The sequence below is a fragment of the Saccharopolyspora sp. NPDC047091 genome (assembly GCF_040643635.1).
In the GTDB taxonomy this organism is placed as follows: Bacteria; Actinomycetota; Actinomycetes; order Mycobacteriales; family Pseudonocardiaceae; genus Saccharopolyspora_C.
The window spans coordinates 110,684-166,702 of record NZ_JBEYUS010000001.1 but is presented as its reverse complement, the minus strand read 5'-3'; the positions used below and the strand labels follow the sequence as shown (position 1 = coordinate 166,702).

Sequence of the window (56,019 nt, the reverse complement as noted above, 5' to 3'; positions counted from 1 at the left end):
GAGGTTCATCGAGCCGAACAGCGCGCCGTCCTGGAACAGCACCCCGAACAGCTTCCGGATCTCGTAGAGATCCTTCTCCGCGCAGTCGCAGACGTCGACGCCGTCGATGAGCACCTTGCCCTGCTCCGGTTTGAGCAGGCCCACCAAGGACTTCAGGAAGACCGACTTGCCGGTGCCCGACGGCCCCAGCAGGACGCTGATCTCACCGGTCGGGAGGGTCAGCGTCACATCCCGCCAGATGGTCTGCGCGCCGAAGGACTTGGACAAGCCCTCGACCCTGACCTCGACACCCATCCGGCACCTCCGCGTTCCTTCGTTGGCCGCGTTACTCGCTGGCATCACTCCGCCAGGTGCAGTAGCGCACCCGAACGGGGAGCCTCGCATATGTGACTCGACTAACCGACGTCAGGAGCGTCACACCTATGCAACGAGCGAGACGCGCACAGGTTACTCACGAGTTCAGTTGGATTCCCAGAGCGCGACGCGAACTGTTCCGAACTGTCCGGATTCATCGTTTCGCAGACCGAAAAGATCAATGAAATGTGCACGGAACGCAAAAAGGCGGGCACCCGGGGTGGGTGCCCGCCTTCTCGTACCACTCGCGGAATGATCTTTTCCCGGTCGGCCGGGCGGATCTGGAGATCCAGTGCACGGATCTCCCGCGACGATCGTTATCCGATCGATTCGCGGACCGCCTCGGAGTCCTTCGTGGACCACTCCGCTTCGCGGCGGAAGTGCGTGCCGCCCGTGACACCGCGTGAGCGGTGCCCGGGCGGCGCGAGATCACTTCAGGGAGATCTTGGCGCCGGACTCCTCCAGCTTGGCCTTGGCCTCGTTGGCCTTCTCCTTGTCGACCTTCTCCAGGAGGGCCTTCGGGGCGCCCTCGACGAGCTCCTTGGCCTCCTTCAGGCCCAGACCGGAGACGACCTCGCGGACGACCTTGATGACCTGGATCTTCTTGTCGCCGGCGTCCTCGAGGACGACGTCGAACTCGTCCTGCTCCTCGGCCTCGGCGGCAGCGCCACCGGCGGCGGGGGCGGCCACGGCCGCGACCGGGGCGGCGGCGGTGACGTCGAAGGTCTCCTCGAACTGCTTGACGAACTCGGAGAGCTCCAGCAGCGTCATTTCCTTGAAGACGTCCAGCAGCTCGTCGTTGCTCAGCTTGGCCATGACGGCGTTCCTTTCAGATCTGCGTCCGCCTCGGCGAACGGGTGCGATGTGCGGGCGGAATCCCGGCGCGCGCGCAGCGTTCCGGGCCGGGACGGATCAGGAGTCCGACTCGGCGCCCTTCTTCTCCTGCAGCGCGGCGGCCAGGCGCGCGACCTGGGACGCCGGAGCGGCGAACAGGCCTGCGGTCTGGGTCAGCTTGCCCTTCAGCGCGCCGGCCAGCTTGGACAGCGTGACCTCGCGCGAGTCCAGGTCGGCGATCCGCTCGACCTCGGAAACCGAGATCGCGCGGCCGTCCATGTAGCCGCCCTTGATGACCAGGGCCTGGTTGTCCTTCGCGAAATCGCGGAGCGCCTTCGCCGCGTCCACCGGCTCGCCCTCGATGAAGGCGATCGCGGTGGGGCCCACGAACAGGTCGTCGAGGCCTTCGACCCCGGACTGCTCGGCGGCCCGCTTGACGAGCGTGTTCTTCGCGACCCGGTAGGTCGTGCCCTCGCCCAGGGCGGTGCGCAGCTGCCCCAGCTGCGCCATGGACAGCCCGCGGTACTCGGTCACCACGGTGGTGGTCGCGGTGTTGAACCGCGAAGCGATCTCTTCGACCGCGTCGACCTTCTCCGGCTTTGCCATGTCGCCTCCTCTCTTCGATCGACTCGGAATCCTGCGAAAGCGGATTCGTAGCCGGTTGACGATCCCGAGGAGACGAAAAACGCCCCGGCGCAGCAGGCACGGGGCGGAAACTCAGCACCGGCGCGCATGCGCGCTCGGGTGCGGCCACGTCCTCCTGCGCGGGCCGCCCGCATCGCAACGGGACCTTCGTTTCCGCACATCGCGAACGACGCGCGGAAAGACCAGCGGTCTTGGGTGGAACTGCCATCAGAGTACTGCACCCCCGAGCCCGCCCGACCGGCACCCCCGCAGGTCGCGGGCGGGCGCGCCGAGCGCGGCGCGGGACGATCAGCACCCTTGCCCGGCACGGCAAGATGTCAGGCGTGGCCGACCCGAACGAGTCGCACCGCGACGACCGATCCCCCCGCCCCGACGCGACCCCCGACGTGGTGGACGCCGAACTCGTGCCGGAGCCGCCGCGCACCCCGCCGGTGAACGCGCCCGCCCCGGACGACGAGCAGACCCGGCAGTACGAGGAGTACCAGCGCTTCCGGGAGTTCCAGAAGTTCCAGGAATGGCAGCGGCAGCAGGACGGCACCGGCGCCCAGGGCGCGCCGCCACCGCAGCCCGCCGCGACCCAGCCCACCTCTCCGCAGCCGCCGCAGGGCAGGCCGTGGTGGAAGAAGGCGCTGGGACTGCTGTGGTCGCTGCTCCGGCCGTTGCTCGGGCGGCTGCTGTTCCTGCTCATCACGGTGGTGCTCGTGGTGGCACTGCTGTTCTGGCTGCTGTCCAAGCTGCTCGGCGGCGTCACCGGTGGTGGCGGAGGCGGCGGTGGCACCGGCGGCACTCCCCCGGGCGCCGCGCCCGTCACCCCGCCGTCGCCGCAACGGGTCGTCCGCGCCTTCTACGGCTACATCGCGCACCAGCCCGAGCAGGCCTGCGCGCTGTTCACCCCGGAGGGCGGCAGCGCCTTCGCCTACTACTCCCAGACCCCCGACTGCGCGGCCGCGGCGGCCAAGGCGCACGAGCAGGTCACCGAGCCGAGCTCGTTCAGCAGCCCGCGCTTCACCAACGACGTCATCGAGGAGAGCGATACCGGCGCCGTCGTCGACTCGTGCGCGCTGAGCGTCTCCGGCGGCCCGCCGCTGGGGAAGTTCAGCATGTCCCGCCAGCCCAACGGCGGCTGGCAGATCGACAACTACCAGCCCGCGGCCTGCTCCTGAGAACGCGAAAGCGGGCCGCCCCCGGAAGGGGACGGCCCGCTCGCAGCGGAAGTCCGCGTCAGGCGGGAGCCTCGGTGAGGTTCCGGGTCACGCTCGGGTCCACCGGGATGCCGGGGCCCATCGTCGTCGTGAAGGTGATCTTCTTGACGTAGCGGCCCTTCGAGGTGGACGGCTTCGCACGCAGGATCTCGTCCAGCGCGGCCGCGTAGTTCTCCACCAGCTGCGTGGTGTCGAACGAGGCCTTGCCGATCACCAGGTGCAGGTTGGCCTGCTTGTCCACCCGGAAGCTGATCTTGCCGCCCTTGATCTCCGAGACGGCCTTCGTCACGTTCGGGGTGACGGTGCCGGTCTTCGGGTTCGGCATGAGGCCGCGCGGCCCGAGGACTCGCGCGATCTTGCCGACCTTCGCCATCTGGTCCGGGGTGGCGATCGCCGCGTCGAAGTCGAGCCAGCCGCCCTGGATGCGCTCGATGAGGTCTTCGGAGCCGACCGCGTCCGCGCCGGCGGCTTCGGCCTCAGCGGCCTTGTCCCCGGTGGCGAACACGATGACCCGGACGGTCTTGCCAGTGCCGTGCGGCAGGTTCACGGTCCCGCGGACCATCTGGTCGGCCTTGCGCGGGTCGACGCCCAGACGCAGGGCCACCTCGACGGTGGGGTCCATCTTGACCTTGGCGGTCTTCTTGGCCAGCTCGACGGCCTCCAGCGGCGCGTACAGCCGCGCGCGGTCGACCAGCTCGGCGGCCTGCTGATATGCCTTGCTGCGCTTAGTCATTCTCTGTCCTTAAAAGGTGGATCAGTCGTGGTCGCGTAGGGCTGCGCGAGCCCTCCCACACGTGCCGGTTCGTCAGCCTTCGACGGTCAGACCCATCGACCGGGCGGTGCCGGCGATGATCTTCGAGGCCTGGTCGAGGTCCTTGGCGTTGAGGTCGACCATCTTGGTCTGCGCGATCTCGCGGACCTGGTCCGCGGTGACCTTGCCGACCTTGGACTTGTGCGGCTCGCCGCTGCCCTTCTGCACACCCGCGGCCTTCAGCAGCAGCTTCGCCGCCGGCGGGGTCTTCAGGTTGAAGGTGAAGGAGCGGTCTTCGAACACGGAGATCTCGACCGGCACCACGTCGCCGCGCTGGCTCTCCGTGGCGGCGTTGTAGGCCTTGCAGAACTCCATGATGTTCACGCCGTGCTGGCCCAGCGCGGGGCCGACGGGCGGAGCCGGGTTCGCCTGGCCTGCCGAGATTTGCAGCTTGATGATCGCTGCGAGCTTCTTCTTCTTGGGCGGCATCTCTAGCTTCCTAGTGTCTTCGGTGTCCGTTCGCCCGACCCGAGGACGGGCCGGGCACGGGCGGGGACCACGACGGTGGCGTCGCCCGTTCCCGCGGCAGGTCCTGCCAGAGCCTGCCGCGGCCGCCGGAATCCCCTCGTCGGCCCGTCGCCGGGCTTCCGGGGAACCGGTCAGATCTTGGAAACCTGGTTGAACGACAGCTCGACCGGAGTCTCCCGGCCGAAGATCGACACCAGCACCTTGAGCTTCTGGTTGTCGGCGTTGACCTCGCTGATCGTCGCGGGCAGCGTGGCGAACGGACCGTCCATGACGGTGATCGACTCGCCGACCTCGAAGTCGACCTCGACCGAGGGCTTCGCGGACGCGGCGGGCTGGGCGGACTTCTTGCCCTGCTCCGGCTTCGCTTCCTTCTCCGCCTGCGGCGCGAGGAACTTCAGCACGTCGTTGATGCTCAGCGGCGAGGGCTGCGAGGTCGCACCGATGAACCCGGTGACGCCCGGGGTGTTGCGGACCGCGCTCCACGAGGCGTCGTTGAGCTCCATGCGAACCAGGATGTAGCCGGGCAGCACCTTGCGCTGCACCAGCTTGCGCTGGCCGTTCTTGATCTCGGTGACCTCTTCGGTGGGCACCTCGACCTGGAAGATGAAGTCCTCGACGTCCAGCGTCTGGGCGCGGGTCTCCAGGTTGGTCTTGACCTTGTTCTCGTAGCCGGCGTACGAGTGCACGACGTACCACTCGCCCGGAGCGCGGCGCAGCGCGGCGCGCAGCTCCTCGACCGGGTCGACCTCGGCCTCTTCTTCGGCTTCTTCAGCGTCGTCGGCTGCGGCGTCGGCTTCGTCGGCTGCGGCTTCGGCGTCGTCCTCGGTGGACGCCGCGGACTCGGCCGCTTCGTCGGTCACCGCGTCGTCCGCCGAGTTCTCCTCGTCGGCGCCGGTGGTCGAACCGGTGTCCTCGCCGGAGTCGGCGCCGCGAGCGGAGTCGACGTCGTCGGCCACCGCCGACACCTCGGCCTCGGCCGGCGCACCGGTCCGGCCGGTCAACTCCTGGTCCTCGTGGGAGGTCCCGTCTCCTGAGGTCACAGTGGCTCTCGCTTCCTCTCGTGCGTTATGCGCCGGGTCGATGGCGCGACAGCGGCCCGCTGTTCGCCGCGGGCCGTGGCGCTCAGCCGAACAACCAGAGCACGCCCTTGGCGAACAGCACGTCCAGGCCGGCGACGAACGCCACCAGAATGCTGACGAACACGAGCACCACCAGCGTGTAGGTGATCAGCGCCCGGCGTGTCGGCCAGATGACCTTGCGCAGCTCGGCGACCACCTCGCGCACGAAGCGCCACGCCTTGCGGAACGGCGAGACCCGGCCCTTCTTGCCGTCTCGCGACGGAGTCGGCCGGCCCTTCGACTCAGTTGTGCGGGTAGCACCGGATTCCGGCCCATCCGCACCGCCCTGCCGGGCGGAAGCGCGGGAGGCGCGACGCTCGCGTCGTGCGGCGGCGCTGGAGGGCTGAGCGGCATCATGCTGCTCGTCCGGCCCCTGCTCGCGGTCGTCGCTCACGCCTGCTTCCTCCGCTCACCGTGTGCATCGACGCAGGGGTGACAGGACTCGAACCTGCAACCTGCGGTTTTGGAGACCGCTGCTCTGCCAATTGAGCTACACCCCTTCGCGACCGTCGGCCGCGTCGGAACACACCATACGCCAGCCCCGAATCCGGCCGACGCCGAGTTCGGGTGCGGGTGTACCGGCATCCCAAGACGGGAAGTGTACGGGATCGCCCCGCAGCTCCCGCACAGGCGGTCCCATAACGGCGAACGCCGAGGCGGGGAGCGTGCCGGTCCGGTTCGCGCTCTGCGAAGATGTTCCCATGTCAGCACCAGTGGACCAGTCCGAGACAGGCACTTCGAAGCGGCGCGTGTCCGCCCGCGTCGGCGGCATCAGCGAGTCCGCGACGCTCGCGGTCGACTCGAAGGCGAAAGCGCTCAAGGCGGCCGGCCGGCCCGTCATCGGCTTCGGCGCAGGCGAGCCCGACTTCCCCACCCCGCAGCCCATCGTGGACGCCGCCGTCGCGGCCTGCGCCGACCCGCGCAACCACCGGTACAGCCCCGCCGCGGGCCTGCCGGAGCTGCGGGAGGCGATCGCGGCGAAGACCCTGCGCGACTCCGGGCTGACCGTCGACCCGAGCCAGGTCCTGGTCACCAACGGCGGCAAGCAAGCCGTCTACCAGGCGTTCGCCACGCTGCTCGACCCGGGCGACGAGGTGCTGCTGCCCGCGCCGTACTGGACGACCTACCCGGAGGCGATCGAGCTCGCCGGGGGCGTGCCGGTCGTGGTGCCCACCGACGACACCACCGGGTTCCTGGCGAGCGTCGAGCAGCTGGAGGCCGCGCGCACCTCGCGCACCAAGGTCCTGCTGTTCAACTCCCCGTCCAACCCGACCGGCGCGGTGTACCCGCCGGAGCAGGTCCGCGCCATCGGCGAGTGGGCCGTGCGCAACGGGGTCTGGGTCATCACCGACGAGATCTACGAGCACCTGGTCTACGGCGACGCCGAGCACGTCTCGATCGCCGCGCAGGTCCCGGAGCTCGCCGACACCTGCGTGATCCTCAACGGCGTCGCCAAGACCTACGCGATGACCGGCTGGCGGGTCGGCTGGATGATCGGGCCGAAGGATGTGATCAAGGCCGCCGCGAACCTGCAGTCGCACCTGTCGTCGAACGTGGCGAACGTGTCGCAGCGGGCCGCGCTGGCGGCGGTGACCGGGTCGCTGGACGCGGTCGCCGACATGCGCGCCGCGTTCGACCGGCGCCGCCGCACCATCGTCGAGATGCTCTCGGCGATCCCGGGCGTGACCTGCCCGGAGCCGGAGGGCGCGTTCTACGCGTACCCGTCGGTGCAGGAACTGCTGGGCAAGGAGATCCGCGGCGTGCGGCCGAAGACCAGCGCGGAGCTCGCCGAGCTCGTGCTGGAGCAGGCCGAGGTCGCCGTGGTGCCCGGTGAGGCCTTCGGCACCCCCGGCTACTTCCGGCTCTCCTACGCGCTCGGCGACGAGGACCTCGTGGCCGGTGTGCAGCGCGTCGCCGATCTGCTCGGCGAGGCGAAGTGAACTAGGCCGTTCCCGGGGCGGTCACCCGACCGCCCCGGTGGGCCGAGCTCCGCGCGGGGCCCGCCACGAGGGCTGAGCCGCCCCCAGGGCCCCGCGTGGGCCAAGATCCTCCCAAGACCACCGGGCCGCGCTCGCAGCACCGCCCGGAGCCGATCAGCCGCTATTCCGGCAACCGCACGACGGCGTTGGCGCCGCCGAGGACCGACTGGTCGTCGCTGCGGGCCGTGATGAGCACCTTCGCGGTGCCGTCCTCGTTCACCGCGGACACCTTGCCGCTCAGCTCCACCCGCGCCCCGACCCCGTCGTCCGGGACCACCACGGGCCGGGTGAACCGCACCGAGCAGTCCACGATGGCCGCCGGATCGCCGGTCCACTCGGACACCAGCCGACCGGCCAGCGCCATCGTGAACATGCCGTGCGCGATCACGTCGGGCAGCCCGACCTCGGTGGCGAACCGCTCGTTCCAGTGGATCCGGTTGAAGTCCCCGGACGCCCCCGCGTACCGCACCAGGTCCTCGCGGGTCACCGCGACGCTCAGCGCGGGCAGCTCGTCGCCCTTGGACAGCTCGGACAGCCGCACCGTCATGCCTGCTCCCCCTGTTCTGCCGTGCCGCGCGCCACTAGCGTGGAGATCGCGGTGCACACCGGCTCGCCGTCCGCGGTGGCGATCTCGGCGCGCACCGTGAGGAAGTCGTTGCCCGCGCGGGCCTTGATGTCGTCCACGACCACCGAGGTGCGCAGCACGTCCCCGGCCCGGATCGGGCGGTGGTGGGTGAAGCGCTGGTTGCCGTGCACGACCTTGCTGTAGTCCAGCCCGAGCGCCGAGTCGGCCACCACCGCGTCGTGCGCGCGCATCGAGAGGATCACCGCGAACGTCGGCGGGGCGATCACGTCCGGATGCCCGGCGGCCTGCGCGGCCGCCGCGTCGCGGTGCAGCGGGGAGGAGTCCTTGATCGCGTCGGCGAACTCGCGGATCTTCTCCCGGCCGACCTCGTAGGGCTCCGTGGGCGGGTATTCACGTCCGATGAATGACTGGTCTAGCGGCACCAGCGCAGGCTACCGACCGCGCCGGCGGACATCGGCACCAGACGCGAAGAACCCGCCGCGGCCAGCAGGCCGGGCGGGTTCTCCGAGTCCGTCGGGAGCGCTGTGGTCAGCGAGTCTCCTTGTGGGTGCGGTGCGTACCGCAGTGGGAGCAGAACTTCTTCATCGCCAAGCGGTCCGGGTCGTTGCGCCGGTTCTTGTTGGTGATGTAGTTGCGGTTCTTGCACTCCTCGCAGGCCAAGGTGATCTTGGGGCGAACGTCGGTGGCTGCCACGGAGGTGCCCTTCCTCTCTCGTACTGCGTCCTAGGAGGCTCGCTCGACAGGCGTGGGCGAACCGAAGTGGTAGCGGTGGCCGGACTTGAACCGACGACACAGCGATTATGAGCCGCTTGCTCTACCGACTGAGCTACACCGCCGAGGACAACCTGACAGGTTCTTCACCGAGGTTACCTCATGCAAAACAGCCGCAGCACCCAGATACCCGAGCACCGCGACTGTTTTCCGAGCCCCAATACGGAATCGAACCGTAGACCTTCTCCTTACCATGGAGACGCTCTGCCGACTGAGCTATTGGGGCATGTCCTTGCGGAGCGATTAGAACTTTACACACCCGCCGAACCGGCCTTGCGACGGGGGTCCCCTTTCGAGGTATTCCCAGCTCAGCGACCACTTCTTCGCCGCAGGAGCCGGAATCCGCGCGCTGCGGACGATCAGTGCACGAGTGTGAGCACCGTCTCGGACTTGGCGCCGCGGGCCTTCACGGTCCGCGCCTGCAGCCAGGCCTCCAGCCGGTCCTCCGGCAGCGGCCGCGAGATCAGGTAGCCCTGCGCGATGTCGCAGCGCATCCCGACGAGCTGGTCCCGGGCCGCGTCGTCCTCCACGCCCTCGGCGACCACGACCAGGTCCAGCGAGTGCCCGAGCTCCACGATGGTGCGCACCACGGCCATGTCGCTGAGGTCGGTGCCCATGCCGAGCACGAAGCTCTTGTCGATCTTCACCTCGTCGACGGGCAGCGTCCGCAGGTACGCCAGCGAGGAGTACCCGGTACCGAAGTCGTCCACGGCCAGCACCACGCCGAGCGCGTGCAGCCGCCGCAGCACCGGCATGGAGCGCTCCGGTTCCTCCATCACCGAGGACTCGGTGAGCTCGAAGGTGAGCAGCTCCGGCGGCACGTCGTGGCGGCGCAGCGCCTCCGCCACCCGGTCCGGGAAGGACTCGTCGTTGAGGTTGCGCACCGACAGGTTCACCGCGACCGACATCCGCAGATCCCGGTCCATCCACTCCCGCACCTTGATCAGCGCGCGCTCCATCACGAAGGACGTCAGCGCGTCGACCAGGCCGGTGGCTTCGACGACGGGCACGAACTCGTCCGGGTCGAGCCGGCCGTACTCGGGGTGCCACCAGCGCACCAGCGCTTCGGCGCCGACGACCTGCCTGCCGGGCAGCGCGACCTTCGGCTGGTAGTGCACTTCGACCTGGCCGGTGTCCAGCGCCTGCCGGAACTGGGTGACCAGCTGGAAGCGGCGCAGGAACACCTGGCCCATCGCCGGGGCGTAGCCCCGGACCACGTCCTTGGCGTTGCGCGCGGCGCGCACCGCCACGTCGGCGTGCTGCAGCAGCGTGTCGATGTCGTTCTCGGCGTCCGCGTCGGCCGGGGCGGACGAGGAGTACCCGGCGACACCGCCCGCCTCCACGACGAGCCGGTCCAGCGGGTAGGACTCGCCGATCACCTCGCAGAGCCGGGTGCCGACCTCGTGGGCCTGCTCCTCGGTGTGGTCGATGAGCAGTACCGAGAACGAGTTGGCCTCCAGCCGGGCCAGCGGTACTTCCGGGCCGAGCTCGCCGAGCATCCGCTGCCCGGCGGCGACGACGATCCGGTCGCCCCACGTGTAGCCGAGGGCTTCGCTGACCGTGGTCAGCAGGTCCAGGTCCACCCGCACCACCACCGCGGTCCGCCCGGCGCGCAGCTCCTCCGCCGCCATCTCGCGGAAGCCCGCGCGGTTCAGCAGGCCGGTGAGCAGGTCGTGGTAGGCGTCGTGCCGCAGCCGCGCCAGCAGCCGCCGGTTGTCCATGGCGGTGGCCAGGTGGCTGGCGAGGGTGTGCAGCAGCCGCACGTCGGCGCGACCGAAGCCACGCCACCGGCTGACCCGGTCGTGCGCCTCCACCGCGCCGAGCAGCTGGTTCGCCCCGCGCAGCGGCACTACCAGCGATTCGTAGGCGCCGCGCATCCGCAGCGCGCGGCGCACCTCGTCGGGTGCTTCGAGGGTGCGGAAGGACCGGACGTGACTGCCCGGGAGCTGCAGCAGCGGGTCGTCGCGCAACGCCTGCGGCCCGGCGATCCGGGCGGCTTCGGGGAGCGGTTCACCTGCGACGAGGGTGCTCACCTCGCCGCGCGGGTCCAGCCGCAGGCGCAGCACCACGCGGGTGGCGTTGAGCTGTTCCCGGATGCGTTCGGCGACCGGTTCCCACTCGGTGACCGAGGTGGTGTTGTCCTCCGGCTCGGAGGGGTTGCGCACCGCGGCCTGGCCGGACCGGGCGACGCTGAGGCTCACGTCGCTGAGCGCCTCCAGGTCGCGCTGCTCCCGCAGCAGGCCGGAGTACGCGCGGTAGAGACCGATGACGGCGACCGCGACGAGCGCCACCAGCAGCCAGCCCCAGCGGGTGCTCTTCGCCACCTCGTAGCCGATCAGCCCGACGGAGGTGTTGAGCAGCCCGACGGCGAGGGTGCGCACGGACAACCTCCCGGCGGCGCTGACCCGCATCGCACCGCCGAGCACGTGCAGCGCGGCGAGCGCGAAGGCGCAGCTGATCAGCGGGGAGGTCAGGGTGCCGACGACCGGGCCGAACCAGTCCGGGGCGGTCTGCGGCAGGGCGCGCTGCACGGCGGTGGCGATCGCGAACGGCACCGCGATCTCCAAGCAGAGCACGCCCGCGTTGTAGACGACGTGCGTGGCGGCGCGCCGCCCGACCTGGGCGCCGAGCCCGGCGAGCAGGTTGGCCGCGAGCACCACTTCGAACGGCGCGGTCAGCAGACCGAGGATCAGCGGGATCTCGGTGAAGGAGATGGTCCAGCCGACGCGCTTCACGTCCACGTCGATGGTGAGCTGTTCCGCGACGAGGAAGCCGATGGCCAGCAGCGGCCCGATGTAGAGCAGGCTGGCGTCGTAGCGGAACTCCAGCGCGGAGGACGTCAGACCGGACACGAGCAGCCCGACCAGGAGCGTGACCGCGGAGAACGCGGTGAACACCCGCCGACGCGCCGGATCGACCTCGGCCCGCACCGGCGGACGCGGGGTGTCCAGCGTCGCCTCCGGATCGAGGGTGTGGTGACTCTCGATCATCCACCCTCCTCCTGCCCGGCGACACGAATGTCGCACCGGATTGCCGAGCCGATCGTGACTCACGACGGGCACGGTTGGCCAGGGGCCAGCGGCCCGCCGAACGCCGTCAAGATCCATTTTCGAGCCGCCCGGCGCGCGGTGCGCGCACGGACCACCTGCGCAGACATCGAACTGACCAGCGACTTCGGCCGGTACCATCCTGGCGGTTCCAGCGCCCCCATGTCCCGGTGACCCGGCCAGGAGCAATGTGAAAAAGGCCGCAGCAACCGATCAGTGACCATGCGGAGAGTATCCGCGAAACACGGATAGTGACCGTAGTTCCGTCAATCGGAGCAACGGTCAGGCCAAGCCCAGTTCGTCTACGTAATCACGGACCGCTCGATCGAGATCAGCCAGCCCCGATTCTTCGGTCGGCAGGTGCCCGGCGCCGTTGAGTTCGGCGAACCTCCCCCGCGAGCCGAGGCGGTCGTAGAACTCCCGGGACAGCCGCGGCGGGGTCCAGCGGTCCTCGGCGGGGTGCGCCAGCAGCAGCGGCGGCCCCGCGTAGTCCTCCGGCTCCACCGCGGGCGCGGCGGCGAGGTAGCTGCGCAGGAAGCCCAGCGACATCCAGTTCCCGCCGGCGAGCGGGTCGGCCCAGATCGCGTGCGCGAACTGGGCGTGGTTGGACATCGCGGCGATGTTCACCAGCCACCGCACCGGAGCCCAAGCCGGGGGCAGCGGCATCGGCACCGAGCCGGGCAGCAGCCCGAGCAACCCGGACCACCGGCCCACTTCGGGCGTGGTCGCCAGCATGCGGCGCACCTCGTCCCGCCGCGGGTCCGCGAGCCCGGTCACCAGGACTCCGGCGACCGAGCCATCGGCTCCCGCACGTGCGGCCACGTCGTAGGCCAGCCGCCCAGCGGAGCCGACCCCCATCAGGACGATGGGCCGCTGGTCCGTTCGCCGCTCCGCCGCGATCAGGTCGGTGACGCACCGCAGCCAGCCGGCGTAGGTGGCGTTGCGCAACCCGCTGGAGGTCAGGCCGAAGCCCGGCAGGTCGGGCGCGAGGAATTCCAGGTCGGCGAGCGCGGGCAGCCTGCCGTAGGGCGTGAGCATCCGCCCGTAGCCGCCGATCCCGTGCAGCGCGATGACCTTCGCCGGTGCGTGCGGCCGCGGAATCCGGTCCAGGTGCACGCGTCTGCCGCGCCAGGCCCACCACTCCTCGACCGGCATGCCCGGGGCCGGCGCCTCGGGCCGCACCGCCGCGTTCGGCAGCGCCTCGGTCGGCAGGCCCCGGCCGGTCAGGAGTCGGCCCGCCGAGCCGCGCGGTCCCCCGTCGGGCTGGTCCAGGCTGAGCCCGCTGGGGAAGTACTCCTGGTAGCGGAGCCAGTGCCGGTGCTCCGCGTAGCTGGGACCGACGACGGTGTCGGATCCTGGTTCGGAAACTGCTCGCACACCACGAAAATACGGAGTGGGCATCGCGATGCGCATCGGCCACGAGCAGGCTCGCTACTGGTTCCAGGAGGCCCGGGTGGCTCGGCTGGCGACCGCCGACCCGGCGGGCCGACCGCACCTGGTCCCGATCACGTTCGCGGTCGACGGCGACTCGCTGGTGACCGCCGTCGACCACAAGCCGAAGTCGACGACCGCCCTGCGACGCCTGCGCAACATCGAGCGGAATCCGCAGGTCACCCTGCTCGTGGACCACTACGCCGAGGACTGGGAGCAGTTGTGGTGGGCGCGTGCCGACGGGCTCGCCGAGCTCGCCGCGGCCGAGCAGCACCCGCGGCTGGTGGCGGCGCTCACGGCGAAGTACGAGCAGTACCGGCAGCGGCCACCGCAGCTGACGTTGATCGTCGTGCGGGTGTCGCGGTGGAGCGGCTGGCGCGCCGCTGGTGATCACTCTCACGGCTGAACCCTCCTTCCGTCGGCTCCTCGTACCGCCGGATCGGGCGGCGGGATCCCGGTGGACTTCGCGTGCGGGGGTCGGCGACCGGTTACCGGCTCGTGCGCCGGGCGCGGGCGGTGGACCACCGAGCGGTCCGGCGCAGGGCCGGTCGAGAACCGGGTGGTCTGGAACTGGGTGGTCCGGGACCAGGCTGGGCAGGGATTGGTGGTCAGCAACCGGGGTGGGCTGGGCCGGGTGATCAGGGGCTGGACGGCCAGGCGCCGGGTGATCAGGTACCGGCCGATCGCCGTTTCGGGCCTGGCCGGTCAGGCCCGGACGCCCGGCGCCGGGTGGTCGCCGCCGGGCGCTCGACCACCGCGGATCACCCGGCGGCCCCCAGCAGGTAGAACGTCCGCCCCTGGTTGTCGGTGCAGGTCGCGAGCCGCCCGTAGGGCATGTCCGCCGGCTCGCCCGCGTTCCCGCCCTGCTCCCGGACCTTGGCGAGCGTGGCGTCCAAGTCGTCCGCCCGGAAGCAGAGGGTCACTTCGCCGGTGTCGCTGCCGTGCATCCCCGCCATCGGCCGCACGTCCTCGATCTGCCAGCCGTCCTCGACGTTGCCGGGGCCGAACCGCCAGCCGAGGACGGCGCCGTAGAACTCCTTCGCGAGCGCGGTGTCCGGCGTGGCGATGGTGATGTAGTCGATGTCCCCGTGCCGCGGTGGCCGCGACGCCGCGGGGTCGGCGCTCGCCCCGGCCCGCCCGGGCGGGGTCATGATCATCCACCGGTGGCCGAACGGGTCGTCGAACCGGCCGGAGCGGCCGTAGGGGTGCTCCTCGACGTCGCCCACCGCGGTCGCGCCGTGCTCCCGCGCGCGCTGCACGACGGCGTCCACGTCCGGGACCTCGACGTGCAGGGTCGTGCTGGCGCCGCCGCGGTGCACCGGCGCGAGCATGTCGATCTCGGGGAACTCATCGGCCAGGAACAGCGCGCTGCCGCCGACGTCGAGCTCCACGTGCCCGAGCCTGCCGTCGGTCATCGCGTACGGCTCGGCGCGCAGCCGGGCACCGAGCACCGCGCCGTACCAGTCGATCGCCCGCTGCGCGTCCGACACGGCGAGGTACGGCGTCAGCGTCATGGCCACCCGGTCGGACAGGTCCGCCCGCTGCTCGCGCGCGGCACCGGGACGGGTGGATTCGGTGTCGGTCATGGTCACTCCTCGGTCGTCGAGCAGCGCGCGCTCCAGCCGCTCCCGCAGTCGCCTGGCGAACTGCGGGGACGGCTCGGCGGGCACGATCGGCTCGCGAAGAACGTCGAACGGATCGGTCATCGCCGTCGCCCTCCTCCGGTGCCCGGTGCGTCGCTGGTTGCTTCGTACTCGCGGCGGAACGCCGCTCTGGCCCGGACCAGCAGGGCCTCGGTGGCGTGCACGGTCCGGTCCAGGTGCTCGGCGACCTCGGGCACGGGCAGCCCGTCGAGGTAGCGCAGCGTCAACGCCGCGCGGTGGTGCTCGCCCAACCTCGCCAGCACCTCCCGTGCCCACAACGCGTCCAACCGGATGTCCCACAGGTCCGCTTCGTCCCGTGGTTCCTGCTGTTCCAGCCGTTCCAGCCCGCGCCGTTCCCGGCCGATCGCGCGCCAGTGGTCGGCGAGCTTGTGCCGGGCGATGCCGACCAGCCACGCCACCGTCGGCGGGTTGCCCGACCGTTCCCGGGCGGCCTGCACCGCCGCGAGGAACGTGTCCGCGGTCAAATCCTCGCTCAACGCGTGATCCCCGGAACGACCGAGCAGATAGCCGTACACCTGCGGCAGCGCCTCGTCGTACATCTCGAGCAACGCCGCCGCCGGGTCCGGTTGCACCTGCGGTCGCTTCACATCCCCATAGTCGTTCGGGAGCGCGGAGCTCCGACGCCCTCGACCGCCCTCCGTTCGGGTGATGCGAGGTCGGCACCGCGCACGAGGGGCTCGACGGCGGCCTCTAACCTGCGGTGCGTGTCCGAAGAGCTGGTCCCCTCCCCCGAGCTGTCCCGCCTCGCGGCGGCGCTGGACGTCCTCGACGAGCACGCCGAGCTCAACCACCGCTACCGGCGGCTGATCACCGATTCCCGGAGCGCGCTGAGCGCCCCGCTGCTCCGCACCACCCAGGCGCGGGGCATCGGCAAGAAGCTGCTGGTGCTGGTGAAGGCGGCCGGACCCGACTTCCCCGACACCCTCGCCGCGGCGGACCGCGCCGCCCTGCAGGACGGCTTGGCGCAGGCGGACGAACTCGTCTTCCGCACGTGACCGCGCCCCGGCCGCTCGTGCGAGTTCGACGTCCTCGATGCCGGCGAGCGGCCTGAGCAGCGCATCGACCATCGCCCCCTCCCGAGCGGCGTGAGCCCGGTCCAGGTCGGCGAGCGCCGCCCTGCTCGGGGTCACCGCGTCCAGAGCACCGAAGTCATGCGGAAAGCCTCGACCGCGGGTGCGATCAGGACAGCTTCGGTGAACTGGGCCGCGCGCTGCCCGGCATCACGCCGCGGATGCTCACCGGGCAGCTGCGCGAGCGGGAGGCCGACGGCCTGGTGGTGCGCACCGTCCACCACCAGGTGCCACCCGAGGTGGAGTACTCCGCCAGCGAGGTCGGCGAAAGCCTGCGCACCCTCACCGACCAGCTCGAACGGTGGGGCCGCGACTACCGGGAGTGGGACCGCGAGCGGCGCGGGGGCCCGCGCATGACCAGTCCGGCTCAGACCCCCGGCGCGCCGGACCGGTGCCGCAGGACGAACTCGACCACCACGCGTGATCGCGTCCCGAGCTGGGCACCCTCCGGCGGAGACCGACGGGAGGAGCCCCATGAACGCACCGGAACCGACCACCGAGCAGCTCACCGCGTGGCGCAACCTGCTGGACGCGTTCGCCCAGGTCAGCGCGTCGTGGGACGCCGCGGTCGCGATCGACCGGGAGGCTGGCCCCGGCGAGGGCCCGGCGAGTTCCGTGCCGGAGCCGCTGCACGCGTCGTTCGCCCGCGCGGCGGCGGAGACCTCCGACGTGCTCGCCGGGATCGCCGACGCGCTGGGCGACGGGGAGCGTGCCGGGACGTTCGCCGAGGTGGACCGGGCGCAGCGCGCCGCCCGCGACGCCTGGTCCTCGGCCCACTCGTCGAGCACCGGCTGACCGGATCAGCGCCCGGCGAAGCGGTCCGTGACCTCGACCAGCACATCCGCCACGGCACCGCGCCCGCCGTGCCCCGCGTCGTCGACCAGCCGCAGTTCCGCGTCCGCCCACACCTGCGCCAGGTGCCACGCGGTGTCCGGCGGGGTGCTCACGTCGTTCCGGCCGTGCACGAGCGCACCCGGAATCCCGTTGAGCCGCACCGCGTTCCGCAGCAGCTCGCCATCGGCGAACCACGCGCCGTGCCGCCAGTAGTGCGTGACCAGCCGCGCGAACGTCAGCCGGAACGCGGGGTCCGCGTAGCGCGGATCGGGGCGGGCGTGCCCCACCGCCACGTGCGCTTCCTCCCAGCGGCACCAGTCCAGCGCCGCCCGCGCCCGCACCGCGGGGTCCGGGTCGTGCAGCAACCGGTTGTAGGCGTCGACGAGCCTGCCGTCCCGGTCGGCCGCGGGGACGCCGGCGCGGAACCGCTCCCACTGCTCGGGGAACACGCGCCGCATGTCCCGCGTGATCCAGTCGACCTCGCGGTGCGTGGTGGTGCCGACACTGAACAGCACGAGTTCGGTGACCCGCTCCGGGTGCAGTTCCGCGTACGCCAGCCCCAGCGTGGAACCCCACGACCCGCCGAACACCATCCACCGCTCGACGCCGAGGTGGCGGCGCAGCAGTTCGACGTCCGCCACCAGGTGGTGCGTGGTGTTCGTGGCCAGGTCGGCGTCCGGTTCGCCTGCGTTCGGCATGCTGCGCCCGCAGCCGCGCTGGTCGAACAGCACGATCCGGTACGCGTCCGGGTCGAAGTAGCGCCGCCAGCCCGGCCCGCAGCCGCCGCCGGGCCCGCCGTGCAACACCACCACCGGTTTCCCGTCCGGGGAGCCGCACACTTCCCAGTGCATCCGGTGGCCGTCGCCGACATCGAGCCGCCCGCTGTCGTGGGGTTCGATCTCCGGGTACATCTCCGCAGGCTATCGAGGCTCGCGGTCCGCTCAGAAGATTCGCTCTGTCGTTCCCCCCGGCCGACCACGCATACTTCCGGGTGTCCAGCGCCTGAGCAGAGGAGGTTCCGGTGCCCCCGGAACGGCAGTCCGCGCCCGACCTGTCCGGCATCACCGGTAGCCCGGACACGAGCGGTCCGAACGCGGCCCGGATGTACGACTACTACCTGGGCGGCTCGGCGAACTTCGCGGTGGACCGCGCGACGGCCGACGAGCAGATCGCGGTGCTGCCGAGCGTCGCTTCCACCGCGCGCGCGAACCGCGCCTTCCTCGGCCGCGCCGTGCGGATGATCCTGGACTCCGGGGTGAACCAGTTCCTCGACCTGGGATCCGGCGTGCCCACCGTCGGCAACGTGCACGAGATCGCCCACCAGATCGACCCGGAAGCCCGCATCGCCTACGTGGACCGGGAACCGATCGCGGTGGCGCACAGCCGCAGGCTGCTGCGCGGCGACGAGCGGGTGTCGGTCACCCAAGCCGACCTGACCGAGCCGGAGAAGGTGCTCGCCGCTCCCGGCGTGGCGAAGCTCCTGGACTTCAGCAGGCCGGTCGCGGTCCTCGCGATCAGCGTGCTGCACTTCGTCCGCGACGACCAGGACCCGGCGGGCGTCCTCGCCACCTACCGCGACGCCTGCGTCCCCGGCAGCTTCCTCGCCCTGTCGCACACCACCGCCGAGAACCTCGCACCCTCCACAGTGGACGAAGGCTTGGCGATCTACCAGCGCACCTCGACCCCGGTGTTCCCCCGCCCCATCTCCGAAGCAGACGGGCTGCTGGCCGGCTACGAGATCCTCGAACCCGGCGCCACCCTCGTCACCACCTGGCGCCCGGACTCCGAACCCGACCCCGACAGCCCCGTCGCGAACACCTGGGCGGTGGTGGGGGTGCTGCGGTAGCGGGGCAGCTCGCGGAGACCGCTCACGCGTTGTCGAGGTTGCTCCCACGTGTTCAGCGCACCCGCGGGCTCCGGTCATCGTCGTCCGGCGAACCGCGCATGCATCCGAATGAGCCCCAAGCCGAGCAGGGCGCCATCTACTCGACGAGCTGCGCCGGCTCCGAACTGCGGGTGTGGCCGTGCTGCATCACGTCCGTCCACGTCGCTTCCGCCTGCCGAGCTCGGTCAAGCTTGCGCCGAGCAGGAGCACGACGAGGACTACGAGACCCCACAAGACCGGCCCCGGAAGCAAGGACGACGAAGCGGTCGTCGACAGCAAGGCGACCAGCGTCAGCGCCAGGATGACCGTCGCGGCTACCAGCGATCGTGACGATATGCGTTCCATCAGCACCTCGAACCACGGGATTTCCGTGCTCGTCGTAGCACGAACCTGTCACGCCGGCCCCGGACAGGCCGTACGTGGCCACGAAAACGGCCCGGTGACCCTGCCTCAGCAGGTCACCGGGCCGTTTCGGCTGGTGTGCCAGGTGGAGGATTCGAACCTCCGAAGCTTGCGCGGCTGATGCAGACCACGCGACGCGGGGCGCTGACCACGAACAACGCTCTCTTCCTGACAGATCCGGGCACAGATTCGGCGCGGTGCGCCCGCCGGGAGGCTGAAGAGCCCCGCCACCTCTCCGGCACGCTTGGCGGGTACCGGCACGCGGCCGAGCGGGTCGAGCGCATCGACGAAGGCGGGCAGGCCGAGGCGGCTCGGTCGATGCTCGGATCTCTTGCCGAGGCTCCCGGAATTACCCGAAACACCTGAGCGACGAGCGCTGCACTCGCTTTTTACAGAGGAACAGCCTCAAACCAGGTTCGAAGTTCTCGGGTGATGTCGTCGTCTACGGCTAGGCGACCTTGGGGGTGGTCTTCGTAACGAACGCGGAGGGTTTTCATCGCTGCGAGCAGTTCGCGTTCTTCGGTCGGCTCGAAGTAGCCGACGCTGGTGATCAGCAGGCTCGCGCGGTACGGGGTGATGACGTCGTCCAGCAAAGAGCCGGCCGCGTTCAGGCAGGCCATGGGGAAGTGGGCGTCGGGAGTGTCACGGCCGACGAGAACGCTCGGCGGAATTCGCGCGAACACCGGCCCTGCCGCGTCGTCGTCACGGACTGCGTCTCGCTGCGGTCCTGCGGCCACTTCGGCTAGCGGCTCGCAGACCCGCAGCTGCTCGATGCAGTCGAAACTCATCCGCTCGAAACGACTCCCGGTGCGGTGTTGTGTCGGTTCGTTCCAGAGCGCGAGGACCTTACGGTAGGGCTCGATAAGCCCGCTACCGCTAACGTCGCCGTAGGACAGCAGCGCGCATCCGTGGATGAAGTCGGTCAGCTCTCGCCGCAGGGCGAGCTGCGGACGAGCCCGGACTTGTTCCTGTTCCTGGTCACGAAGTTCCTGGATCCGTTGCCGCACTCCCGTTGGCCGCATGCTGGGTAGGATATGTGGACTGCCACTCACTGCGTGGTTGCGCGTCGTGGGTCGACGCGGGAGCCCAGTAGGCGCATTCGGTCCAGTCGTTTTCGAGACGGGGCCCGTGTAGATGGTGACGATGTCGCTGGTGCGTGGATCAACGACTGCGTACGGACGACGTTGAAGGAAGCACTCGACTTCGCACGGGAAAGGAAGCTGCTCCGGTGAACCCGATGGAGTCGGTCGCCCGGTCCCCTGCTCGCCGGGCCTCACGAACTACCTGAACCGCCATCTGCGGCTGTACGGCACCGCGCCTGACGGTCGGCTGTTCCCCGGCCAGCGAAGCGGCGGGCGGCTCGGAAGCAGCGTCTACGGCCGCGTGTGGGCGCGTGCCCGCGCTGCGGTGTCTACCGAGGAGGTCCAGGCGTCGCCGTTGGCGAAGCGTCCCTACGACCTCCGCCACGCCGCGGTCTCCACCTGGCTCAACGCCGGCGTGGAACCCACGCGCGTAGCCGAGTGGGCGGGACACAGCGTGCACGTCCTGCTCCGGGTCTACGCGAAGTGCCTCGACGGAGGCGAGACGGCGGCCCGGCAGCGAGTCCAAGATCTTCTCGGCGACGCCTAACTGTGGCACGTATATGGCACAGACGGCCGTGAAGACCCGTAGCTAGCCGGACACGACCGGACAACACAAAACGGCCCGGTGACCCTGTTCTTGCAGTTCACCGGGCCGTTTCGGCTGGTGTGCCAGGTGGAGGATTCGAACCTCCGAAGCTTGCGCGGCTGATTTACAGTCAGCTCCCTTTGGCCGCTCGGGCAACCTGGCTTCGCTAGCCGACTCTCGTTGGCTTGCGGGAACAAGGATACAGACTCGCGGCGACCGCTTCCCGAGGGGGTGGGGCCGGTAGCGTGTCCGGGCGACAAGGCCCGTTCCCAACAGGAGGTGCGCGAGGTGGCAGACCCGTCGTTCGACGTGGTGAGCAAGGTGGACCGGCAGGAAGTGGACAACGCGCTGAACCAGGCGGCGAAGGAGCTCGCCAACCGGTTCGACTTCCGCGGCACCGGAACGAAGATCCAGTGGTCCGGGCAGGAGGGGATCGCACTGGAGTCGGAGACCGAGGAGCGGTGCCGTGCCGCGATCGAGGTCTTCAAGGAGAAGTTGATCAAGCGGGGCATCTCGCTGAAGGCCTTCGACGTCGGTGAGCCCGCCAGCTCGGGGCAGATCTACCGGGTCAGCGGCAAGGTGGTGCAGGGCATCGAGCAGGACGTCGCGAAGAAGATCTCGAAGAAGATCCGCGACGAGGGCCCGAAGGGCGTGCAGGCGCAGATCCAGGGCGACCAGCTGCGGATCTCCGGCAAGAAGAAGGACGACCTGCAGAACGTCATCCAGCTGCTGAAGGCCACCGACTTCGACGTGGCGCTGCAGTTCGAGAACTTCCGCTGATCGTCGGACGCCCCGACGTGGACCGGCGCGGCCGGGCCGGGTGCCATCACGGGGAGGCAGCACCCGGTCCGGGATGTCGGCACGCACCCGCAACACCGCCTACGATCGCCGCTGTCGCCCGATCGGGCGGCCGTGCGACTGCCGGAGCGTCCGGGCGCCGAGAAGACGATCTAGGCGGACTCAGCGCCCGGCGACCCGCAACGACGTCCGCGACGACCGGGGCGCCGCGCTCCGATGTCCCGCACCCGGCATCGCGACCCGGCCGAGCAGTACCCGCGAAGCACCCCCGTTCGGGGACCCAGTGCGCCGGGCTTCGCGACCCGGCCGAGCAACGCCCCGTGCGGTTGCCCAAGGCCCTCGCGCCGAGCCCCGGCCGAGCAACCCCAGGGGGCCCACCGCGCCCGGCGAGCCCCGGCCGGGCAGCCCGGCGGAGCATCCCCGTGCGGTGGCCCACTGCGCCTGGGAAACCCGGCGGAACCCCGAATCCGGTCGACTACCGTGGGGGCCGACCCACGGGCTCTGGAGGGATGCCGGGTGAGAGGAATCGTGCTCGCGGGGGGCAGCGGCACCCGGCTGCACCCGCTGACGCAGGCCGTGTCCAAGCAGCTGCTCCCGGTCTACGACAAGCCGATGGTGTACTACCCGCTGTCGGTGCTGATGCTCGCCGGCATGCGGGACGTGCTGCTCATCTCGACCCCGGTGGACCTGCCGCTGTTCCGGCGCCTGCTCGGCGACGGCTCCCAGTTCGGCATCAACATCGAGTACGCGGAGCAGCCGCAGCCGAACGGGCTCGCCGAGGCGTTCGTGATCGGCGCCGACTTCATCGGCGGTGACCCGGTGGCGCTGGTGCTCGGCGACAACATCTTCTACGGGCAGGGCTTCTCCCGGGTGCTGCAGCAGTCCACCCGGGACCTGGACGGCTGCACGCTGTTCGGCTATCCGGTCCGGGACCCGCACCGCTACGGCGTGGGCGAGGTCGACGGGAACGGCAAGCTCGTCTCCATCGTGGAGAAACCGGAGCACCCGCGGTCCAACAAGGCCATCACCGGCCTGTACTTCTACGACAACGACGTGGTGGAGATCGCGCGCGGCCTGGCCCCCTCGCCGCGCGGCGAGCTGGAGATCACCGACGTCAACACGACCTACCTGGAGCAGGGGCGCGCCCACCTCACCGAGCTGGGGCGCGGCTACGCGTGGCTGGACACCGGCACGCACGACTCGCTGCTGGAGGCCGGGCAGTTCGTGCAGGTGCTGGAGCACCGGCAGGGCGTGCGCATCGCCTGCCTGGAGGAGATCGCGCTGCGGATGGGGTTCATCTCCGCCGACCAGTGCCACGCGCTCGGTGCCAAGCTCGCGAAGTCCGCCTACGGCGAGTACGTCATGGACGTCGCGCGCTCGGCGGGCGCGGGCACCTGACGCGGGCCCGGCCGCTTCAGGACATCAGCCTGCGTCAGGGCATCAGCCTGCGGCCGGCCATCCCTTCGAGCCGCTGCACCCGCTCGCTGATCGGCGGGTGGGTGGAGAACAGGCGCGCCATCCGCTCCCCCGGCCGGAACGGGTTCGCGATCATCAGGTGCGACTGCGACACCAGCTGCGGTTCGGGGGCGAGCGGCGCCTGCTGGGTGCCGCGCTCCAGCTTGCGCAGCGCGGAGGCGAGCGCCAGCGGATCGCCGGTGAGCTCCGCGCCGGACGCGTCGGCCTGGTACTCGCGGGACCGGCTCACCGCCATCTGCACCACCGCGGCGGCCACCGGGCCCAGCAGGGCGATCAGCAGCATCGCGACCGGGCTGGGCCGGTCCTCGTCGTTGCCGCCGAACATGCCGAACAGCATCCCGAAGTTCGCCAGGAAGGTGACCACGCTGGCCAGCGCCCCGGCCACGCTGGAGATCAGGATGTCCCGGTTGTACACGTGGGACAGCTCGTGCCCGAGCACGGCGCGCAGCTCGCGCTCGTCGAGCAGTTCGAGGATGCCGCTGGTGCAGCACACCGCCGCGTTGCGCGGGTTGCGGCCGGTGGCGAACGCGTTCGGCGCCCGGGTGGGGCTGATGTAGAGCGCGGGCATCGGCTGCCGCGCGGAGGTCGCCAGCTCCCGCACGATGCGGTACATCGCGGGCTGCTCCGCCTCCGACACGGGCCGGGCGTGCATGGAACGCAACGCCAGCTTTGCCGAATTGAAATAGGCGTAGCCGTTCATGCCGAGCGCCACGACCAGCGCCACGACCAGGCCCACTCGGCCGAACAAGGAGCCCACCAGAAGGACCAGGGCGCTCATCCCGCCCAGCAGCAGTGCGGTCTTGAGTCCGTTGACGTGCCCACCCACCGCGCTGTGCCCTCCGTACCTGTCGCCGCTCACCGCTCGTTCGCCTCCGGAACTTCCTGGGATCGCCTCGGACCTGCGGAATCGTTGCGCCGTTCCGATCGGGACCCACTGGGAGAACGCGTGGCGCGCGGGTGGAGTTCCGCCGCGGCGGAGTGCCCCGCACCACCCGAGAGGTCCAGACCGGTTCGACCGTTATGCAACGATGACCTGCATAGTTTGGATCATCCTGCACGGGATCGGGACGCCGAGATCGTTTCGGCCTAGCATGACCGCGCCACCGAATGAACGACTCTTCCGCACAGGGGGTGGGCGGGAGAGCGGAAAGGATCCAAGATGTTCGCCAAACTGCGCAGGCGCCGCGGGAACACGGGCGCCGCCCCACGTCCCGGCGCCGGGAACGCCGGCTACCTGCCGGAAACCCCCCTCGACGGCGGCGTGATCAGCTGCCAGGTGCACGACGAGATGGGCAAGCTGCTGCCGGGCGCCACGGTCACCATCACCGACCGGCTCAACCAGCAGATCGCCCAGGCCGACACGGACAGCTACGGCTCGTTCCTTGCAACGGTGCAGCCCGGTATGCACAAGATCTCGATCAACGCCGGCGGCTTCAAGCGAAAGAGCGCCCGCATCGAGGTCCGGGTCAACCAGCACACCTCGCTCGGCGGCGTGCGGCTCGAATCGGACAACTCGCTGGCGCTGCCGCAGCCCGGCACGTGGACCTTCGACCCCACGCACACCGAGATCCACTTCGTCGCGCAGCACGTCGGCATGTCGAAGATCCGCGGCCGGTTCAACTCCTTCGAGGGGCAGATCCAGGTCGGGCGCCGCTTCGAGGACTCCCGGATCGACGTCGTCATCGACGCCGACAGCATCGACACCGGGGTGAACATGCGGGACACCCACCTGCGGTCCGCGGACTTCCTCGACGTGGAGAACTACCCGAAGCTGTACTTCAGCAGCACCAAGTTCCACCAGGTCCGCGGCGACCGCTGGCTCATCGACGGCGCCTTCACGCTCCGCGGCACCAGCAGCAACGTGCAGCTCGACACCGCGTACCTCGGGCAGCGGACCTGGCAGGGGCCCGGGTTCGAGAGCGACCGGCGGGCCGCCTGCCGCGCCAGCACCACGCTGCGCCGCGAGGACTACGCGGTGAACTGGCAGGCCACCCTCGCCAAGGGCATCGCCGTCGTCGGTCCGACCATCGAGATCGAACTCGGCGTGCAGGCAGTGCTGGAACAGTGATCGATCCGCGCCGGCGGTTGCGGGGAACCGTCGGCGCCCCCGAACGCGCGGCCGGTCAGCCGTGCAGCTCCATCGTGCAGCACTTCGGCCCGCCACCCGATTTGCGCAGTTCCGAGATGTCCACGTGGATCGGCTCGTAACCGCGGGCCCGCAGCTTCGCGGCCAGCCCGGTCGCCTCCAGCGGCAGCACCACGTGCCGCCCGTCGGAGACCCCGTTCAACCCCAGGCACTCGGCGTCCGCGGCATCCGCGACGACCGCGTCCGGGAACAACCGCTCCAGCACCCGCCGCGAACCCGCCGAGAACGCCTCCGGGTAGTAGGCGATCTGCGGGTGCTCGCCCTGTTCCAGCACGAACAGCGCCGTGTCCAGGTGGTAGAAGCGGGCGTCGACCAGCCGCAACGACACCACCGGCACGCCCAGCGCCTCCTGCGCCTCCGCGTGCGCGTCCGGGTCAGTGCGGAAGCCGGTGCCCGCCAGCAGCAGGCCACCGGTCCACGCGAAGTCGCCCTCCGCCTCGTTGATCCGCGACGGCATCACGATCTCGCGGTAGCCGTTCGCGGCGAACCAGCGGCGGAAGTGCTCCGCCTCCGCGGCCCGCTGCTCCGCGCGGAACCGGGAACCCAGCACCCGGCCGCCGATGACGGTGCCGGAGTTCGCGGCGAACACCATGTCCGGCAGCCCCGGCTGCGCGGGCACCACCGACACCGCGTGCCCCAGCCGCTCGTAGGTCCGCTTCAGCTCCTCCCACTGGCGCAGCGCGAGCTCGACGTCCACCGGCCGGTCCGGATCCATCCACGGGTTGATCACGTACTCCACCGCGAAGTGCTCCGGCGGGCACATCACGTAGTCGCGCGGCGTCGGCGTGCGGGATCCGGTCCGGGTCTCGGCGCGCGGATCCACCAGGGCGGTCGTCATGATACGAAATCTAATCCCGCCCCCGACCACCTTCAACAACGCTCCATTGCGCGAAATACGGCAGTATGTTGCGCATGGATGCCTTGGATCAGCGAATCGTTTCGCAACTGGTGACGGACGCGCGCGCCAGCTACGCCGAGATCGGCGCCGTGGTGGGGCTGTCCGCGCCCGCGGTGAAGCGACGGGTCGACAAGCTGCTGGACCAGGGCGTGCTGCGCGGCTTCACCGCCGTCGTCGATCCCGAGGCGCTGGGCTGGGGAACCGAGGCGTTCGTCGAAGTGCACTGCCACGGGAACGTGCCCACGCACCGCATCCGCAGCGGACTCGAACCGCTGCCCGAAGTCGTCGCCGCCTACACGGTGTCCGGGCCCGCGGACGCGATCGTGCACCTGCGGGCCGCCGACATCCACCACCTGGAGACCGCGCTGGAACGGTTGCGCGGCGTCGAGTTCATCAGCCGGACCGTGTCCACCGTGGTGCTGTCCCGGTTGCTGGAGCGCCCGCCGCAACCGTGAAGCCGCCCCCGCGCGGTGGCGGGGGCGGCTGCGCGGCAGGTCAGCTGCCGGAGTTCCAGTGCTGGAAGCCCGCTTCCTCCGCGTCCGCCTCCGTCCGGAACCACACCTCGGCGACGACGCGGTCGTAGTGCGGCGAGTCCGGGGCGTGGTAGCGGCGGGAACCGAAGTCGCCCTTGATCATGTGGCCGTCCTGCTGCGACGGCTCCTGCGGCGCGGCCAGCGACTCGCGCCTGCGGTTCGCCTGCGCCTGCGGGTCGGCGTGCCAGGCGGCCTGCGGCTTGGCGGACCGCTGCATGCCGGGCCGCGGGCCCGCGCCCGGGGTGCGGCGTGGCAGCGGGGTCTGCTCGGACTCGGCGAGCACCGGGATGTCCAAGGCCGGCTCGGGCGCGGCCTGGTCGGTGAACTCGTGCGCCCGGCTCTCCACCAGCGCGCGCAGGTTCCCGGCGAAGCCGTGGTCGTCGCCGTGCTCCGGTCGGCCGGTCTCGGACCGGTCGCTCGCGGGCTGGTCGTGCGCGGAGCGGTCGTGCCCGGGCTGGTCGTGCCCCGGCTGGTCGTGCGAGGAGCGGTCGCGCCCGGAACGGTCGTGCGCGGGCTGGGACTGCTCGGAGCGGGCGGGCTCGGCCCACGCGGGTTCCGGCGCCGGTTCGGGCTCGCGCGGCACGTCCGCCGCGGGCCGCGGCGACTCCGCCAGGTCCGACAGGCCCAGCGCCGCGGACAGCTCGGCGGCGCCGGACAGCCCGGGCGGACCGGAGCGGTGCGGCGTCTCGGGCCGGGTGAAGATCTCGTTGCCGCCGGTCGACCGCGCCGGGCGGGCGATCTCCGACTCGTCGGGTGCGGCGTTCTTCTGGAACCAGGTGCTGGCCGATTCGACGGGCCGGTCCGCCACCGGGTCGGTGTTCGCGCCGCGCCCGAGGGCCTGGCCGATGTCCGCGGAGGTGGGCCGCTCGGCGTCCTCGACGTCGTCCTGGCCGGTCGGGATGGTCCACGGCGCGGACCGGCGGCTCGACTGGGCGTCGTCGGGGCGCTGGGTTCCGTCGTGCTGGGTTCCGTCGGCGTGCTGGGTTCCGTCGGCGTGCCGGCTCGCGTCGAGGCGCTGGGTCGCGTCCGGGCGCCCCGGCTCGGAGTGCTGGGCGGCCTCCTCGTCCTCGCGGACGCGGCTGGGCCACCAACCCCCGCTGGACCGGCCCGCGTACGGGCTGTCGTCCTTCCAGGCGCCGGGGTTCCGGACCGGGAGGGACGGGTCGCCGACGGCGCGGGCGGGCTCCTCGACGGGTTCGTGCGCGGTGGTCGCGGCGTCGTCCACCACCAGGTCGGCGACCTGGGAACCGCCGCGCACCGAGACCTCGGCCCGCGAGTCGGCGGGCTGTTCGGTGGCCGGTTCGGCCTCGGGCTGGGACGGCGCGGAAGGGGACGGCGCTGCGTGGGCCGACCCGGAGTGCGCGCCCGCGGAGCGGGTGACCGGCGTCGTGGGCCGCTCCGGCTCCGGCAGCCGCGCGGTGCGCGGCTCGTCGTCCTCGTCCGGCTCGGCGAGCTGCCCGGCGTCCTGCTCCCAACGCGGCTGCACCGCGGTGCGCTCCACGCTCAGCGGCGGCGAGGGCTGGTGGCTGCGCCAGATCTGCCGGTCGTGCCGCGCGTCCTGGTGCTCCACGTACTCGGTGAACTCGGAGGTCACCTTCCGCAGCCTGCGCCGCAACGGCAGCACGAACAGCAACCAGGTGATCACAGATCCGAGCAGGAACGCGGCGACACTCCACAACCACACCTGCGTAAACAGCCACACCACCGGCGACGCCCTCCCTCAAAGGCCACGTGGGGCACCGTGAGCGTGGACAGGCTACTCCGCGCACGCTCGGCCCCGTACCTCGGCGCAGGACTCCACCCGACCGAGACCAGAATCGGCCCCGACGGAGTGACTCACCTGCACCGAGCGTTCACTGTCCGACACCGCCGGGTGGTCCGAGCGGCCCGCGCGGACCGGCCCCGGCGACCGCGTCCAGCGATGTCAGCGGGTCCGGGCCACCACGTAGTGGACCAGCGCTTCCAGGGCGGTTCGCGCGGAGCAGTCCGGGAGCTCCGCCAGCACCGCGCGCGCCTCCTCCGCGTACTCGTCGAGCGTGGCGCGCGCCCGCCGCAGCCCGCTGGACTCGCGCAGCAGCTTCAACGCCTCCGCCACGTCCTCGTCCTCGTGCAGCGGTTCGCCCAGCAGTTCCAGCAGCCGCGGGTCGGTGTCCGCCGCATCCCGCGCGTAGATCATCGGCAGCGTCAGCACGCCCTCGCGCAGGTCGGTCCCGGGCGTCTTCCCGGAATCCGCCGCGGGCGAGGCGATGTCGATCACGTCGTCGGAGATCTGGAAGGCGATCCCGATGCTCTTGCCGAACGATTCCAGAGCCGCGACCTGCTCCGGAGTCGCTCCCGCCGCGGTGGCGCCGAACCGGCCGGAGGTCGCGATCAGCGAACCGGTCTTCTCGTAGATCACCTGGAGGTAGTGCTCCTCCAGGTCCTGCCCCTCGCCCGCGCCGATCGTCTCGCGCAGCTGCCCGGTGACCAGCGCCTCGAAGGTGGTGGCCATCCGCCGCACCGCGTCCGCGCCGAGGTCCGCGACCATCCGGGAGGCGTGCGCCATCAGGAAGTCGCCGGTGAGGATCGCGACCGAGTTGTCCCAGCGCACGTTCGCGCTGGCCGCGCCGCGGCGCATCGTGGCCTCGTCCATCACGTCGTCGTGGTACAGCGTCGCGAGGTGCACCATCTCCACCACCGCCGCCGAGGTGATCACCTCGTCCGGCGACGGGTCGGCGAAGTGCGCCGCCAGCAGCGCGAACAGCGGGCGGAACCGCTTACCGCCCGCGTCCACCAGGTGCAGCGAAGTACGGGTCGCGAAGTCGAACTCGCTGCGCACCGACTCGTGCAGCAGCGCTTCGACCCGGGCCATGCCCGCGGAGATCGACTCGGCCAGGGCCGGATCGTCGATGTCGAACCCGCTCGCAGCAGTACTGCCAGCCACGTTCCTGACCGGTTCACCAGATGGGCTGCTCACGTCACCGTCGCCTTCGCTCCCCCACCGAGTCGCCCTACGGGCGGGCACTCTACGACACGAAACCACCCACACCGGCCCAGTCCAGGGCCACCGTGGGCAGCACGCCCAGCAACAGCGTCACGACCACGCCCAACGTGATCGCCGCGGTTGTGAACGCACCCGGCACGCTGACGGTGGGCCCGTCGGCGGCCGGCTCGCTGAAGTACATCAGCACGATGACACGAAGGTAGAAGAACGCCGCAACCGCACTGGCCACCAGGGCCACCACCACCAGCGGGGCCATCCCGTCCGACAGCGCGGCCTCGAAGACCACGAACTTTCCGATGAAACCGCTCGTCAGCGGGATACCGGCGAGGGCGAACAGCAGGAACGTGAACACCGCCGCGAGCACCGGTGAACGCTTCGCCAACCCGGCCCAGTCGGAAAGGTGAGTAGCCTCACCCTCCGCGGTGCGCACGAGGCTGATCACACCGAACACGGCGATCGTGGTGAACCCGTAGGCCAGCAGGTAGAACATCGTGCCCGACAGGCCACGTTCGGTGAGCGAGATCGACCCGATGAGCAGGAACCCGGCGTGCGCGATGGACGAGTAGGCGATCATCCGCTTGATGTCGTTCTGGGTGAGCCCGAGGACCACGCCGATCACCATGGACACGATCGCGACGGCCCACATGACGCCGCGCCACTCCCAGCTGGAGGCCTGCAGCGCGACCTGCAGCACCCGGAGGATCGCGCCGAACGCGGCGACCTTGGTGCAGGCGGCCATGAATCCGGTGACCGCGGTCGGGGCGCCCTGGTAGACGTCCGGCGTCCAGGTGTGGAACGGGCCGACGGAGGCCTTGAACAGCAGGCCGATGACGAGCAGCCCGATCCCGGCGAACAGCAGCGTCTCGGAGCGGTCGCTGGTCGAGGTGGCCGCGGCGATGTCGGCGAGCCGCACCGAACCGGCGTAGCCGTAGAGCAGCGCCAGCCCGTACAGGAAGAACGCGGAGGCGAACGCACCGAGCAGGAAGTACTTCACCGCCGCTTCCTGCGAGAGCAGCCTGCGGCGCTTCGCGAGCCCGCACATCAGGTACAGCGGCAGGCTCAGCACTTCCAGCGCGATGAACATCGTGAGCAGGTCGTTGGCCGCGCAGAACACCATCATCCCGCCGAGCGAGAACAGGGCGAGCGGGAAGACCTCGGTGCGCATCCCGGCGCCCCCGCCGCGGTTCCCGTGGTCCTGCTCGGCTTCGGCGGCGGACTCGGCGACGAACGCGCCGCCGGGTTCCACCGAGCGGTCCGCGATGAGCAGGATCGCCGCGATGCCGAGGCCGAGCAGCGTTCCCCACAGGAACAGCGTGGGCGCGTCCACGGCCAGCGCGTCGGACAGGGTGGTGACGCCGGTGCCGCCGGAGCGGGCGTGCAGCCCGAGGGCGATCCCGGCGACGACGAGCGCCAGCAGGCTCAGCGCGACCTGGGCGGTCCAGCGGGACCGGCGGGGCACGAAGGCCTCGACGAGCACGCTGATGCAGGCGGCGCCGAGCACGACGAGCACCGGCGTGATGGCGGCGTAGTCGATCGGTGGGATCGGAATCTGCTGCGCGTGGACCGCGACCTGAGTGGCACCCACTGTTCAGTTCCCTCCTTGCGAGGTCACGGGGTCGGTGACGCCGACCTCGCTCATGGTCGCCCCGACCGACGGGGTGATCACGTCCAGCACCGGTTTCGGGTACACGCCGAGCGCGAGCACCAGCACGATCAGCGGGGTCAGCACGGCGATCTCCCGCGGCCGCAGGTCGAGCACCCGGGCTCGGTGCGCGCCGGGCCGGTTCGGGTCCGCGACGGCGCCGGGGCCGCCCGCGGTGCCGACGAGCGCGTCGCCGCGCACCGGGCCCTGCATGATCCGCTGGTAGAGCCGCAGCACGTAGACGGCGGCGAGCACCATCCCGATGGTGGCGAGCACCGTGTAGACGGGCTGCGTCGGGAAGGCGCCCAGCAGCACCAGGAACTCGCTGATGAACGAGTTGGTGCCGGGCAGCGACAGGGTGCTGAGCCCGGCGATGAGCAGGGTGCCCGCCAGCAGCGGCGTGATCTTGGCCATCCCGCCGTAGTCGGCGATCCGGGTGGACCCGCCGCGCGCGATGATCATGCCGATGACCAGGATGAGCAGCCCGGTCGCCAGGCTGTGGTTGAGCATGTAGGACACGGCCCCGACCTGCGCCTGCGAGGTGTAGGCGAAGATCCCGAGCGCGATGAACCCGAAGTGCGCGATGGACACGTAGGCGATGAACCGCTTCAGGTCGGTCTGCCCGAACGCCTGCAGCGAGCCGTAGAGCACGCCGAGCACCGCCAGCACGAGCACCAGCGGCGCCAGCAGCTGGGAGGCGTCCGGGGTGAGCGGCAGGCTGTAGCGCAGGAAGCCGAAGGTGCCGACCTTGTCCAGCACGCCGACGACGATCACGGCGACGCCGATCGGCGCCTGCTCGGCGGCGTCCGGCAGCCAGGTGTGCAGCGGCACCAGCGGCGCCTTGATCGCGAAGGCGGTGAAGAAGCCCAGGAAGATCCACACCTGCACGGCGATCGGCGCGTCGGCGAGGATCGGCACCAGCCGCGCCCAGTCGAAGGTGCCTTCGCCGGTGGTCCGCAGCGCGTAGGCGTAGGCCCCGATCGCGGCGGCCAGCATGATCAGGCCGCCGAGGAACGAGTACAGGAAGAACTTCACCGCCGCGTACTTGCCGCGCTCACCGCCGTAGCCGCCGATGAGGAAGTACATCGGGATCAGCATGATCTCGAACAGCACGTAGAACAGGAACACGTCGGTCGCCGCGAACACGGCCACCGTCAGCGCCTGCTCCACCAGCAGCAGCGAGAAGAACCCGCCGTGGCTGCGCCCTTCGGGCAGCCGTTCGCCCCAGCTGAAGCCGAGCACCAGCGGCATCAGCAGCGCGATCACGGCGATCATGACGAGCGCGATGCCGTCGACGGCGAAGGACACCCGGATGTCGAACGCCGGGATCCACTCGACGGAGCTGGCCAGTTGCAGCCGCGGCCCGGCCGGGTCGTAGGCGGCCCAGGCGGCGATCGCGACGGCGAACTCGGCGAGCGACACGGCGAGCGCGGTCCACTTCGCCACCGGCGCGTTGCGGCGCAGCAGCCCGACGGCGACGGCGCCCGCCAGCGGCAGCAGGACGAGCACGAGGAGCAGGGTCATCGGATCTCCTCTTCCCCCGGGAGGTTCGGCTGGATTCGGGTGCGGTCGGTCATGGCGTGCCCACCACCAGCAGCGCCCCGATCAGCAGCACGCCGCCGCAGAGCATGGACAGCGCGTAGGAGCGCACGAACCCGTTCTGCCTGCGCCGCGCCCAGCCGGAGCCGAGCTGGAGCGCGCCGGCGAGCCCGGTGACGGCGCCGTCGACGGCGGCGCGGTCGAAGGCGACCAGGCCGCGGGTGAGCCCGGCGGTCGGCCGGACGGCGACGGCGTCGTTGAGCGCGTTGCCGCCGAGGTCGGCGCGGGCGGCCCGCACCACCGGCGAGACCCGCTCGGGCCGGGTGACCGGCACGGGTTTGCGGCCGACGAGCAGCCAGGCGGTGAGGGCGCCGAGCGCGGAGAGCACCACGGTCAGCACCGGGATCACCGAGTGCGGCAGCGCCCCGCCGTGCGATTCCTCCAGCGCCCCGAGCGAGGGAGCGAGGAAGGTGACCAGCCGGTCGCCGGAGGCGAGGAACATACCCGCCCCGACCGAGCCGACGGCCAGCACGATCATCGGCCCGGTCATGATCGCCGGGGATTCGTGCGGGTGGTAGTCCTGCCCGTCCGCGGTCTTCAGGTCCTGCCAGCGCTTCTCGCCGAAGAAGGTCATCAGCACCAGCCGGGTCATGTAGAACGCGGTGAGCGCGGCGCCGAGCAGCGCGGCCCCGCCGAACACCCAGCCGCGCCAGCCGTCCTGGCCGAACGCGGCCTCGATGATCGCGTCCTTCGAGTAGTAGCCAGACAGGAACGGGAACCCGATCAGCGCCAGGTAGCCGAGCGCGAAGGTGGCGAAGGTGATCGGCAGGTGCTTGGCGAGCCCGCCGAACCGGCGCATGTTCACCTCGTCGCGCATCGCGTGCATCACCGACCCGGCGCCGAGGAACAGCCCGGCCTTGAAGAACCCGTGGGTGAGCAGGTGCATGATGCCGAGCGCGTACCCGGCGGGCCCGAGCCCGACGGCGAGGATCATGTAGCCGATCTGGCTCACCGTCGAGTAGGCCAGCACCTTCTTGATGTCGTCGTAGGCGCAGCCGATGACGCAGCCGACCAGCAGCGTCACCGCACCGATGATGGTGACGACGAGCCTGCCGTCCGGGGACAGCGTGTACAGCGGGTTGGAGCGGGCGATCAGGTAGACGCCCGCGGTGACCATGGTCGCCGCGTGGATCAGCGCGGACACCGGGGTGGGGCCTTCCATCGCGTCCGGCAGCCACGCCTGCAGCGGGACCTGGCCGGACTTGCCGCAGGCGCCGAGGAGCAGCAGCAGCGTGATCGCCAGCAGCACGCCGGGGCTCAGCTCGCCCGCGCGGGCGAAGACCTCGGTGTACTGGGTGGTGCCGAGCTTCGCGAACAGCAGGAAGATCGCGAGGGCGAGCCCGACGTCGCCGACCCGGTTCATCACGAACGCCTTGGTCGCGGCCGCGGCCGCCGAGGGCCGCTGCTGCCAGAACCCGATCAGCAGGTAGGACGCCAGGCCGACGCCCTCCCAGCCGAGGTACAGCGTCACGAAGCTGTTGCCCAGCACCAGCACCAGCATCGCGGCGACGAACAGGTTCAGGTAGGCGAAGAAGCGCCGCCGCTCGGTGTTGTCCCGCCCGGTGCGGCCTTCCTGGTCGTGCGCCATGTAGCCGATCGAGTAGAGGTGGATCAGCGCGCCCACCCCGGTGATCAGCAGCACGAACACCATCGACAGCGGGTCCAGCCGGAGCCCGAAGTCGACCTGCAGCGCCTCGACCGGGATCCAGGAGAACACGTGCAGCTCGCGCACCGGTTGCGCGTCGCCCGCGATGCTCGTGAACAGCGCCACCCCGTAGGCGAACGCCGCGATCACGGTGGCGCTGCCCAGCAGGTGTCCCCACCCGTCGGCGCGGCGGCCCGCGATCAGCAGCACGGCGGCGCCGAGCAGCGGCAGCGCGATGAGGAGCCAGGCGCCGCCCTGCACGGGGCCTTGCGCGGCCTGCACGGCGAGGAGATCGGGACCGCTGGCCGGGAACGTCGTCGTCACGCCAGGCTCTCCCTACTGTGAGTGCGAACGGGGGTTCGGGTGCGCGGCGCACCGGCCGCGGGGGCGGGCATGGCGCTAGTACTTGAGGAGGTTGGCGTCGTCGACCGAGGCCGAGCGGCGGGTCCGGAAGATCGACATGATGATCGCGAGGCCGACCACGACCTCGGCGGCGGCGACGACCATCACGAAGAACGCCATCACCTGCCCGTGCACCGAGCCTTCGATGCGGGCGAAGGTGACCAGCGTCAGGTTCACCGCGTTGAGCATCAGCTCGACGCACATGAACACGACGATGGCGTTGCGCCGCACCAGCACGCCGACGGCGCCGATGCTGAACAGCAGCGCGGACAGCAGCAGGTAGTAGGTCGGGGTCATCTCCGCACCTCCTCGGGGGACGCGTGCCCGGTGCCGGAGCGGCCGTTCTCGCCGTGGTCGTCCCGGGCTTCCGGCACCGGGGCGTCGAGGTCGGGTGCCGGGTCCTCGGGGTCGCGGGGGTGGTCGGTGAGCGCGTGCGGATCGGGGTCGGCGCCCTTGCCCGCGATGGCGTCGCGGTCGGCGGTGAGCCGTTCCACCGGCAGGTTGTCGAGGATCTCGGACAGCGATTCGGGCGCCACCGTGCCGTCCGGCAGCAGCGCGGGGGTCGCCACCGAGTTCGCGGTGGCGAACACGCCGGGCCCGGGCAGCGGGGAGGAGCGGTCGCCGCGCAGCCGTGCTTCGACGCGTTCCCGCTGGCTGATCCGCGCGGCCCGGCCCTTGCCGCCGTAGGCGAGGACCATCGCGCCCAGCGCGGCGGTGATCAGCAGCGCCGAGGTCAGCTCGAACGGGAACAGGTAGTCGGTGAAGATCAGCGCGCCGAGCCCGCCCGCACCGCCGCCGCGCGCGGACCACGGGTCCAGCGGAGCGGCGACCGGCACGTCGGTGAGCGCCCTGGCCAGCCCGGTCACCAGCAGCAGCGCGAACGCGACCCCGGCGACGGCGGCCCACAGCCGCTGCCCGCGCAGCACCTCCACCACCGAGTCGGAGGAGTCGCGGCCTACCATCATCAGCACGAACAGGAACAGCATCATGATCGCGCCGGTGTAGACGATGATCTGGGTGAAGCCGAGGAAGGGCGCGCTCTGCGCCATGTACAGCACGCCGAGGCTCAGCATGGTCAGCACCAGGAACAGCGCGGAGTGCACCGCGTTGCGCGCGAACACCATGCCCAGCGCGCCGACCAGGGCCAGCGGCCCGAGAATCCAGAACGCCGCGGTCTCCCCGGCACCGACCACGTCCGCGGCCTGCTGCTGGGCGAGCACCGCCGTTGCCGTGAGCATCACCGCCGCGCCTCCTCGTGCCCGGTCTCCACGGTTTCGCCTTCGGGCACGCCGCTGCGCCGCGCGAGCTCGGGGCCGCGCACGTAGTAGTCCTGCTCGTCCTCGCCGAGCCGCATCGGGTGCGGCGGCTGCTCCATGCCGGGCAGCAGCGGGGCCAGCAGGTCCTCCTTGGTGTAGATGAGGTGCTGCCGGTCGTCGTCGGCGGTCTCGTACTCGTTCGTCATGGTCAGCGACCGGGTCGGGCACGCTTCGATGCACAGCCCGCAGCCGATGCAGCGCAGGTAGTTGATCTGGTAGTCGGCGCCGTAGCGCTCGCCCGGCGAGTAGCGCTCGTCCTCGGTGTTGTCCCCGCCCTCGACGAAGATCGCGTCGGCGGGGCAGGCCCAGGCGCACAGCTCGCAGCCCACGCACTTCTCCAGCCCGTCCGGGTGCCGGTTGAGCTGGTGGCGGCCGTGGAACCGGGGTGCGGTGACCTTCTTGACCTCGGGGTACTCCTCGGTGACGACCTTCTTGAACATCGTCGAGAAGGTGACGCCGAAACCTTTCAGCGGATCAAACACGGCCCGCTCCCTCCTTCGAGGCGTCGTCGGCCCCGGACGGCGGCACCGGGGTGCGCCGCGGTGGGGTCGGGGGCACTTGCAGGTCCAGCGGCGGGACGGGGAACCCGCTGCCCGCCATGGGTGCTTCCGGCTCTTCCGGTTCGGGCCGCTTGCGGTCCGGGACGAGGAAAGCCGCGGCGATGAGCACCGCCAGCACCACGCCGCCGATGACCAGGAAGGTCGTCGAGCCGACGGCCTGCTCGTTGCGGACGGCGCGGATCACGGTGACCACGACGATCCACACCAGGCTCAGCGGGACGAGGACCTTCCAGCCGAGGTTCATGAACTGGTCGTAGCGCAGCCGCGGCAGCGTGGCGCGCAGCCACACGAAGACGAACAGGAACGCCACGGTCTTGCCGAGGAACCACAGCACCGGCCACCAGCCCGTGTTGAGCACCCCGCCGCCGATCAGGCTCAGCGGCCACGGCGCGTGCCAGCCGCCGAGGAACAGCGTGGTGGCGAGGGCGGAGACGGTGACCATGTTGATGTACTCGGCGAGGAAGAACAGCGCGAACTTCAGCGAGGAGTACTCGGTGTGGAAGCCGCCGACGAGCTCGGATTCGGCTTCCGGCAGGTCGAACGGGGCGCGGTTGGTCTCGCCGACCATCGCGACCACGTACACCAGGAAGCTGAACGGCAGCACCAGCGCGAACCAGCCGCTGGTCTGCGCTTCGACGATGCCCGCGGTGGACAGCGTGCCCGCGTACATGATCACGGCGACGAACGAGAGGCCCATCGCGATCTCGTAGGAGATGACCTGCGCGGCGGACCGCAGCGAACCCAGCAGCGGGTACGGCGATCCGGAGGACCAGCCGGCGAGCACGATGCCGTAGACGCCGATGGACGCGCTGGCCAGCACCACCAGCAGCCCCACCGGCAGTTCGACCAGCTGCAGCGCGGTGGGCTCGCCGAAGACCGTGACCTCCGGCCCGATCGGGATCACCGAGAACGACACCAGCGCGGGCGTCGCGGAGATCACCGGGGCGAGGAAGTACACCCACTTGTCGGCGAGGACCGGCCGGATGTCCTCCTTGAACGCGAGCTTCAGCCCGTCGGCGAGCGATTGCAGGATGCCGAACGGTCCGGCGCGGTTCGGGCCGGGGCGGTGCTGCATGCGGCCGATGACGCGGCGCTCGGCCCAGATCGTCAACAGCGTCATCAGCACCAGGAACGCGAAGATGACCACGACCTTGATCAGGATCAGCCAGATCGGGTCGTCGGCGAGCAGTTCCGCGGTGCGCGTCATGACCGGCTCCTCTCGGTGCCGCCGAAGCCGAGCCCGGTGCCGCCGTGGCCGTTCGTGCCGTGCCCGTTGCTGCTGCGCGTCCCGTTCCCGTTGGTGCCGTGGCCGTTCGCGATCGGGCCCGCCGGGGCGAGCGCGACCGGTGCGCCGTGCCCGACGCCGAGGAGCCGGTTCACCTTCGACGGCCCGGAGTCCATCGGCAGCCACACCACGTCGTCCGGCATGTCGGTGAACCGCGCTTCGAGGGTGATCGACCCGCGGTCGCCGCGGACCTCGACCTGCTGGTGCTCCAGCAGCCCGAGGCGCCGGGCGGTGCCGGGCGACAGCATCGCCACGGTGTCCCGCCGGGTGCCCGCGAGGTTCGGTTCGTCGTCCTGCAGCGAGCCGTCGTCCAGCAGCCGCCGCCAGGTGGCCAGCAGCGCGCGGCCCGGTCCGGGTGGCGCGGCGGGCCGCACCTGCTCGTCCGGCGCCGGGGGCCGGGCGTGGCCGCCGGTGCCGATCCGGTCCAGTTCGGCGCGGACCGCGGCGGGGCTCTGGGTGAACAGGTCGGCGTCCATCTCCACCGCGAGGGTGTCCAGCACCCGGCAGTCCGGCAGCGCGCCGGTTCCTTCGATGGTGGTGCGGAATTCGCGGCGGCGGCCTTCCCAGTTCAGGTAGGTGCCGGACTTCTCCGCGCTCGGCGCGATGGGCAGCACCACGTCGGCGCGTTCGGTGACGGCGCTGGGCCGCAGTTCGAGGCTCACCACGAAATCCGCGCGGTCCAGGGCCTGCCGGGCCAGTTCCGGGTCGGGCAGGTCGTCCGGGTCGACGCCGCCGACGAGCAGGCCGGCGAGGTCGCCGCGGGCGGCGGCGCGCAGGATGCCGTCGGCGTCCCGCCCGGGAGTGCCGGGCAGGCTGTCGGCGTCCACGCCCCAGGTCTGGGCGACTTCGGCGCAGGCGGTGAGGTCGCCGACGGCGCGGCCGCCGGGCAGCAGCGTGGGCAGCGCGCCCGCTTCGACGGCACCGCGTTCGCCCGCGCGGCGCGGGATCCACGCGATCCGGGCGCCGGTGCGGGCCGCGGTCCGGGTGACCTCGGAGAGCAGGCCCGGCAGCTGTGCGGCCCGCTCGCCGACGACGAGCACCGCTCCCCCCGCCCGCAGCGCTTCGTCCACTTCGGACGGGAGTTCGGCCAGCGCGGCGGCCTCCCCGCCGGGCGGGCAGGGCAGCAGCGCGCCGGTGCGCACCGGGCCGCCGCTGCTCATGATCCGGGTCGTCTTCTCCACGCCCGGCGAGTTCCACTGCCCGAGGTGGAAGACCTTCGTGCTCCCCTTGCGGGCCGCCTTGCGCAGCCGCAGGAACACGCTCGGCGACTCCTCCTCCGGTTCGAAGGCGACGCACAGCACGGCGGGCGCGGCCTCCAGGTCGGCGAAGGTCACCGCGCCCGCACCCGGTCCGGTGCCGACGACGGTGGACTCCAGGAACGCGAGCTCCTCGTCCGAGTGCGCCCTGGCGCGGGCGTCGACGTCGTTGGTGCGCAACGCGATCCGCGCGAACTTCGCGTACGCGTAGGCGTCTTCCTCGGTCAACCGGCCGCCGGGCAGCACCCCGACGCCGCGGTCGTCGCGCGCCCGCAGCAGGCCGTCGGCGGCGACGCGCAGCGCCTCGGTCCAGGACGCGGTCCGCAGCTCACCGCCCTCCCGCACCATCGGCCGCAGGAAGCGGTCCGCGGCGGTGGCGTAGCGGAACGCGAACCGGCCCTTGTCGCAGAGCCACTCCTCGTTGACCTCCGGGTCGTCCCCGGCGAGCCGCCGCATCACCTTGCCGCGCCGCCAGTCGGTGCGCGTCGCGCAGCCCGACGAGCAGTGCTCGCACACGCCCGGCGTGGACACCAGGTCGAACGGCCGGGAGCGGAACCGGTAGGCGGCGCTGGTCAGCGCGCCCACCGGGCAGATCTGGATGGTGTTGCCGGAGAAGTACGACTGGAACGGCTGCTGCTCGGCGATGCCGATCTGCTGCACCGCCCCGCGCTCCAGCAGTTCGATGAACGGGTCGCCCGCGATCTGCTTGGAGAACCGGGTGCAGCGCTGGCACAGCACGCAGCGCTCCCGGTCCAGCAGCACCTGGGTGGAGATCGGCACCGGCTTCGCGAAGGTCCGCTTGGTGTCGTGGAACCGGGATTCGGCGCGGCCGTGCTTGAGCGCCTGGTTCTGCAGCGGGCACTCGCCGCCCTTGTCGCAGATCGGGCAGTCCAGCGGGTGGTTGATCAGCAGCAGCTCCATCACGCCCTGCTGCGCCTTGTCGGCGACCGGCGAGGTCTGCTGCGTCTTCACCACCATGCCGTCGGCGACGGTCATCGTGCAGGAGGCCTGCGGCTTGGGCATCGCCCGGCCGTTCATCTCCACTTCCACCAGGCACTGCCTGCACGCGCCCGCCGGGTCGAGCAGCGGGTGGTCGCAGAACCGGGGGATGACGATGCCCATCCGCTCCGCGGTGCGGATCAGCAGCTCGCCCTTGGGGGCGTCGACTTCGACGCCGTCGATCGTCAGCCGGACGTGCCCCTCGGGGACCGGCTTGGTCTCACGCTCGGATGCCACCGTCATCGGGCCGCTCCTGCCAGTGCGGGCTCGCCCGGCTCCGCGCCGGGCCGGTTCTGCTGACACAGCGCGAGGAATTCCTCGCGGAAGTACTTGATGCCGCTGGTGATGGGACTGACCGCGCCGTCACCGAGGGCGCAGAAGGAGCGGCCGAAGATGTTGTCGCAGACGTCGAGCAGGGTGTCGATGTCCTCTTCGGTGCCGTGCCCCTCGACCATCCGCTCCAGGACCTGGGCGAGCCAGAAGGTGCCCTCCCGGCAGGGGGTGCACTTGCCGCAGGACTCGTGCTCGTAGAACTGCGTCCACTTCATCACCGCCCACGGCACGGACACGGTCTCGTTGAACACCATCAGCGCCGTGGTGCCCAGCATCGAGCCCGCTTCGGCGGCGCCCTCGAAGTCCAGCGGCACGTCCAGGTGCTCGGCGGTGAACAGCGGCGTCGACGAGCCGCCGGGGGTCCAGAACTTGAGCGGGATCCCGTCCTTCATGCCGCCCGCGAGCTCCAGCAGCTGCCGCAGCGTGGTGCCCAGCGGCGCCTCGTACTGGCCGGGGTTCGTGACGTGCCCGGACAGCGAGTAGATCTTCGGGCCGGGCGACTTCTCCCGCCCCATGCTGCGGAACCAGTCGGAGCCGCCGTTGACGATGAACGGCACCGAGGCGATGGTCTCCACGTTGTTCACCGTGGTCGGGCACGCGTAGAGCCCGGCGGCGGCGGGGAACGGCGGCTTCAGCCGCGGCTGCCCGCGCTTGCCCTCCAGCGAGTCGAGCAGCGCCGTCTCCTCGCCGCAGATGTAGGCGCCCGCCCCGGCGTGCACCACGACGTCGCAGTCGAATCCGGACCCGAGGATGTCCTCGCCGAGGTACCCGGCCGCGTAGGCCTCCTGCACCGCGTTGTTCAGCCGCCGGATGCAGTGCAGCGCCTCACCGCGCACGTAGATCGCCGAGAAGTGCGAGCGCATCGCGTAGCAGGCGATGATCACGCCCTCCACCAGCGAGTGCGGGTCGGCCATCATCAGCGGGATGTCCTTGCAGGTGCCCGGTTCGCCCTCGTCGGCGTTGACCACGAGGTAGTGCGGCTTCACCGGTTCCTTCGGCATGAAGCTCCACTTCACGCCGGCCGGGAACCCGGCGCCGCCGCGACCGCGCAGGCCCGCGGACTTCACCAGCTCGACCAGTTCGTCGGGCGTGGCGCGCAACGCCTTGCGCAGCGCGGTGTAGCCCTCCAGCTGCTCGTAGGTGCGGATGCTCCAGGAGTTCGGCGACAGCCACCGCTTGGTGAGCACCGGGGTGAGCTCGTCGGGCTTAGGGGAGTTCGCGTCGGTCATGTCCACTCACTCCTTCTCCGGCAGCGGCGGGATCTGCGCGTCGTCCGGCATCGGGGGCGCGGTCCAGCCGCGCTGCTGCGCCAGGTGCGCGCCGCGGACCGTCTCGGCGGCGGCCGAGGGGCCGTCCACGGTGTCCTCCAGCCGGGCGCCGGGCCGGTCGAAGAACCCGGCGAGCTGGCGTTCGGTGCGGCGGAAGTCGGTGAGCGGGGCGCCGCGCGTCGGATCGGGCTTCTCCCCGCGCTGCAGGGACTTCACCAGTTCCAGCGCCGCTTCGGGGCTCTGCTTGTCGTAGTACTCGTAGTCGACCTGCAGCACCGGGGCGTGGTCGCAGGCGGCGAGGCACTCGGCGTGCTCCAGCGTCAGCGAGCCCGGTTCGCCCGGCGTCCCGGAGGTCTCGTCGTGCCCGACGCCCAGGTGCTCGGACACCTTCCGGTAGATCTCGTCCCCGCCCAGCGCCGCGCACAGCGTGTTGGTGCACACGCTGACCAGGTGCTCGCCGCACGGCTTGCGCTTGTACATCGTGTAGAAGGTGGCGACCGCGCTGACCTCGGCGGCGGACAGCGCGAGCTGCTCGGCGCAGAACTCGATGCCCTCGGTGCCGACGTGGCCCTGCTCGGACTGCACGAGGTGCAGCATCGGCAGCAGCGCCGACCGCGCCTCCGGGTAGCGCTCGATGATGCGCTTCGCGTCGGCGCGCACGTCCTCGCCGAACACCGGCGCGCCCGGTGGGCTCAGCACGTGCTCGGTGGTGGTGAAATCGAACTGCTCGGTCATCGGTCCACCCCGCCCATCACCGGGTCGATCGAGGCCACTGCCGCGATCACGTCCGCGACCAGGCCGCCCTCGGCCATCGCCGGGAACGCCTGGAGGTTCACGAAGCTCGGTTCCCGCACGTGCACCCGCATCGGCCGGGTGCCGCCGTCGGAGACCAAGTGGTAGCCCAGCTCGCCGCGCGGCGACTCCACCGGCGAGTACACCTGGCCCGGGGGCACGTCGAAGCCCTCGGTGACCAGCTTGAAGTGGTGGATCAGCGATTCCATCGACTGGCCCATGATCTTGCGGACGTGCTCCAGCGAGTTGCCCATGCCGTCCGGCCCGATGCTCAGCTTCGCCGGCCAGGCGATCTTCGGGTCGTCCACCATCACCGGGCCGGGCTCGAACGCGTCCAGGCACTGCCGGATGATCTTCAGCGACTGGTGGATCTCCTCCAGCCGCAGCAGGAACCGCGCGTAGCAGTCCGCGTCGGTGCTCGTCGGCACCTCGAACTCGAAGTTCTCGTAACCGCAGTACGGCTCGATCTTCCGCAGGTCCCACGCGATGCCCGCCGAGCGCAGCAGCGGACCCGTCACGCCCAGCTGCAGGCAGCCGTCCAGCGGCAGGTAGCCGACGTCCTTGAGCCGCTGCTTCCAGATCGGCTGGCCGGAGAACAGCTTCGCGTAGTCCGGCAGCCGCTTGTCCATGACCTTGATGAACTCCAGCACCTTCTCCCGGTAGTTCTCCGGGAGGTCCTGGGCCACCCCGCCCGGCCGGACGAACGCGTGGTTCATCCGCAGCCCGGTGAGGAACTCCAGCAGGTGCAGCACTTCCTCGCGGTCGCGGAACCCGAAGGTCATGCCGGTGGTGGAGCCCAGCTCCATCGCGCCGGTCGCCATGAACACCAGGTGCGAGGAGATCCGGTTCAGCTCCATCAGCATGATCCGGAAGGTCTGCGCCCGCGTCGGCGCCTCGACCCCGAGCAGCTTCTCCACGCCCAGGCAGTACGCCGTCTCGTTGTACAGCGGCGCCAGGTAGTCCATCCGCGTCACGAAGGTGACGCCCTGGGTCCAGGTGCGGTACTCGGTGTTCTTCTCGATCCCGGTGTGCAGGTAGCCGATCACCGAGCGGGCCTGGGTGACGGTCTCGCCCTCGAGTTCCAGCACCAGCCGCAGCACCCCGTGCGTGGACGGGTGCTGCGGGCCGAGGTTGATGACGACGCGCTCGGAATCGGCCGCCTCGTCGATGAACTCGTCCCAGTCGCCGCCGGTGACGGTGTAGACGCGGCCTTCCGTCGTCTCGCGCGACGCCGCGTGCCTGCCGGGGTCCGTGGTGGGATCGGTCAGTGGTTCGGTGGTCATGTTCAGCACCTCTCCGCGTGCTGCCTGCCGGGGCCGTGCGCTGCGCGGGACCTCATGAGTAGGCCCGCCGCTGGTCGGGCGGCGGTATCTCGGCGCCCTTGTACTCGACCGGGATGCCGCCGAGCGGGTAGTCCTTGCGCTGCGGGTGCCCGTCCCAGTCGTCCGGCATCAAGATCCGGGTGAGCGCGGGGTGCCCGTCGTAGACGAGGCCGAACATGTCCCATGCCTCGCGCTCCTGGAAGTCCGCCGTCGGGTACACGGACACGACCGACGGCAGGTGCGGGTCGTCGACGTCGACGGCCACCTCCAGCCGGATGCGGCGGCGGTAGGTCATCGACGTCAGGTGGTAGACCGAGTGCAGCCGCTGCGGCACCTCCGGCCCGTAGTCCACACCGGACACCGAGCTGCACAGCTCGAAGCGCAGCGCCGGATCGTCGCGCAGCGCGGAGCAGGTGGCCACCAGGTGCTCGCGGTCCACGTAGAAGGTGATCTCCCCGCGGTCCACGGTCACCTGCTGCACCGCCGCGTCGACGCCCTTGTCGCGCAACGACTCCAGCAGCGCGTCCGCCACCTCGTCGAACCACCCGCCGAACGGTCGCTCGGCGGGAGCAGGCAGGTGCGCGGGCAGCCGCAGCCCGCCGTAGCCGGAGGTGTCGCCGCTGCCGCGCACGCCGAACATGCCCTGCCGCTCGCGCCCCGCGACGATCGGTTCCCGCGGTTCGGCGATCGCGCCCGCACCGGACCGGGCCGGTTCGAGGCCCTCGCCGGGCCGGTCCGCGCTCGAACCGCCTTCGCCGGGGTCCGGGGTGGTCTGCTTCGAGTCGGTCATGCCGCTCACCTGCCCGCGCCGAGTTGCCGCTGCGTCTGCTCCCGCTGCGCGTCGGTCTCGACGGCGAGCGGGCCTTCCGCGCCCATCTCCTGGCGCTGCGCCAGCTGCTGCCGCTCGGCGCGCTTGCGCTGCGAGCGGTTCTTCGGCGCGTAGCGCTCGGAGGAGGCGATGAGTTCGGTGCGAGCCCCGCTCTCGGCGCGCACCGCGGCGCGCGTGGCGTTGATCGGCTCGTCCATGATCTTGGCGTGCAGCTTGAGGATCGCGTCGAGCAGCATCTCCGGCCGCGGCGGGCAGCCCGGCAGGTACATGTCCACCGGCACCACGTGGTCCACGCCCTGCACCACGGCGTAGTTGTTGAACATGCCGCCGGTGGAGGCGCACACGCCCATCGCCAGCACCCAGCGCGGCTCCGGCATCTGGTCGTAGATCTGCCGCAGCACCGGGGCCATCTTGTTGGTCACCCGACCGGCGACGATCATCAGATCGGCCTGCCGCGGGGTGGCGGAGAAGCGCTCCATGCCGAACCGGGCGATGTCGTAGCGGGAACCGCCGACCGTCATCATCTCGATCGCGCAGCAGGCCAACCCGAAGGTCGCCGGCCACATCGAGGTCTTCCGGGTCCAGTTGACGAGCTTCTCCACGTTGGCCAACAGGATGCCGTTGGGCAGCTGCTCTTCGAGGCCCATCTCGGCACTCCTTCCGCTGTCGCCATTGAGAACGGTCAGTGCTCGCTCAGGCCCGCCCGGGCCCGGGCGCTAGTTCCAGTCGAGGCCCCCGCGCCGCCACACGTAGGCGTAGGCGAAGCCGACGGTCGCGATGAACAGCACGACCTCGGCGACCCCGAACAGGCCGAGGGAGTCCGCGGAGACCGCGAACGGGTAGAGGAAGACCATTTCGATGTCGAAGAGGATGAACAGCATCGCCGTGAGGTAGTAGGCGACCGGCATCCGGCCGCCGCCCAGCACCGGCTGCGGGGAAGGCTCGATCCCGCACTCGTAGGCATCGAGCTTCGCCTTGTTGTAACGGCGGGGGCCGACCAGTGGCGCGATGCTCACCGAGAACACCGCGAATCCCAGCGCCAGCGCGAACATCAGCACCAACGGGATGTACGGGTCCAGCACGCCCGAAGCGCTTGCCTCGCCCATGGCACCGCCCTCCTTCGCTGCCCCCGCCGAGACGAACGTCACGTCTGCGGCCGTCGGGTGCGCACTCTATGCGGTCGGACATGACCGCTCCGCAGTGAGGCGAACCTAACTTTATGACTTCTCACACAATCACGTGACCATCTGACCAGACTCCGGCAGTCAGGCGCTAGGGGTGAGCCGAGTAGTGGCGCTGATCACACGGTCCATCGTGTCCCCATCGCGCACGTCGTACAGATTTGCCAGCAGCTTCAACACGAAACGCATCAGCAACGGCCGCGGCAGACCGTGCTTGGTGGCCATCCGCATCACCGTCGGATTGCCAATCAACTTGCTGAAGATGTTCCCGAGCCGGAAGTAGCCGCCCATCGCGTCGGACACCGCACCCGGGTACCGGAGCAACGCGTGCTCCCGCGACGGGCCCGCCGGTCGTGCGTACGCGTGGACCACGCACTCCGCCGCCAACCGGGCGGATTCCATGGCGTACGCGATGCCCTCGCCGTTGAACGGGTTCACCATGCCGCCGGCATCGCCGACGAGCAGCAGCCCGTCCCGGTAGTGCGGCGTGCGGTTGAAGCCCATCGGCAGCGCGGCGCCGCCGATCTTGCCGGTGGCGTTCTCCTCCCGGAAGCCCCACTCCTCCGGGGTCCCGTCCAGCCAGGAGCGCAGCAGCTGGCGGTAGTCGGTCTTGCCGTAGGACTTCGACGTGGACAGCACGCCCAGCCCCACGTTCACCGTCCCGTCGCCCATGCCGAAGATCCAGCCGTAGCCCGGCATCAGCTTCGGCTCGGACGGGGTCGAGCGGTCCCACAGCTCCAGGTGCGACTCCAGGAAGTCGTCCTTGCTGCGCGGGCTGTCGTAGTAGCGGCGCACCGCCACGCCCATCGGGCGGTCCTCGCGCTTCTCGATGCCCATCGACAGCGCCAGCCGGGCCGACACGCCGTCGCAACCGATCACCAGCGGGGCCCGGTAGGTCACCTGCTGCCGCTCCGGTCCGGTCTTCGCGACGACCCCGTCGATGCGGCCGGTCCGCTCATCGCGGACTGCGCCGGTCACCGTCGTCTGCTGCACCATCCGGGCGCCCGCGCGTTCCGCCCCACGGGCGAGCATGTCGTCGAAGTCGTTGCGCGGGCGGACCACGCCGTAGGGCGGGAAATCGGCGAGTTCCGGCCAGTCCAGTTCGATGTTCACGCCGCCGCCGACCACGCGCAGACCGCGGTTGTGCAGCCAGCCGGCCTCCTCGCGGGTGTCGATGCCGAGGTCGATCAACTGCTTGACGCCGCGCGGCGTGATGCCGTCGCCGCACACCTTCTCCCGGGGGAAGACGCTCTTCTCCAGCAGCAGCACGTCGAGGCCCGCGCGGGCCAGGTACGTCGCCGCCGTCGAGCCGGCCGGCCCGGCACCGACGACGATCACATCGGCGTCGTCGTTCGGTCGGCGTCGGGGGGTCGCGCTGGTCATGACACTCCTTGATAGCCGTGCAGTTGCGGTGTCCGGCCACGGCGCCAGGCACGCGGAACGCACCTGCCACCCGCTCGGGTGCGCACCCGAGCGGTTCCGCCGTGACCCGGTGAACCCGCCCGCTTGTGAACGAGTTCACTATCTCCGCCGAGTCTAGGCCTGCGGAGGCACTCGATCGACCCCGCGAGATAGGCCGCTCGGGTGACCGTCCTCGCAGGTGAGGCGTATCTCCGGGGTGTCCGGCGGGCATCGGGGCGCGCGCAAGGCCGGAGGCGCCGGTGCGGAACGGCCCCGAGCCGCGGCGGTGCCCCGGGTGGAGGCGCCGGCGCGATGGTGGCGGCGCGACGCGCGGCGCGTCGGAGTCCGACGCACGGCACCAGCCCGGACGCGCCGAGGTGCCGAGGTCCGGAGGTGCCGAGGTGCCGAGGTGCCGAGGTGCCGAGCCCAGGCTGCGGCCCCGGGAGGTCCAGCACGTGGAAGCTCGCCTGCCGTTGAGGGCTTTGGCCGCTTCCCGTCAGCGGCGAAGCCGCTGAGCCGACGACCACCTGATCAACCGGACCACCCGCGGGTTCTCAGCGCTCGCCTCGCGAGGACAGCGATTTCTCCGGTGGCGGAGCCACCTGTGACAACGATCCCGCAGCGAGGAGGGCGCGGGAGGTTCCGCCACCCGAGCGCAGCTCGACGGAGGGGGCTCAGGGTTTGACGGCTCGGTGCACGGCGACGGCGCCGCCCATCAGGTCGCGCCACGCGACCTTCGACCAGCCCGCCTCGCCGATCTTCGCCGCCAGCGCCCGCTGGTCCGGCCAGGAGCGGATCGACTCCGCCAGGTACACGTACGCGTCCGGGTTCGAGGACACCGCGCGGGCGATCGGCGGCAGCGCGCGCATCACGTAGTTCATGTAGACGGTGCGGAACGGCTCCCAGGTCGGGGTGGAGAACTCGCACACCACGAGCCGCCCGCCGGGCCGCACCACCCGCGCCATCTCGCGCAGCCCCGCCACCGTGTTCACCACGTTGCGCAGCCCGAACGAGATCGTCGCCGCGTCGAAGGAGGCGTCCGCGAACGGCAGCCGCAGCGCGTCGGCCGCCACCATCGGCAACCCGCGGTCCCGGCCCACCGACAGCATGCCCAGCGAGAAGTCCGCCGCCACGCACCACGCGCCGGACTTCGCCAGCTCCGCGGTGGACACCCCGCTGCCCGCCGCCAGGTCCAGGACGCGCTCGTGCGGCTGCGGATCCAGGGCCTGCCGGGTGATCTGCCGCCAGCGCCGGTCCTGCCCGAACGACATCACGGTGTTCGTCAGGTCGTAGCGCTTCGCGACGCCGTCGAACATCGCGGCGACCGCGTGCGGATCCTTGTCCAAACCGGCGCGAGACACGCCCGCAGCTTACGGGTGGCGGGCGCTCACGCGGCCAGCCGGTCGACCTGCGGGCCGCCGATGACCTCCGCGTAGTGGCCGATCAACTGCTCGCACAGCGCGGGCCACGTCCGCTGGGCCACCGACTCGCGGGCGGCCGCGCCGAACCGGGCCCGCAGCGCCGGGTCCCGCAGCTCCGCCACCGCCGCGCGCAGCCGCCGGGCGTGCGCGTCCGCGTCGTGCGGCGGCAGCAGGTAGCCGGTGCGGCCCGGCAGCACCAGGTCCCGCGGGCCGCCCGCGTCCGGGGCGAGCGCCGGGACTCCGCTGGCCATCGCCTCCTGCACCGACTGGCAGAACGTCTCGTACGGGCCGGTGTGCACGAACACGTCGAGGCTCGCGTAGATCCGGGCGAGCTCCTCGCCGGTGCGCAGGCCCAGGAACGCGGCGCCCGGCAGCTGTGCGGCGAGCTGCTCCCGCTGCGGGCCGTCGCCGACCACCACCACCCGCACTCCGGGCACGCCCTCCAGCGCGGCCAGCCGCTCCACGTGCTTCTCCGGGGCGAGCCTGCCGACGTAGCCGACCAGCAGCTCCCCGCCCGGGGCGAGCTCGGTGCGCAGCGACGCGTCCCGCTTGCCCGGGTGGAACCGGGCGGTGTCCACCCCGCGACCCCACCGGTGCACCCGCGGCACGCCGTGCTCGCGCAGCGCGTCCGCCGCCCACGTCGACGGGGCCAGCGTGCGGTCGGCGCCGCAGTGCAGCCGCCGCGTCCAGCGCCAGGCGGCGCGCGCGGTCAGCCCCAGCCCGTACGACTCCGCGAACCCGGCCACGTCCGTCTGGTAGACGGCGACCGTCGGCACCCCCAGCTTCCGGGCCGCCGCGAGCCCCCGCGCCCCCACCACGAACGGCGAGGCCAGGTGCACCACGTCCGGTTCGAAGTCCGCCAGGGCCTGCAGCAACCGGCGGGTGGGGAACCCGATCGGCAACGAGGACACCACCGGGATGTCCACCGCGGGCAGCCGCACCACCGGCGTGCCCTCGTACTCCTCCGGACCGGCGCCCGGGGCGACCACGAGCGCTCGGTCACCGCGGCGGCGCAGGTGCTCCAGCACCCGCAGCACCGAGTTCGTGACCCCGTTGACCTGCGGCAGGAAACTCTCCGACACGATGGCGATCCGCACGAGCGACACCGTCCCGCCCGGCTCCGGCGATCAGACGTCCGCCACGTGACGCGACCCGGAACAGCCGCCGAAGAGCACCCCAACTGCCCCGGTGCACCCGGCACGGCCCCGCCCGGACGGCCGTCCCTCGCCTGCCGTCCACCTGGGCGCAGTACCGCGTACACCGCGGGTGTCGACCCTGGAGCGGCATGACGGTCCTTCCTTCAGAGCCCTCGCACCACATCGAACCCGGCTTGGTGTCCCGGGCGCTGGAAGTGGCCGGACGGCTCGCGAACGACGCCGCCGACGTCATCACCGCCACCGCGGGCCGCGGCGCCCGGCCTGCGGCCTCCGAGTCACCGTTCGACTGGGTGACCGACACCGGGCGGACCCTGGAACGGCACACGCGGCGGGTGCTCGGCGACGAGTTCCCCGGCGTGCCCGTGTTCGGGGAGGAGTTCGACTCCGCGCCCGGCTGGTCCACCTCGGTCGCGGACCAGGTCACCGCGCACGCCGGTGCCACCCGGTTCCGCTGGTCGGTGGACCCGGTGGACGGCACCGCGAACTACGTGGCGGGGCTGCCGTGGTGCGCCTACAGCCTCGCGATGCTCGACGAGCACGGGCCGCTGGTCGGGGTCGTCGCCGACCCGTACCGCTCGCAGATCTACGCGGCGGCGCGGGACCGCGGGATGCGGGCGAACGGGGTGCCGGTGCGGCTCGCCGACCAGTCCGAGACGCGCGCCGGGATCGTGTGCACCGAGCTGACCCGCAGCGGGCCGTGGCCCGGCATGGACCGGTTCATCAGCAACGCGGCGCGCGCGCAGGTCGGCGTGCGGCTGCTGGGCTCACCGGCGCTGGCGATCGCGCAGGTCGCGCTGGGGCACGCCATCGCCGCGGTGCTGGACTCGTACGAGGAGTGGGACGTGGCGGGCGCGCTCGCGCTGGCCGTCGAATCGGGGGCCGCGGTGCTCGACCGCGGTGGACGTCCCGCGACGCTGCCCACCGGCGGTCTGCTGGTGGCCGGGCCCGCCGTGGCCGGGGACGTCCTCGACTGGTGGCGCCAGGCCACGCCCTGACCCGCGGGCGTGGAGCTCACCGGGAGCGCGGCGGGCGCTTTCAGGGGGCGGCGAGCGCGGGCAGCGGGGCATCGTCGCGGGCGAACACCTCGGACAGCGGGTGCAGCAGCGGGAAGCGGTCGCGCAGCACCGCCACCTCGCGGTGCATCCGCGTCAGGTCCGGCGCCGCGACCAGGTCGACCACCACGTCCAGCACGTCCTCGGTGATCGCGGCGAAGCACGCGGCGGCCTCGGCGACCTGATCGCGCACCCGGCGCAGCACCTCCCGGTCCCGCCGGTCCGCGGACTCCGGCGCCGCGTCCAGACCGCGGCCCACCTCGACGAGCGCCTGCACGTTCGGCAGCTCGGCGTCCATCCGGCGGACCACCACCAGCAGCGCCTCCCGCGCCCGCACCGAGGACACCGCCTCCACCGCGCGCCGGGCGCGCGCCACCGCCTGCTCGCAGCGGTGCAGGTCGCGCAACCAGCCGTCCACGGGACCCGGTTCGCCGAGCAGCCGCGGCGCGGCCGCATCCCGCGCCGTCCGGCTCGCCTCGGTCCCCGCCACCTCGATCCCCGCCGCCTCGGTCGCCGCCGCCTCGGTCGCCCGGGCCGCCATCGCCTCGGGGCGAAGCCGCCGCGCCCACGGCCCGGCCCACGCGAAGTGGGTGATCGCGGCGCCCAGCGATCCCGCGACCGTTCCCGCCAGCACTGCCAACCAGAAACCGTTCATCTCCAGCCCGCGCCTTCCGCTCGGTTCCCCGCCGGACCAGCGCTCGCCCCCAAGGCGATCCGGCGGACCCACCGGGTTCGTCCCGGCATCACACCCACCTTGCCCGCCGGATCGCCGCGGAGCGTGCGGGAAAGTACTCAAACGCGGAAACGGAATGATCACGGCTCGATCGGGTCGGCGCGCACCAGGTACTGCATCTCGGCGACGACGAACGGCATCGACTCGGTGTGCGCACCCCACCGGCCACCGGTGCCCTCCGGCGGTGCCGCGCCGAGGTCCGGCAAGTCCAAGCGCGCGACCGACACCGCCGCATCCAGCGCCGCGGCCACCTCACCGCGCACCGCGTCCGGGCGCACCGCGCACCCCGCCTCGGCGAGCCTGCGCTCCACCGGGTGCACCGCGAACAGCTCCCCGGACAGCGGCCACACCCGCTGCAGCGCCTCCTGCATCCGCAGCCGCGCCTCGGGGGCGCCGTCGCCGAACCGGATAGTCCACTGCTCGGCGTGCTGCCGGTGCCGCAGCAGCACCCGCCACGTCCGGGTCGCGATCGCCGAAAGCACCGGATCGCGGCTCGCCGCCAACCGGGCGAACACCGCGTGCCGCCAGGTCGACAGCAGCAGCAACCGGGCCGTGCTGGTGGCGAAATCACCGCCCGCGCCGGGCCCGCAGTCGATCTCGGCGAGCCGCACGTTGCGGAACTCGCCGGCATCCCGGTGGTGGGCGAGCAGATCCGCGTCCCGGCCCGCGCCCTCCAGCTCCGCCGCCCGTTCCAGCAGCGCCCGCGCCTGGCCCAGCAGGTCCGCGGTGATCGCGGCCAGCGCGGCGCCCTCCTCCAGGTCGGGTCCGCGCACCCCCCACCCGGACAGGCGGTGCGCCAGCAGCAGCGCGTCATCGCCCAGCATCAGGCAGTACGCCGCGAGATCCGCCGGATCGGCACCGTCCGGCACGCTCCGGGCCACCGCAGCGGTGACCGGGGCCGCCAGCACCCAATCCGGCCGGTGCGACTCCGGCGCCGACCTCTCCGGCCCGCCCGGACCGACCGCCGCCGCACCGTCGTCGGGGCCGTCCACAGCGAAGTTCACCGTGCTCATACGCGCTCACCCACCTCGCGGGGCCGCACCGGACGGTGCGGACTGGAACCGCTGGTCGCGAGACCACTCGTGGGGCCGTCCGCCCCACCGGCGCATCCGCCGCAGCGGAGTCACCTGCGCCCACTGTGGTCGCAGTGCCGGGCGGCGCGGAAGGGACCGAATTCCCGGTTCAGACCGCCGCGGGGCGCTCCCGGCGCAGCTGCCAGTACGCGCCGCCGAGCACCAGCCACGTCCCGGCGAGGCACGCGGCGACCGGCAGCAGCGACAGCACCATGCCGCGCCCCGCCACCCGGACCAGGTCGGGGTTGCGCGTGTCGTACTCGACCCGGACGAACTGGCCCTGCTGCAGGCCACCCGGGTAGAGCACGCCGTCCTGCGGGATGTGCACCCGTCCTTCCGGCGTGGTGAAGCGGATGACGGTGCGGGTCAGCGAGGTGCTGACGACTTCGGCGACGCCGTCGCCCCGGGACTCGGCGATCGTCCGGTCGTCGATCGCGCACGCGCCGATCACGGACAGGCCCAGCACGGTCAGCAGCACGGCGAGGACCAGGACACCACGGGCGGCGGTGCGGCGGACGCGCCGCCGGGGCCACCGGGTGCCCGATCCGGTCACCTCGGGCCGCCCGGCCTCGTCCGGGAACTCCTGTTCGCTCGCCACGATCGCCGATTGTAGGAGCCGCGCGGTGACCGCCACTGGCCGCCGCACCTAGGCTCGTCGCGTGGCGCCCTCCCCTGCTCCGTTGACCGTTCGCACCTCCGTGCTCCCCGACGACGATCCCCGGCGCACCGCGCCGCTGCTGGAACTGCTGCCGGACGATGCTCCGCTGAGCTGGGTGCGCGACGGCGGCGGCCTGGTCGGCTGGGGGTGCGCGGCGCGGTTGGCGACCTCCGGTCCGGAGCGCTTCGCGACCGCCGACGAATGGTGGCACGAACTCTGCGCGGGCGCGGACGTGCACGACGAGGTGCGGCTGCCGGGCAGCGGCCCGGTCGCGTTCAGCAGCTTCGCGTTCGCCGACCGGCCGGGGGATTCGGTCGTGGTCGTGCCGGAGGTCGTGCTGGGCAGCCGGGACGGCGTCCGCTGGATCACCACCATCGGCGATCCGGCGGAGCGGCCGGTCCAGCCGGTGCGCGAACCCGGCGCGGTGGAGTACTCGCCGGGCGCGGTGTCCACCGCGGACTACCGGCGGTCGGTGGCGGAGGCGGTGCGCCTGCTCGAACCGGCCGGGTCGGGTGGTCCGGACGCGGTGCGCAAGGTGGTGCTGGCGCACGACCTGCTCGCCACCGCGGCGGAGCCGCTGGACGCCCGCTACCTGCTGCGCAACCTCGCCGCGCGCTACCCGGGGTGCTGGACGTTCGCGGTGGACGGGCTGGTCGGGGCCACCCCGGAGCTGCTGCTGGAGCGCACCGGGCGGCACGTCCGGTCCCGGGTGCTGGCCGGGACGAGCTGGCCGCGGCCCGGGGTCGGCGCCGACGAGCTGGCGTCCGGCCTGCTGTCCTCGGCGAAGGACCTCTCCGAGCACGCGTTCGCCACCGAGTCGCTGGCCGCGGAGCTGCGCCCGTTCTGCTCGGCCCTGTCGGTCCCGGAGCGCCCCGAGGTCCTCCGGCTGCGCAACGTGTTGCACCTGGCATCGCACATCACGGGTGAGTTGCACGAACCCGCCGCGGAGAACGGCGTCGCCGCACTGCTGCGGCTCGCCGCAGCAGTGCACCCGAGCGCGGCCGTCGGCGGCACGCCGAGCCCGGACGCGGTGGAACTGATCCAGCAGTTGGAAGGCATGGACCGGGAGCGCTACAGCGGCCCGGTCGGCTGGGTCGACGGCGCGGGCAACGGGGAGCTCGGCATCGCGCTGCGCTGCGCGCAGCTGGAGGACGCGGACGGCGACACCGGGGGCCGCCGCGCACGGCTGTTCGCCGGGTGCGGCATCGTCGCCGAGTCCGACCCGGACACCGAGGTGCTGGAGGCGGCGGCGAAGCTGCGCCCGATCACCGAAGCGCTGACCGGCGACTGAACCTTCCGCGGGGGCGCTCGGCTCGTGGTGCGAGGCGGGTCGCGGGTGGCGGCTCCCTGCGCCCTCCTCGCTGCGCCCATGTCCCTCCTCCCTGCGCCCCCTCGCTGCGGGATCGTTCGCGCCGGGGGCTCCGCATGCGGCAGCGCCGTCCTCGCGAGGGCGGCGCTGGGAATCCGCGGTGGTGCCGGTCGCTCCGGCGGTCGCTGCGACGGTCGCTGCGCAGCTGCTTCGCTGACCGGGGAACGGTGCCGGCCGAGGAACAGCGCCGACCGGGGAACGGAGCCGACCCGGGAACGGGACCGACCGGAGAACGGGACCGACCCGGGAACGGTGCCGGCCCGGGAACGGGGCCGACCGGGGAACCGCGGACCCGCCGCGCGGGTTCACCGGTGGGCGGTGCGGTACCGCCCACCGGCCTCCGCGCGGCGGGTTCGTCCGGTGCTCAGTGGTCGTGCACCGACTCGTGGGTGGCGTCGATCTCGGCGACCGACTTCGGCGGCACCACGTCAGCTCGGGTCGCCGAGGCCGGGATGCCGTTCTCCGGGATGGCCGCGGGCTTGCCCGGCGTGAACAGCCAGTTCTGGAAGAACTCGTCGAGCTGCGTGCCGGAGCGCTGCTCGGCGAGCTCGATGAACTGCTCCACGGTGCCGGTGGCGTACCGCTTGTCCTGCACCCAGGTGCGCACCACGTCGAGCAGCACGTCGGGTCCGATGACGTTGCTCAGCGCGTGCACGGTGAGCGCCCCGCGGTCGTAGACGGCGTCGCTGAAGATGTTCTCCGGCCCGGGTTCGCCGGGCGCGATCTGCCAGAACGGGTCGTCGGCGGGCAGCGACGAGTAGTAGTGGTCGAACAGCTCCTGCGCGGTCCCGGTGCCCTGCTGCTCCGACCACAGCCATTCCGCGTAGCTGGCGAAGCCCTCGTTCAGCCAGATGTTGCGCCAGGTGTCGACCGACACGGAGTCGCCGAACCACTGGTGCGCGTTCTCGTGCACGACGACGGAGGTGTTGGCGCCCTTCGCGAAGAACTTGTCGCTGTAGGTCGGCCGGGTCTGGTTCTCCAGCGCGAAGTTGAGCCCTTCCGCCGGGACCACGCCGCCCTGGGCTTCGAACGGGTACTCGCCGAGCAGCCCGGAGAGGAACTCCAGCACTTCGGGAGTGCGCTCGACGCTGGCCTTGGCCGCGCCCGCGACGTCGCCGAGCCC

The 56,019-nt window shown here is 71.5% G+C and carries 54 protein-coding genes, 4 tRNA genes and 2 pseudogenes (2 of these 60 only partly in view); 15 read left to right on the top strand and 45 right to left on the bottom strand.

Going from position 1 to position 56,019, the window contains the following annotated elements; all coding sequences use genetic code 11:
* From ABZ805_RS00870 to rplJ, 3 genes and pseudogenes are all read right to left on the bottom strand, one after another.
* A pseudogene (locus ABZ805_RS00870) lies at positions 1-294 on the bottom strand (ATP-binding cassette domain-containing protein) (its annotated part extends 759 nt beyond the left edge of the window); the annotation flags it as partial.
* Between the two features lie 489 nt (positions 295-783).
* Positions 784-1,170 (bottom strand): 50S ribosomal protein L7/L12, encoded by a 387-nt coding sequence (rplL, locus tag ABZ805_RS00865; protein ID WP_266087469.1) that lies wholly within the window; start codon positions 1,168-1,170, stop codon positions 784-786.
* A gap of 96 nt (positions 1,171-1,266) precedes the next feature.
* Positions 1,267-1,794, bottom strand: coding sequence for a 50S ribosomal protein L10 (gene rplJ, locus ABZ805_RS00860; protein WP_358432532.1), 528 nt, complete (start codon positions 1,792-1,794; stop codon positions 1,267-1,269).
* 362 nt (positions 1,795-2,156) lie between these two features.
* Here rplJ and ABZ805_RS00855 point away from each other — a divergent pair, with 362 nt between their 5' ends.
* On the top strand, positions 2,157-2,996 hold the full coding sequence (locus ABZ805_RS00855) for a hypothetical protein (RefSeq protein ID WP_358432530.1): 840 nt from the start codon (positions 2,157-2,159) through the stop codon (positions 2,994-2,996).
* Positions 2,997-3,054: 58 nt separating this feature from the next.
* Here ABZ805_RS00855 and rplA read toward each other — a convergent pair whose 3' ends face one another.
* The 5 genes from rplA to ABZ805_RS00830 all read right to left on the bottom strand — a co-directional run bounded on the left by rplA (position 3,055) and on the right by ABZ805_RS00830 (position 5,932).
* The gene (gene rplA / locus ABZ805_RS00850) at positions 3,055-3,768 is read right to left on the bottom strand and encodes a 50S ribosomal protein L1 (protein WP_358432528.1); all 714 of its coding nucleotides are present in this window, start codon (positions 3,766-3,768) and stop codon (positions 3,055-3,057) included.
* 72 nt (positions 3,769-3,840) lie between these two features.
* Complete coding sequence (gene rplK, locus ABZ805_RS00845; protein ID WP_358432526.1) at positions 3,841-4,275, bottom strand: 50S ribosomal protein L11; 435 nt, start codon at positions 4,273-4,275, stop codon at positions 3,841-3,843.
* Between the two features lie 170 nt (positions 4,276-4,445).
* On the bottom strand, positions 4,446-5,354 hold the full coding sequence (gene nusG, locus ABZ805_RS00840; protein WP_358432524.1) for a transcription termination/antitermination protein NusG: 909 nt from the start codon (positions 5,352-5,354) through the stop codon (positions 4,446-4,448).
* A gap of 82 nt (positions 5,355-5,436) precedes the next feature.
* On the bottom strand, positions 5,437-5,826 hold the full coding sequence (gene secE / locus ABZ805_RS00835; RefSeq protein WP_358432522.1) for a preprotein translocase subunit SecE: 390 nt from the start codon (positions 5,824-5,826) through the stop codon (positions 5,437-5,439).
* A 33-nt stretch (positions 5,827-5,859) separates the two neighbouring features.
* Positions 5,860-5,932, bottom strand: a tRNA-Trp gene (locus ABZ805_RS00830).
* 201 nt (positions 5,933-6,133) lie between these two features.
* Here ABZ805_RS00830 and ABZ805_RS00825 point away from each other — a divergent pair.
* Positions 6,134-7,372: a pyridoxal phosphate-dependent aminotransferase gene (locus ABZ805_RS00825; RefSeq protein ID WP_358432520.1), complete on the top strand. Its 1,239-nt coding sequence runs from the start codon at positions 6,134-6,136 to the stop codon at positions 7,370-7,372.
* A 160-nt stretch (positions 7,373-7,532) separates the two neighbouring features.
* Here ABZ805_RS00825 and ABZ805_RS00820 read toward each other — a convergent pair whose 3' ends face one another.
* From ABZ805_RS00820 to ABZ805_RS00790, 7 genes are all read right to left on the bottom strand, one after another.
* Positions 7,533-7,958, bottom strand: coding sequence for a MaoC family dehydratase (locus tag ABZ805_RS00820; RefSeq protein WP_358432518.1), 426 nt, complete (start codon positions 7,956-7,958; stop codon positions 7,533-7,535).
* Positions 7,955-8,419: a MaoC family dehydratase N-terminal domain-containing protein gene (locus ABZ805_RS00815; protein WP_224956908.1), complete on the bottom strand. Its 465-nt coding sequence runs from the start codon at positions 8,417-8,419 to the stop codon at positions 7,955-7,957. Before ABZ805_RS00815 ends, ABZ805_RS00820 begins: the two co-directional genes overlap by 4 nt.
* A 106-nt stretch (positions 8,420-8,525) precedes the next feature.
* Positions 8,526-8,690, bottom strand: a complete 165-nt coding sequence (gene rpmG, locus ABZ805_RS00810) for a 50S ribosomal protein L33 (protein WP_358432516.1) — start codon at positions 8,688-8,690, stop codon at positions 8,526-8,528.
* 67 nt (positions 8,691-8,757) lie between these two features.
* Positions 8,758-8,833: transfer RNA gene (locus ABZ805_RS00805), tRNA-Met, on the bottom strand.
* An 88-nt stretch (positions 8,834-8,921) separates the two neighbouring features.
* Positions 8,922-8,994, bottom strand: a tRNA-Thr gene (locus ABZ805_RS00800).
* Positions 8,995-9,127: 133 nt separating this feature from the next.
* Positions 9,128-11,758 (bottom strand): bifunctional diguanylate cyclase/phosphodiesterase, encoded by a 2,631-nt coding sequence (locus tag ABZ805_RS00795; RefSeq protein ID WP_358432514.1) that lies wholly within the window; start codon positions 11,756-11,758, stop codon positions 9,128-9,130.
* Between the two features lie 339 nt (positions 11,759-12,097).
* Positions 12,098-13,192, bottom strand: a complete 1,095-nt coding sequence (locus tag ABZ805_RS00790; RefSeq protein ID WP_358432512.1) for an alpha/beta hydrolase — start codon at positions 13,190-13,192, stop codon at positions 12,098-12,100.
* Between the two features lie 28 nt (positions 13,193-13,220).
* Between ABZ805_RS00790 and ABZ805_RS00785 the strand changes: the two genes are divergently transcribed.
* On the top strand, positions 13,221-13,652 hold the full coding sequence (locus ABZ805_RS00785) for a TIGR03668 family PPOX class F420-dependent oxidoreductase (RefSeq protein ID WP_358432723.1): 432 nt from the start codon (positions 13,221-13,223) through the stop codon (positions 13,650-13,652).
* 355 nt (positions 13,653-14,007) lie between these two features.
* On the opposite strand, the gene ABZ805_RS00780 is transcribed toward ABZ805_RS00785, so the two are convergent.
* Both ABZ805_RS00780 and ABZ805_RS00775 read right to left on the bottom strand, forming a co-directional pair.
* Positions 14,008-14,952, bottom strand: coding sequence for a VOC family protein (locus ABZ805_RS00780; protein WP_358432510.1), 945 nt, complete (start codon positions 14,950-14,952; stop codon positions 14,008-14,010).
* Positions 14,949-15,497 (bottom strand): sigma-70 family RNA polymerase sigma factor, encoded by a 549-nt coding sequence (locus ABZ805_RS00775; RefSeq protein WP_358432508.1) that lies wholly within the window; start codon positions 15,495-15,497, stop codon positions 14,949-14,951. The genes ABZ805_RS00780 and ABZ805_RS00775 overlap by 4 nt, the downstream gene beginning before the upstream one ends.
* Positions 15,498-15,614: 117 nt before the next feature.
* Here ABZ805_RS00775 and ABZ805_RS00770 point away from each other — a divergent pair, with 117 nt between their 5' ends.
* The 3 genes and pseudogenes from ABZ805_RS00770 (at position 15,615) to ABZ805_RS00760 (ending at position 16,775) form a co-directional block, all read left to right on the top strand.
* A complete protein-coding gene (locus tag ABZ805_RS00770) occupies positions 15,615-15,905 on the top strand; it encodes a hypothetical protein (RefSeq protein ID WP_358432506.1) in 291 nt (96 codons plus the stop codon).
* Positions 15,906-16,099: 194 nt separating this feature from the next.
* A pseudogene (locus ABZ805_RS00765) lies at positions 16,100-16,261 on the top strand (helix-turn-helix domain-containing protein); the annotation flags it as partial.
* A 193-nt stretch (positions 16,262-16,454) separates the two neighbouring features.
* Entirely contained in the window at positions 16,455-16,775 is a 321-nt protein-coding gene (locus ABZ805_RS00760) for a hypothetical protein (protein ID WP_358432504.1), read from the top strand.
* 5 nt (positions 16,776-16,780) lie between these two features.
* On the opposite strand, the gene pip is transcribed toward ABZ805_RS00760, so the two are convergent.
* Positions 16,781-17,725 carry a prolyl aminopeptidase gene (gene pip / locus ABZ805_RS00755; RefSeq protein WP_358432502.1) on the bottom strand — a complete coding sequence of 315 codons (945 nt, stop codon included), beginning with the start codon at positions 17,723-17,725 and terminating at the stop codon, positions 16,781-16,783.
* A 110-nt stretch (positions 17,726-17,835) separates the two neighbouring features.
* Here pip and ABZ805_RS00750 point away from each other — a divergent pair, with 110 nt between their 5' ends.
* Together ABZ805_RS00750 and ABZ805_RS00745 are read left to right on the top strand one after the other, a co-directional pair.
* On the top strand, positions 17,836-18,660 hold the full coding sequence (locus ABZ805_RS00750; RefSeq protein WP_358432500.1) for an SAM-dependent methyltransferase: 825 nt from the start codon (positions 17,836-17,838) through the stop codon (positions 18,658-18,660).
* A gap of 561 nt (positions 18,661-19,221) precedes the next feature.
* Positions 19,222-19,467 carry a hypothetical protein gene (locus ABZ805_RS00745; RefSeq protein WP_358432498.1) on the top strand — a complete coding sequence of 82 codons (246 nt, stop codon included), beginning with the start codon at positions 19,222-19,224 and terminating at the stop codon, positions 19,465-19,467.
* A 23-nt stretch (positions 19,468-19,490) separates the two neighbouring features.
* On the opposite strand, the gene ABZ805_RS00740 is transcribed toward ABZ805_RS00745, so the two are convergent.
* Positions 19,491-20,123, bottom strand: a complete 633-nt coding sequence (locus ABZ805_RS00740; RefSeq protein ID WP_358432496.1) for a hypothetical protein — start codon at positions 20,121-20,123, stop codon at positions 19,491-19,493.
* A gap of 415 nt (positions 20,124-20,538) precedes the next feature.
* Here ABZ805_RS00740 and ABZ805_RS00735 point away from each other — a divergent pair, with 415 nt between their 5' ends.
* On the top strand, positions 20,539-20,730 hold the full coding sequence (locus ABZ805_RS00735) for a hypothetical protein (protein WP_358432494.1): 192 nt from the start codon (positions 20,539-20,541) through the stop codon (positions 20,728-20,730).
* A gap of 120 nt (positions 20,731-20,850) precedes the next feature.
* Here the strand turns inward: ABZ805_RS00735 and ABZ805_RS00730 are convergent.
* Positions 20,851-20,931 (bottom strand) — tRNA-Tyr (locus ABZ805_RS00730).
* A 126-nt stretch (positions 20,932-21,057) separates the two neighbouring features.
* Here ABZ805_RS00730 and ABZ805_RS00725 point away from each other — a divergent pair.
* Together ABZ805_RS00725 and rfbA are read left to right on the top strand one after the other, a co-directional pair.
* Complete coding sequence (locus ABZ805_RS00725; RefSeq protein ID WP_358432492.1) at positions 21,058-21,549, top strand: YajQ family cyclic di-GMP-binding protein; 492 nt, start codon at positions 21,058-21,060, stop codon at positions 21,547-21,549.
* Between the two features lie 534 nt (positions 21,550-22,083).
* Complete coding sequence (gene rfbA, locus ABZ805_RS00720; protein ID WP_358432490.1) at positions 22,084-22,965, top strand: glucose-1-phosphate thymidylyltransferase RfbA; 882 nt, start codon at positions 22,084-22,086, stop codon at positions 22,963-22,965.
* Positions 22,966-22,999: 34 nt separating this feature from the next.
* Here the strand turns inward: rfbA and htpX are convergent, their stop codons facing one another.
* Positions 23,000-23,869, bottom strand: coding sequence for a zinc metalloprotease HtpX (gene htpX, locus ABZ805_RS00715; protein ID WP_358432721.1), 870 nt, complete (start codon positions 23,867-23,869; stop codon positions 23,000-23,002).
* Between the two features lie 333 nt (positions 23,870-24,202).
* On the opposite strand from htpX, the gene ABZ805_RS00710 reads away from it, so the two are divergent.
* Positions 24,203-25,111 (top strand): YceI family protein, encoded by a 909-nt coding sequence (locus tag ABZ805_RS00710; RefSeq protein ID WP_358432488.1) that lies wholly within the window; start codon positions 24,203-24,205, stop codon positions 25,109-25,111.
* Positions 25,112-25,166: 55 nt separating this feature from the next.
* Here ABZ805_RS00710 and ddaH read toward each other — a convergent pair whose 3' ends face one another.
* Complete coding sequence (ddaH, locus tag ABZ805_RS00705; RefSeq protein ID WP_358432486.1) at positions 25,167-26,027, bottom strand: dimethylargininase; 861 nt, start codon at positions 26,025-26,027, stop codon at positions 25,167-25,169.
* Between the two features lie 74 nt (positions 26,028-26,101).
* Here ddaH and ABZ805_RS00700 point away from each other — a divergent pair, with 74 nt between their 5' ends.
* A complete protein-coding gene (locus ABZ805_RS00700; RefSeq protein WP_358432484.1) occupies positions 26,102-26,542 on the top strand; it encodes an Lrp/AsnC family transcriptional regulator in 441 nt (146 codons plus the stop codon).
* 40 nt (positions 26,543-26,582) lie between these two features.
* Here the strand turns inward: ABZ805_RS00700 and ABZ805_RS00695 are convergent, their stop codons facing one another.
* The 19 genes from ABZ805_RS00695 to ABZ805_RS00605 form a co-directional block, all read right to left on the bottom strand.
* Complete coding sequence (locus ABZ805_RS00695; protein ID WP_358432482.1) at positions 26,583-28,325, bottom strand: hypothetical protein; 1,743 nt, start codon at positions 28,323-28,325, stop codon at positions 26,583-26,585.
* A 219-nt stretch (positions 28,326-28,544) separates the two neighbouring features.
* Complete coding sequence (locus tag ABZ805_RS00690; protein ID WP_358432719.1) at positions 28,545-29,471, bottom strand: polyprenyl synthetase family protein; 927 nt, start codon at positions 29,469-29,471, stop codon at positions 28,545-28,547.
* A gap of 154 nt (positions 29,472-29,625) precedes the next feature.
* Entirely contained in the window at positions 29,626-31,188 is a 1,563-nt protein-coding gene (nuoN, locus tag ABZ805_RS00685) for an NADH-quinone oxidoreductase subunit NuoN (protein ID WP_358432480.1), read from the bottom strand.
* A 3-nt stretch (positions 31,189-31,191) separates the two neighbouring features.
* Positions 31,192-32,769: an NADH-quinone oxidoreductase subunit M gene (locus ABZ805_RS00680; protein WP_358432478.1), complete on the bottom strand. Its 1,578-nt coding sequence runs from the start codon at positions 32,767-32,769 to the stop codon at positions 31,192-31,194.
* Positions 32,770-32,818: 49 nt separating this feature from the next.
* On the bottom strand, positions 32,819-34,750 hold the full coding sequence (gene nuoL, locus ABZ805_RS00675) for an NADH-quinone oxidoreductase subunit L (RefSeq protein ID WP_358432717.1): 1,932 nt from the start codon (positions 34,748-34,750) through the stop codon (positions 32,819-32,821).
* Between the two features lie 138 nt (positions 34,751-34,888).
* Positions 34,889-35,188 (bottom strand): NADH-quinone oxidoreductase subunit NuoK, encoded by a 300-nt coding sequence (gene nuoK, locus ABZ805_RS00670; protein WP_200068963.1) that lies wholly within the window; start codon positions 35,186-35,188, stop codon positions 34,889-34,891.
* Positions 35,185-36,129, bottom strand: a complete 945-nt coding sequence (locus ABZ805_RS00665; RefSeq protein WP_358432475.1) for an NADH-quinone oxidoreductase subunit J — start codon at positions 36,127-36,129, stop codon at positions 35,185-35,187. Before ABZ805_RS00665 ends, nuoK begins: the two co-directional genes overlap by 4 nt.
* The gene (gene nuoI / locus ABZ805_RS00660) at positions 36,129-36,689 is read right to left on the bottom strand and encodes an NADH-quinone oxidoreductase subunit NuoI (protein ID WP_224956932.1); all 561 of its coding nucleotides are present in this window, start codon (positions 36,687-36,689) and stop codon (positions 36,129-36,131) included. The genes ABZ805_RS00665 and nuoI overlap by 1 nt, the downstream gene beginning before the upstream one ends.
* The gene (nuoH, locus tag ABZ805_RS00655; RefSeq protein WP_358432473.1) at positions 36,682-37,974 is read right to left on the bottom strand and encodes an NADH-quinone oxidoreductase subunit NuoH; all 1,293 of its coding nucleotides are present in this window, start codon (positions 37,972-37,974) and stop codon (positions 36,682-36,684) included. The genes nuoI and nuoH overlap by 8 nt, the downstream gene beginning before the upstream one ends.
* Positions 37,971-40,550 carry an NADH-quinone oxidoreductase subunit G gene (locus ABZ805_RS00650; RefSeq protein WP_358432471.1) on the bottom strand — a complete coding sequence of 860 codons (2,580 nt, stop codon included), beginning with the start codon at positions 40,548-40,550 and terminating at the stop codon, positions 37,971-37,973. The genes nuoH and ABZ805_RS00650 overlap by 4 nt, the downstream gene beginning before the upstream one ends.
* Positions 40,547-41,869 (bottom strand): NADH-quinone oxidoreductase subunit NuoF, encoded by a 1,323-nt coding sequence (gene nuoF / locus ABZ805_RS00645; RefSeq protein WP_358432470.1) that lies wholly within the window; start codon positions 41,867-41,869, stop codon positions 40,547-40,549. Before nuoF ends, ABZ805_RS00650 begins: the two co-directional genes overlap by 4 nt.
* 6 nt (positions 41,870-41,875) lie before the next feature.
* On the bottom strand, positions 41,876-42,643 hold the full coding sequence (gene nuoE / locus ABZ805_RS00640) for an NADH-quinone oxidoreductase subunit NuoE (RefSeq protein WP_358432468.1): 768 nt from the start codon (positions 42,641-42,643) through the stop codon (positions 41,876-41,878).
* Positions 42,640-43,983 carry an NADH-quinone oxidoreductase subunit D gene (locus ABZ805_RS00635; protein ID WP_358432466.1) on the bottom strand — a complete coding sequence of 448 codons (1,344 nt, stop codon included), beginning with the start codon at positions 43,981-43,983 and terminating at the stop codon, positions 42,640-42,642. Before ABZ805_RS00635 ends, nuoE begins: the two co-directional genes overlap by 4 nt.
* 52 nt (positions 43,984-44,035) lie before the next feature.
* Entirely contained in the window at positions 44,036-44,812 is a 777-nt protein-coding gene (locus ABZ805_RS00630; RefSeq protein WP_358432464.1) for an NADH-quinone oxidoreductase subunit C, read from the bottom strand.
* Between the two features lie 5 nt (positions 44,813-44,817).
* Entirely contained in the window at positions 44,818-45,498 is a 681-nt protein-coding gene (locus ABZ805_RS00625; protein WP_358432462.1) for an NADH-quinone oxidoreductase subunit B family protein, read from the bottom strand.
* Between the two features lie 69 nt (positions 45,499-45,567).
* Positions 45,568-45,957, bottom strand: coding sequence for an NADH-quinone oxidoreductase subunit A (locus ABZ805_RS00620; RefSeq protein ID WP_358432460.1), 390 nt, complete (start codon positions 45,955-45,957; stop codon positions 45,568-45,570).
* Positions 45,958-46,116: 159 nt separating this feature from the next.
* On the bottom strand, positions 46,117-47,415 hold the full coding sequence (locus ABZ805_RS00615) for a geranylgeranyl reductase family protein (RefSeq protein ID WP_358432458.1): 1,299 nt from the start codon (positions 47,413-47,415) through the stop codon (positions 46,117-46,119).
* Positions 47,416-48,107: 692 nt separating this feature from the next.
* Positions 48,108-48,794 carry a demethylmenaquinone methyltransferase gene (locus ABZ805_RS00610; protein ID WP_358432456.1) on the bottom strand — a complete coding sequence of 229 codons (687 nt, stop codon included), beginning with the start codon at positions 48,792-48,794 and terminating at the stop codon, positions 48,108-48,110.
* A 26-nt stretch (positions 48,795-48,820) separates the two neighbouring features.
* Positions 48,821-49,936, bottom strand: coding sequence for a glycosyltransferase family 1 protein (locus tag ABZ805_RS00605; RefSeq protein ID WP_358432454.1), 1,116 nt, complete (start codon positions 49,934-49,936; stop codon positions 48,821-48,823).
* A 203-nt stretch (positions 49,937-50,139) separates the two neighbouring features.
* On the opposite strand from ABZ805_RS00605, the gene ABZ805_RS00600 reads away from it, so the two are divergent.
* Entirely contained in the window at positions 50,140-51,006 is an 867-nt protein-coding gene (locus ABZ805_RS00600; protein ID WP_358432452.1) for an inositol monophosphatase family protein, read from the top strand.
* Between the two features lie 40 nt (positions 51,007-51,046).
* Here ABZ805_RS00600 and ABZ805_RS00595 read toward each other — a convergent pair whose 3' ends face one another.
* From ABZ805_RS00595 to ABZ805_RS00585, 3 genes are all read right to left on the bottom strand, one after another.
* Positions 51,047-51,718 (bottom strand): hypothetical protein, encoded by a 672-nt coding sequence (locus ABZ805_RS00595; protein WP_358432450.1) that lies wholly within the window; start codon positions 51,716-51,718, stop codon positions 51,047-51,049.
* Between the two features lie 158 nt (positions 51,719-51,876).
* Positions 51,877-52,809: a 1,2-phenylacetyl-CoA epoxidase subunit PaaC gene (paaC, locus tag ABZ805_RS00590; RefSeq protein WP_358432448.1), complete on the bottom strand. Its 933-nt coding sequence runs from the start codon at positions 52,807-52,809 to the stop codon at positions 51,877-51,879.
* A 169-nt stretch (positions 52,810-52,978) separates the two neighbouring features.
* Positions 52,979-53,467 (bottom strand): DUF3592 domain-containing protein, encoded by a 489-nt coding sequence (locus tag ABZ805_RS00585; protein ID WP_358432446.1) that lies wholly within the window; start codon positions 53,465-53,467, stop codon positions 52,979-52,981.
* Between the two features lie 82 nt (positions 53,468-53,549).
* On the opposite strand from ABZ805_RS00585, the gene ABZ805_RS00580 reads away from it, so the two are divergent.
* Complete coding sequence (locus tag ABZ805_RS00580) at positions 53,550-54,818, top strand: chorismate-binding protein (protein ID WP_358432444.1); 1,269 nt, start codon at positions 53,550-53,552, stop codon at positions 54,816-54,818.
* Positions 54,819-55,260: 442 nt separating this feature from the next.
* On the opposite strand, the gene ABZ805_RS00575 is transcribed toward ABZ805_RS00580, so the two are convergent.
* A protein-coding gene (locus ABZ805_RS00575; RefSeq protein ID WP_358432442.1) for a M1 family metallopeptidase crosses the window boundary here: on the bottom strand, positions 55,261-56,019 show its 3' portion. 741 nt of this gene lie beyond the right edge of the window; the window shows 759 of its 1,500 coding nt (coding positions 742-1,500); its start codon lies off the right edge, out of view; it ends in the stop codon at positions 55,261-55,263.

Coding starts and splice junctions, on each gene's coding strand:
- rplL (WP_266087469.1), bottom strand. CDS start 1,170: ATGGCCAAGCTGAGCAACGACGAGCTGCTGGACGTCTTCAAGGAAATG.
- rplJ (WP_358432532.1), bottom strand. CDS start 1,794: ATGGCAAAGCCGGAGAAGGTCGACGCGGTCGAAGAGATCGCTTCGCGG.
- rplA (WP_358432528.1), bottom strand. CDS start 3,768: ATGACTAAGCGCAGCAAGGCATATCAGCAGGCCGCCGAGCTGGTCGAC.
- rplK (WP_358432526.1), bottom strand. CDS start 4,275: ATGCCGCCCAAGAAGAAGAAGCTCGCAGCGATCATCAAGCTGCAAATC.
- ABZ805_RS00825 (WP_358432520.1), top strand. CDS start 6,134: ATGTCAGCACCAGTGGACCAGTCCGAGACAGGCACTTCGAAGCGGCGC.
- ABZ805_RS00820 (WP_358432518.1), bottom strand. CDS start 7,958: ATGACGGTGCGGCTGTCCGAGCTGTCCAAGGGCGACGAGCTGCCCGCG.
- ABZ805_RS00795 (WP_358432514.1), bottom strand. CDS start 11,758: ATGATCGAGAGTCACCACACCCTCGATCCGGAGGCGACGCTGGACACC.
- ABZ805_RS00785 (WP_358432723.1), top strand. CDS start 13,221: ATGCGCATCGGCCACGAGCAGGCTCGCTACTGGTTCCAGGAGGCCCGG.
- ABZ805_RS00780 (WP_358432510.1), bottom strand. CDS start 14,952: ATGACCGATCCGTTCGACGTTCTTCGCGAGCCGATCGTGCCCGCCGAG.
- ABZ805_RS00760 (WP_358432504.1), top strand. CDS start 16,455: ATGAACGCACCGGAACCGACCACCGAGCAGCTCACCGCGTGGCGCAAC.
- pip (WP_358432502.1), bottom strand. CDS start 17,725: ATGTACCCGGAGATCGAACCCCACGACAGCGGGCGGCTCGATGTCGGC.
- ABZ805_RS00745 (WP_358432498.1), top strand. CDS start 19,222: ATGCAGACCACGCGACGCGGGGCGCTGACCACGAACAACGCTCTCTTC.
- ABZ805_RS00740 (WP_358432496.1), bottom strand. CDS start 20,123: ATGCGGCCAACGGGAGTGCGGCAACGGATCCAGGAACTTCGTGACCAG.
- ABZ805_RS00710 (WP_358432488.1), top strand. CDS start 24,203: ATGTTCGCCAAACTGCGCAGGCGCCGCGGGAACACGGGCGCCGCCCCA.
- ddaH (WP_358432486.1), bottom strand. CDS start 26,027: ATGACGACCGCCCTGGTGGATCCGCGCGCCGAGACCCGGACCGGATCC.
- ABZ805_RS00700 (WP_358432484.1), top strand. CDS start 26,102: ATGGATGCCTTGGATCAGCGAATCGTTTCGCAACTGGTGACGGACGCG.
- ABZ805_RS00690 (WP_358432719.1), bottom strand. CDS start 29,471: ATGGCCCGGGTCGAAGCGCTGCTGCACGAGTCGGTGCGCAGCGAGTTC.
- ABZ805_RS00680 (WP_358432478.1), bottom strand. CDS start 32,769: ATGACCCTGCTCCTCGTGCTCGTCCTGCTGCCGCTGGCGGGCGCCGTC.
- nuoK (WP_200068963.1), bottom strand. CDS start 35,188: ATGACCCCGACCTACTACCTGCTGCTGTCCGCGCTGCTGTTCAGCATC.
- ABZ805_RS00665 (WP_358432475.1), bottom strand. CDS start 36,129: ATGCTCACGGCAACGGCGGTGCTCGCCCAGCAGCAGGCCGCGGACGTG.
- nuoH (WP_358432473.1), bottom strand. CDS start 37,974: ATGACGCGCACCGCGGAACTGCTCGCCGACGACCCGATCTGGCTGATC.
- ABZ805_RS00650 (WP_358432471.1), bottom strand. CDS start 40,550: ATGACGGTGGCATCCGAGCGTGAGACCAAGCCGGTCCCCGAGGGGCAC.
- nuoF (WP_358432470.1), bottom strand. CDS start 41,869: ATGACCGACGCGAACTCCCCTAAGCCCGACGAGCTCACCCCGGTGCTC.
- nuoE (WP_358432468.1), bottom strand. CDS start 42,643: ATGACCGAGCAGTTCGATTTCACCACCACCGAGCACGTGCTGAGCCCA.
- ABZ805_RS00635 (WP_358432466.1), bottom strand. CDS start 43,983: ATGACCACCGAACCACTGACCGATCCCACCACGGACCCCGGCAGGCAC.
- ABZ805_RS00630 (WP_358432464.1), bottom strand. CDS start 44,812: ATGACCGACTCGAAGCAGACCACCCCGGACCCCGGCGAAGGCGGTTCG.
- ABZ805_RS00625 (WP_358432462.1), bottom strand. CDS start 45,498: ATGGGCCTCGAAGAGCAGCTGCCCAACGGCATCCTGTTGGCCAACGTG.
- ABZ805_RS00620 (WP_358432460.1), bottom strand. CDS start 45,957: ATGGGCGAGGCAAGCGCTTCGGGCGTGCTGGACCCGTACATCCCGTTG.
- ABZ805_RS00615 (WP_358432458.1), bottom strand. CDS start 47,415: ATGACCAGCGCGACCCCCCGACGCCGACCGAACGACGACGCCGATGTG.
- ABZ805_RS00600 (WP_358432452.1), top strand. CDS start 50,140: ATGACGGTCCTTCCTTCAGAGCCCTCGCACCACATCGAACCCGGCTTG.
- ABZ805_RS00595 (WP_358432450.1), bottom strand. CDS start 51,718: ATGAACGGTTTCTGGTTGGCAGTGCTGGCGGGAACGGTCGCGGGATCG.
- paaC (WP_358432448.1), bottom strand. CDS start 52,809: ATGAGCACGGTGAACTTCGCTGTGGACGGCCCCGACGACGGTGCGGCG.